At 71.3% G+C, this 55,650-nt stretch carries 52 protein-coding genes and 1 pseudogene (1 of these 53 only partly in view); 30 read left to right on the top strand and 23 right to left on the bottom strand.

Translation table 11 applies throughout. The annotated features are described in order from the left end of the window. On the top strand, positions 1-559 hold the 3' portion of the coding sequence (locus tag ACFVW8_RS12110) for a Uma2 family endonuclease (RefSeq protein ID WP_389688761.1). The gene continues 68 nt to the left of window position 1, outside the view; only the last 559 of its 627 coding nucleotides appear in the window; the start codon falls outside the window, past its left edge; its stop codon occupies positions 557-559. Positions 560-570: 11 nt separating this feature from the next. Here ACFVW8_RS12110 and ACFVW8_RS12105 read toward each other — a convergent pair whose 3' ends face one another. After that, positions 571-1,104 (bottom strand): GNAT family N-acetyltransferase, encoded by a 534-nt coding sequence (locus tag ACFVW8_RS12105; RefSeq protein WP_389688759.1) that lies wholly within the window; start codon positions 1,102-1,104, stop codon positions 571-573. A 111-nt stretch (positions 1,105-1,215) separates the two neighbouring features. Between ACFVW8_RS12105 and ACFVW8_RS12100 the strand changes: the two genes are divergently transcribed. Beyond that, a complete protein-coding gene (locus ACFVW8_RS12100) occupies positions 1,216-1,611 on the top strand; it encodes a PPOX class F420-dependent oxidoreductase (protein ID WP_389688757.1) in 396 nt (131 codons plus the stop codon). Positions 1,612-1,661: 50 nt separating this feature from the next. On the opposite strand, the gene ACFVW8_RS12095 is transcribed toward ACFVW8_RS12100, so the two are convergent. Continuing rightward, positions 1,662-2,654, bottom strand: a complete 993-nt coding sequence (locus ACFVW8_RS12095; RefSeq protein ID WP_389688755.1) for a WD40 repeat domain-containing protein — start codon at positions 2,652-2,654, stop codon at positions 1,662-1,664. Between ACFVW8_RS12095 and ACFVW8_RS12090 the strand changes: the two genes are divergently transcribed. Next, entirely contained in the window at positions 2,653-3,474 is an 822-nt protein-coding gene (locus tag ACFVW8_RS12090) for a GDSL-type esterase/lipase family protein (protein ID WP_389688753.1), read from the top strand. The two genes, ACFVW8_RS12095 and ACFVW8_RS12090, sit on opposite strands and share 2 nt — an antisense overlap. Here the strand turns inward: ACFVW8_RS12090 and ACFVW8_RS12085 are convergent. The 4 genes from ACFVW8_RS12085 to ACFVW8_RS12070 form a co-directional block, all read right to left on the bottom strand. Next, positions 3,410-4,042 (bottom strand): helix-turn-helix domain-containing protein, encoded by a 633-nt coding sequence (locus ACFVW8_RS12085; protein ID WP_389688751.1) that lies wholly within the window; start codon positions 4,040-4,042, stop codon positions 3,410-3,412. The two genes, ACFVW8_RS12090 and ACFVW8_RS12085, sit on opposite strands and share 65 nt — an antisense overlap. Before the next feature lie 43 nt (positions 4,043-4,085). Continuing rightward, positions 4,086-4,730: a TetR/AcrR family transcriptional regulator gene (locus ACFVW8_RS12080; protein WP_389688794.1), complete on the bottom strand. Its 645-nt coding sequence runs from the start codon at positions 4,728-4,730 to the stop codon at positions 4,086-4,088. Between the two features lie 113 nt (positions 4,731-4,843). Then, positions 4,844-5,959 carry a hypothetical protein gene (locus tag ACFVW8_RS12075; RefSeq protein ID WP_389688749.1) on the bottom strand — a complete coding sequence of 372 codons (1,116 nt, stop codon included), beginning with the start codon at positions 5,957-5,959 and terminating at the stop codon, positions 4,844-4,846. Between the two features lie 106 nt (positions 5,960-6,065). Next, complete coding sequence (locus ACFVW8_RS12070) at positions 6,066-6,464, bottom strand: hypothetical protein (protein ID WP_389688747.1); 399 nt, start codon at positions 6,462-6,464, stop codon at positions 6,066-6,068. Between the two features lie 145 nt (positions 6,465-6,609). On the opposite strand from ACFVW8_RS12070, the gene ACFVW8_RS12065 reads away from it, so the two are divergent. From ACFVW8_RS12065 to ACFVW8_RS12055, 3 genes are read left to right on the top strand one after another with little or no spacing between them, the layout of a single operon-like run. After that, positions 6,610-7,386, top strand: coding sequence for a helix-turn-helix domain-containing protein (locus ACFVW8_RS12065; RefSeq protein WP_389688792.1), 777 nt, complete (start codon positions 6,610-6,612; stop codon positions 7,384-7,386). Further along, positions 7,383-7,568, top strand: a complete 186-nt coding sequence (locus ACFVW8_RS12060) for a DUF397 domain-containing protein (RefSeq protein WP_389688745.1) — start codon at positions 7,383-7,385, stop codon at positions 7,566-7,568. The genes ACFVW8_RS12065 and ACFVW8_RS12060 overlap by 4 nt, the downstream gene beginning before the upstream one ends. Continuing rightward, positions 7,565-8,182 (top strand): hypothetical protein, encoded by a 618-nt coding sequence (locus ACFVW8_RS12055; protein ID WP_389688743.1) that lies wholly within the window; start codon positions 7,565-7,567, stop codon positions 8,180-8,182. Before ACFVW8_RS12060 ends, ACFVW8_RS12055 begins: the two co-directional genes overlap by 4 nt. A 78-nt stretch (positions 8,183-8,260) precedes the next feature. Here ACFVW8_RS12055 and ACFVW8_RS12050 read toward each other — a convergent pair whose 3' ends face one another. Then, complete coding sequence (locus ACFVW8_RS12050) at positions 8,261-8,884, bottom strand: hypothetical protein (protein WP_389688741.1); 624 nt, start codon at positions 8,882-8,884, stop codon at positions 8,261-8,263. Between the two features lie 243 nt (positions 8,885-9,127). Then, positions 9,128-9,370, bottom strand: a pseudogene (locus ACFVW8_RS12045) (tetracycline resistance MFS efflux pump); the annotation flags it as partial. Between the two features lie 484 nt (positions 9,371-9,854). Between ACFVW8_RS12045 and ACFVW8_RS12040 the strand changes: the two are divergent. The 3 genes from ACFVW8_RS12040 to ACFVW8_RS12030 all read left to right on the top strand — a co-directional run bounded on the left by ACFVW8_RS12040 (position 9,855) and on the right by ACFVW8_RS12030 (position 11,591). Next, on the top strand, positions 9,855-10,574 hold the full coding sequence (locus ACFVW8_RS12040) for a hypothetical protein (RefSeq protein ID WP_389688739.1): 720 nt from the start codon (positions 9,855-9,857) through the stop codon (positions 10,572-10,574). A gap of 154 nt (positions 10,575-10,728) precedes the next feature. Further along, a complete protein-coding gene (locus ACFVW8_RS12035; protein WP_389688737.1) occupies positions 10,729-11,340 on the top strand; it encodes a hypothetical protein in 612 nt (203 codons plus the stop codon). Beyond that, complete coding sequence (locus ACFVW8_RS12030; protein WP_389688735.1) at positions 11,340-11,591, top strand: helix-turn-helix domain-containing protein; 252 nt, start codon at positions 11,340-11,342, stop codon at positions 11,589-11,591. The genes ACFVW8_RS12035 and ACFVW8_RS12030 overlap by 1 nt, the downstream gene beginning before the upstream one ends. A gap of 440 nt (positions 11,592-12,031) precedes the next feature. Here ACFVW8_RS12030 and ACFVW8_RS12025 read toward each other — a convergent pair whose 3' ends face one another. Further along, positions 12,032-13,495 carry an MFS transporter gene (locus tag ACFVW8_RS12025; protein ID WP_389688733.1) on the bottom strand — a complete coding sequence of 488 codons (1,464 nt, stop codon included), beginning with the start codon at positions 13,493-13,495 and terminating at the stop codon, positions 12,032-12,034. A 112-nt stretch (positions 13,496-13,607) separates the two neighbouring features. On the opposite strand from ACFVW8_RS12025, the gene ACFVW8_RS12020 reads away from it, so the two are divergent. Beyond that, positions 13,608-14,315: a TetR/AcrR family transcriptional regulator gene (locus tag ACFVW8_RS12020; protein WP_389688731.1), complete on the top strand. Its 708-nt coding sequence runs from the start codon at positions 13,608-13,610 to the stop codon at positions 14,313-14,315. A 29-nt stretch (positions 14,316-14,344) separates the two neighbouring features. Here ACFVW8_RS12020 and ACFVW8_RS12015 read toward each other — a convergent pair whose 3' ends face one another. After that, the gene (locus ACFVW8_RS12015) at positions 14,345-18,844 is read right to left on the bottom strand and encodes an Hsp70 family protein (protein WP_389688729.1); all 4,500 of its coding nucleotides are present in this window, start codon (positions 18,842-18,844) and stop codon (positions 14,345-14,347) included. A gap of 187 nt (positions 18,845-19,031) precedes the next feature. Between ACFVW8_RS12015 and ACFVW8_RS12010 the strand changes: the two genes are divergently transcribed. Further along, positions 19,032-19,928, top strand: coding sequence for a LysR family transcriptional regulator (locus tag ACFVW8_RS12010; protein ID WP_389688727.1), 897 nt, complete (start codon positions 19,032-19,034; stop codon positions 19,926-19,928). 70 nt (positions 19,929-19,998) lie between these two features. Here ACFVW8_RS12010 and ACFVW8_RS12005 read toward each other — a convergent pair whose 3' ends face one another. Beyond that, a complete protein-coding gene (locus ACFVW8_RS12005; protein WP_389688726.1) occupies positions 19,999-20,787 on the bottom strand; it encodes an SDR family oxidoreductase in 789 nt (262 codons plus the stop codon). 258 nt (positions 20,788-21,045) lie between these two features. Here ACFVW8_RS12005 and ACFVW8_RS12000 point away from each other — a divergent pair, with 258 nt between their 5' ends. After that, the gene (locus tag ACFVW8_RS12000; protein ID WP_389688724.1) at positions 21,046-21,795 is read left to right on the top strand and encodes a dienelactone hydrolase family protein; all 750 of its coding nucleotides are present in this window, start codon (positions 21,046-21,048) and stop codon (positions 21,793-21,795) included. 43 nt (positions 21,796-21,838) lie between these two features. Here ACFVW8_RS12000 and ACFVW8_RS11995 read toward each other — a convergent pair whose 3' ends face one another. Further along, the gene (locus tag ACFVW8_RS11995) at positions 21,839-22,504 is read right to left on the bottom strand and encodes a DNA-binding response regulator (RefSeq protein ID WP_389688722.1); all 666 of its coding nucleotides are present in this window, start codon (positions 22,502-22,504) and stop codon (positions 21,839-21,841) included. Positions 22,505-22,571: 67 nt separating this feature from the next. Between ACFVW8_RS11995 and ACFVW8_RS11990 the strand changes: the two genes are divergently transcribed. After that, positions 22,572-23,414: an oxidoreductase gene (locus ACFVW8_RS11990; RefSeq protein ID WP_389688720.1), complete on the top strand. Its 843-nt coding sequence runs from the start codon at positions 22,572-22,574 to the stop codon at positions 23,412-23,414. Between the two features lie 75 nt (positions 23,415-23,489). Here ACFVW8_RS11990 and ACFVW8_RS11985 read toward each other — a convergent pair whose 3' ends face one another. After that, entirely contained in the window at positions 23,490-24,440 is a 951-nt protein-coding gene (locus tag ACFVW8_RS11985; RefSeq protein ID WP_389688790.1) for an endonuclease/exonuclease/phosphatase family protein, read from the bottom strand. 183 nt (positions 24,441-24,623) lie between these two features. Further along, positions 24,624-25,838: a hypothetical protein gene (locus ACFVW8_RS11980; RefSeq protein ID WP_389688718.1), complete on the bottom strand. Its 1,215-nt coding sequence runs from the start codon at positions 25,836-25,838 to the stop codon at positions 24,624-24,626. Between the two features lie 227 nt (positions 25,839-26,065). On the opposite strand from ACFVW8_RS11980, the gene ACFVW8_RS11975 reads away from it, so the two are divergent. Further along, positions 26,066-26,818 carry a methyltransferase gene (locus ACFVW8_RS11975; protein WP_389688716.1) on the top strand — a complete coding sequence of 251 codons (753 nt, stop codon included), beginning with the start codon at positions 26,066-26,068 and terminating at the stop codon, positions 26,816-26,818. A 10-nt stretch (positions 26,819-26,828) separates the two neighbouring features. On the opposite strand, the gene ACFVW8_RS11970 is transcribed toward ACFVW8_RS11975, so the two are convergent. Continuing rightward, positions 26,829-27,320 (bottom strand): cupin domain-containing protein, encoded by a 492-nt coding sequence (locus tag ACFVW8_RS11970; protein ID WP_389688714.1) that lies wholly within the window; start codon positions 27,318-27,320, stop codon positions 26,829-26,831. Positions 27,321-27,508: 188 nt separating this feature from the next. Here ACFVW8_RS11970 and ACFVW8_RS11965 point away from each other — a divergent pair, with 188 nt between their 5' ends. The 3 genes from ACFVW8_RS11965 to ACFVW8_RS11955 all read left to right on the top strand — a co-directional run bounded on the left by ACFVW8_RS11965 (position 27,509) and on the right by ACFVW8_RS11955 (position 30,240). Continuing rightward, positions 27,509-28,099 carry a hypothetical protein gene (locus tag ACFVW8_RS11965; protein ID WP_389688712.1) on the top strand — a complete coding sequence of 197 codons (591 nt, stop codon included), beginning with the start codon at positions 27,509-27,511 and terminating at the stop codon, positions 28,097-28,099. A gap of 87 nt (positions 28,100-28,186) precedes the next feature. Further along, a complete protein-coding gene (gene pip, locus ACFVW8_RS11960) occupies positions 28,187-29,164 on the top strand; it encodes a prolyl aminopeptidase (protein ID WP_389688710.1) in 978 nt (325 codons plus the stop codon). Positions 29,165-29,244: 80 nt separating this feature from the next. Continuing rightward, the gene (locus ACFVW8_RS11955) at positions 29,245-30,240 is read left to right on the top strand and encodes an aldo/keto reductase (protein WP_389688708.1); all 996 of its coding nucleotides are present in this window, start codon (positions 29,245-29,247) and stop codon (positions 30,238-30,240) included. Between the two features lie 242 nt (positions 30,241-30,482). Here the strand turns inward: ACFVW8_RS11955 and ACFVW8_RS11950 are convergent, their stop codons facing one another. Both ACFVW8_RS11950 and ACFVW8_RS11945 read right to left on the bottom strand, forming a co-directional pair. Further along, complete coding sequence (locus tag ACFVW8_RS11950) at positions 30,483-31,817, bottom strand: MFS transporter (protein WP_389688706.1); 1,335 nt, start codon at positions 31,815-31,817, stop codon at positions 30,483-30,485. A gap of 96 nt (positions 31,818-31,913) precedes the next feature. Then, positions 31,914-32,354 (bottom strand): MarR family winged helix-turn-helix transcriptional regulator, encoded by a 441-nt coding sequence (locus ACFVW8_RS11945; protein WP_123524412.1) that lies wholly within the window; start codon positions 32,352-32,354, stop codon positions 31,914-31,916. Positions 32,355-32,499: 145 nt separating this feature from the next. On the opposite strand from ACFVW8_RS11945, the gene ACFVW8_RS11940 reads away from it, so the two are divergent. Then, positions 32,500-32,706, top strand: coding sequence for a ribbon-helix-helix protein, CopG family (locus tag ACFVW8_RS11940; protein ID WP_389688704.1), 207 nt, complete (start codon positions 32,500-32,502; stop codon positions 32,704-32,706). Between the two features lie 31 nt (positions 32,707-32,737). Here ACFVW8_RS11940 and ACFVW8_RS11935 read toward each other — a convergent pair whose 3' ends face one another. After that, entirely contained in the window at positions 32,738-34,192 is a 1,455-nt protein-coding gene (locus tag ACFVW8_RS11935) for an NCS2 family permease (RefSeq protein WP_389688702.1), read from the bottom strand. A 187-nt stretch (positions 34,193-34,379) separates the two neighbouring features. Between ACFVW8_RS11935 and ACFVW8_RS11930 the strand changes: the two genes are divergently transcribed. Both ACFVW8_RS11930 and ACFVW8_RS11925 read left to right on the top strand, forming a co-directional pair. After that, positions 34,380-34,676 carry a DUF2530 domain-containing protein gene (locus ACFVW8_RS11930; RefSeq protein ID WP_389688700.1) on the top strand — a complete coding sequence of 99 codons (297 nt, stop codon included), beginning with the start codon at positions 34,380-34,382 and terminating at the stop codon, positions 34,674-34,676. A gap of 115 nt (positions 34,677-34,791) precedes the next feature. After that, complete coding sequence (locus ACFVW8_RS11925) at positions 34,792-37,278, top strand: HAD-IC family P-type ATPase (RefSeq protein WP_389688698.1); 2,487 nt, start codon at positions 34,792-34,794, stop codon at positions 37,276-37,278. Positions 37,279-37,339: 61 nt separating this feature from the next. On the opposite strand, the gene ACFVW8_RS11920 is transcribed toward ACFVW8_RS11925, so the two are convergent. Further along, positions 37,340-40,540 carry a sacsin N-terminal ATP-binding-like domain-containing protein gene (locus ACFVW8_RS11920; RefSeq protein ID WP_389688788.1) on the bottom strand — a complete coding sequence of 1,067 codons (3,201 nt, stop codon included), beginning with the start codon at positions 40,538-40,540 and terminating at the stop codon, positions 37,340-37,342. Between the two features lie 396 nt (positions 40,541-40,936). After that, positions 40,937-41,872 (bottom strand): DUF3027 domain-containing protein, encoded by a 936-nt coding sequence (locus ACFVW8_RS11915; protein ID WP_389688696.1) that lies wholly within the window; start codon positions 41,870-41,872, stop codon positions 40,937-40,939. A gap of 418 nt (positions 41,873-42,290) precedes the next feature. Here ACFVW8_RS11915 and ACFVW8_RS11910 point away from each other — a divergent pair, with 418 nt between their 5' ends. Genes ACFVW8_RS11910 through ACFVW8_RS11895 form a run of 4 tightly spaced genes read left to right on the top strand, consistent with a single transcriptional unit; the run spans position 42,291 to position 45,811 of the window. After that, positions 42,291-43,724, top strand: a complete 1,434-nt coding sequence (locus ACFVW8_RS11910; protein ID WP_389688694.1) for an MFS transporter — start codon at positions 42,291-42,293, stop codon at positions 43,722-43,724. A gap of 27 nt (positions 43,725-43,751) precedes the next feature. Continuing rightward, entirely contained in the window at positions 43,752-44,231 is a 480-nt protein-coding gene (locus ACFVW8_RS11905; protein ID WP_389688692.1) for a DUF2771 domain-containing protein, read from the top strand. A 28-nt stretch (positions 44,232-44,259) separates the two neighbouring features. Next, positions 44,260-44,973 (top strand): futalosine hydrolase, encoded by a 714-nt coding sequence (locus ACFVW8_RS11900; protein WP_389688690.1) that lies wholly within the window; start codon positions 44,260-44,262, stop codon positions 44,971-44,973. Then, a complete protein-coding gene (locus tag ACFVW8_RS11895) occupies positions 44,954-45,811 on the top strand; it encodes a 1,4-dihydroxy-6-naphthoate synthase (RefSeq protein WP_389688688.1) in 858 nt (285 codons plus the stop codon). The genes ACFVW8_RS11900 and ACFVW8_RS11895 overlap by 20 nt, the downstream gene beginning before the upstream one ends. Before the next feature lie 5 nt (positions 45,812-45,816). Here ACFVW8_RS11895 and ACFVW8_RS11890 read toward each other — a convergent pair whose 3' ends face one another. After that, the gene (locus ACFVW8_RS11890; RefSeq protein ID WP_389688686.1) at positions 45,817-46,200 is read right to left on the bottom strand and encodes a cold-shock protein; all 384 of its coding nucleotides are present in this window, start codon (positions 46,198-46,200) and stop codon (positions 45,817-45,819) included. 160 nt (positions 46,201-46,360) lie between these two features. On the opposite strand from ACFVW8_RS11890, the gene ACFVW8_RS11885 reads away from it, so the two are divergent. Beyond that, positions 46,361-46,582: a hypothetical protein gene (locus ACFVW8_RS11885; protein WP_389688684.1), complete on the top strand. Its 222-nt coding sequence runs from the start codon at positions 46,361-46,363 to the stop codon at positions 46,580-46,582. A 49-nt stretch (positions 46,583-46,631) separates the two neighbouring features. Here the strand turns inward: ACFVW8_RS11885 and ACFVW8_RS11880 are convergent, their stop codons facing one another. Next, complete coding sequence (locus ACFVW8_RS11880) at positions 46,632-47,270, bottom strand: HAD family hydrolase (RefSeq protein ID WP_389688682.1); 639 nt, start codon at positions 47,268-47,270, stop codon at positions 46,632-46,634. 111 nt (positions 47,271-47,381) lie between these two features. Here ACFVW8_RS11880 and ACFVW8_RS11875 point away from each other — a divergent pair, with 111 nt between their 5' ends. The 4 genes from ACFVW8_RS11875 to ACFVW8_RS11860 are packed head-to-tail and all read left to right on the top strand — an operon-like array spanning position 47,382 to position 51,356. Beyond that, on the top strand, positions 47,382-48,392 hold the full coding sequence (locus ACFVW8_RS11875) for a FecCD family ABC transporter permease (RefSeq protein ID WP_389688680.1): 1,011 nt from the start codon (positions 47,382-47,384) through the stop codon (positions 48,390-48,392). Continuing rightward, on the top strand, positions 48,389-49,459 hold the full coding sequence (locus ACFVW8_RS11870) for a FecCD family ABC transporter permease (RefSeq protein ID WP_389688678.1): 1,071 nt from the start codon (positions 48,389-48,391) through the stop codon (positions 49,457-49,459). Before ACFVW8_RS11875 ends, ACFVW8_RS11870 begins: the two co-directional genes overlap by 4 nt. Continuing rightward, the gene (locus ACFVW8_RS11865; RefSeq protein ID WP_389688676.1) at positions 49,456-50,382 is read left to right on the top strand and encodes an ABC transporter ATP-binding protein; all 927 of its coding nucleotides are present in this window, start codon (positions 49,456-49,458) and stop codon (positions 50,380-50,382) included. Before ACFVW8_RS11870 ends, ACFVW8_RS11865 begins: the two co-directional genes overlap by 4 nt. After that, on the top strand, positions 50,379-51,356 hold the full coding sequence (locus ACFVW8_RS11860; RefSeq protein WP_389688674.1) for an ABC transporter substrate-binding protein: 978 nt from the start codon (positions 50,379-50,381) through the stop codon (positions 51,354-51,356). Before ACFVW8_RS11865 ends, ACFVW8_RS11860 begins: the two co-directional genes overlap by 4 nt. A 537-nt stretch (positions 51,357-51,893) precedes the next feature. Here ACFVW8_RS11860 and ACFVW8_RS11855 read toward each other — a convergent pair. Next, entirely contained in the window at positions 51,894-52,964 is a 1,071-nt protein-coding gene (locus ACFVW8_RS11855; protein ID WP_389688672.1) for a hypothetical protein, read from the bottom strand. A 75-nt stretch (positions 52,965-53,039) separates the two neighbouring features. Here ACFVW8_RS11855 and ACFVW8_RS11850 point away from each other — a divergent pair, with 75 nt between their 5' ends. Then, positions 53,040-55,502, top strand: a complete 2,463-nt coding sequence (locus ACFVW8_RS11850) for a helicase C-terminal domain-containing protein (protein ID WP_389688670.1) — start codon at positions 53,040-53,042, stop codon at positions 55,500-55,502. The last annotated feature ends 148 nt before the right edge of the window (positions 55,503-55,650 follow it).

The raw sequence follows: 55,650 nt of genomic DNA, 5'->3' as shown, positions 1-55,650 counted from the left end.
GCTCGCCGAACGGCTTCCGGGATACCGCGTCGAGATCATCGGAGGCGTCATCACCGTGGCCCCACCCCCGGACGGCCCGCACGCGAACGCGCTGACCACACTCATGATCCCGTTCCTCGCCGCAGGCCTGCACGGCGAGGAGTCGAAAGTCCTCCAGGGCATCGGCCTCTGGCTGCCGGGCGGACCCGAGGACTACGCCATCCCCGATCTGGCCGTCGTCGACGCCGATCTCGACGAGCACCTGATCGAGAGCAACTGCTACGACCCGGCCGTGTTCCGCCTCGTGCTGGAGGTCACCTCCGGCAACTACAAGAACGACCTGCGCAACAAGGTCACCGCGTACGCCGACGCCAAGATCCCGGTCTACGTGATCGTCGACCGCAAGCACGGCCGGGTCCACGTCCTGACGGAGCCCATCGGCGGCACGTACGACCGCCACGAGGTGTACGCCCCCGGCCAGGACGCGCCGCTTCCGGAGTCGATCGGCGCCGACGTCCATCTCGACGTGGCGGACCTGCTGGCCGCCGGCCGCCCGAAATCAAGCCCGTCCGGCGATTGAGGACACAGCCCTCACCGCTCGCTCCGCCGCCTCCACCGCTCCTCCCCGTCCTCCCACTCCCCCGTCCGCACCAGCCCGAGCGACGCGGCCACCGCGGCGGACGCGGCATGGTCCGGGTGGATGTGGGCGACGACCGTACGGACGACGGCTCCGCCGTCCCCGTCCCCGGACAGCAGGTGCGCCACCAGGCCCGCCGCCGCCTCCTTCGCGTAGCCGCGGCCCTGCCACCCGGTCCCGATCACCCAGGCGATCTCGGCCCGCGCACCGGCCGTGTCCACCGTCGCCTGCACATAGCCGGCGAGGCGGTCCTCGTCGCGCACCCTGAGGACCCAGTTCCACCACCGCTCGTCCGGTTCCGGGGATCCGGCGGTCTGCCGCTCGTAGCGGGCGCGCAGGGCATCCGCGTCCTGCGGGGCGCCACCGGTGAAGGTGTGCAGGGCCGGGTCGGCGAGTACGGCCGCCATCTCGTCGGCGTACGCCACCCGCAGGGGCAGGGCATCCAGGCGGGCCGTGGAAAAGGGCGCGGGCCCGTCGTTCGTCGTCATGGGCCGATGATCCTCCGCCGGGGCCCGGTGCGCGGTCGCGGGGCTGTGAAACGCCCGTTCGGCAGCGCTCACGGGGATGACAGGGCGCCGGGCCTGCGGATCATGGATGGTATGGACACGATTCCTCAGCTCAAGCCCTTCGTGAAGCAGTACGCCGTCCTCCTCAGCACGCGGCGGCAGGACGGAACGCATGCCGACACCCCCGTCAACATCGCCGTCGAAGGCGATCACGCCTACATCCGTACGTTCTCCTCCGCCTGGAAGGTGGAACGGATGCGCAACCACCCCGTGGTGATGATCGGCCCCTGCACGGTGCGCGGCAGACCGACGGGCCCGCAGATCACCGCGCACGCACGCCTCCTCCAGGCGGGCTCGAAGGAGAACACGCACGCCGCCCGGATGATGTCGCGCAAGCATCCGATCGTGCAGGGCGTACTCGTCCCGCTCGCGCACCGGATCAAGCGCGACAAGACCCTGCACTACGAGGTCCGCCCGCTCGAAACGTAGAACTCAGGACGCGTAGAACTCAGAACGCGCAGGGCTCAGGACCGTAGTACTCAGGCCTTCTTGCGGCGCCTGCCCAGGAACAGCACCAGCCCGATCACGACCAGCACACCCACCCCGGTCGCCGTGGTGCCCTTCACCGGCACACCGTCCCCGCCCCCTCCCCCACCCGCACCGGCGGACGACGAAGACTTCCCGCCGGAACCGCCCGAACCGCCGCCGTTCTTCAGGTCCACCCGCACCACATCGCTCTGCTCGCCCTCGGAGCCGTACATCAGCGCCGACCCGTCCGCCGTGTACGTCACCGACTCGGCCTGCCCCAGCAGCGGGGACTCGACCGGGTAGTCCTTGCCCAGCCTGCCGTTTTTGAACGCGTAGCCGCGCGCGCTGAAGTACGAGCGCAGCACCAGCTCCGTGCCGTCCGGCGAGAACGCCCCGTCCGTCACCCACGGCACCTCACCGACCCGCCGGAAGACGTTGTCCCCGCCCGTCGTCAGCTTCGCCGGACCTTCGTAGAGCCCGCTGCCGCCGTCCTTCTTCGAGGCGATGTAGACGCGTCCCGTCTTCGGGTGGACCATCAGCGCCTCCGCGTTGCGCGGGCCGTCCGCGTACTTCACGTCGAACTGTGTCGCCCGGACCGTCGCGTTCCGCAGCTCCTTCGGCTCGGGGAAGCGGTAGATCCAGACGTGGTCCCAGCTGCCGTCGAGGTTGTCACCGATGTCCCCGACGTACAGATTCCCGTCCGGCCCCAGCGAGATCGCCTCCACGTCGCGCGGCGCCCCGACGCCCTTCATGGTGATCGTCGCGACGGTCTTCCCGGTCCGGGAGTCGACGGCGTAGACGTACGGCCCCTCGTCGCTGTCGTTGTGCGTCCAGTAGACCCCGGGGTGGGCGCGGCTGGCGGCCAGTCCGCTGGACTCGGTGATCCGCGGGTCCTCGATCGTGAAGCTCTGGTCGGCCCCGCCGTCATCGGCCACGGCAGGCGCAGCCGCCGCGAGGGACAGGAGCGCGGCGGCGCCGAGGGCAGTCAGTCGATACGAACGCATGGCACAAGTGTCCATCGTCACGTCGCAGGCCGGAGCCATGATCGGCCATGATGGCGCCATGCGTTTCATGTTCGTCGGCGATTCCATGACCATCGGACGCGCCGGCGACTTCACCTGGCGCTACCGCATGTGGCAGCACCTCGAAGCGGCCCTCGACGGCCCGTGCGCGATCGTAGGCCCGCGCACCGAGCTGCACGACCCGGTCACGGGCACCCCGGTCTCGTCCGTGTACGCAGCCGAGGACTTCCCCTCTGCCGCCCGCACGCACCTGGCCGGCTGGGGCGAGGGCTGGCTGCACATGGCCCCGGTGATCGCGGAGACGGTCGCCGCGCACCGCCCGGACATCCTGCTCGTCTCGCTGGGCCTGATAGACCTCGGCTTCTACACGGACAGCGGGCAGACCGCCCTGAACGCCCGCACGTTCCTGGCCGCGGCCCGCGCGGCGAACCCGCACATCAAGTGCGTGCTGCTGCCCGTCATACCGAACATCCGGGCCGAGTCCGACGCCCCCTTCGCCGCCGAGTGCGCCCGCTTCAACGAGCTCCTCGCCAAGGCAGTCGCCGACCTCGACGCACCGACGTCCCCGCTCCTGCTGGCCTCGCACCCGCCGGGCTACGACATCCACACGGACACCTACGACGGCACACACCCCGGTCCGTCCGGCGAACACCGGCTCGCGGCGGCGTTCGCCGACGCGATGCACCAGGCGTGGGGGCTGGGCGGGGCTTACGTCCCGGCGCCTGACCGGCCCGCCGTCACGGCTTCGCCGTCGGCTTCGCCCGTACGTGCATCCGCTCCCCCTGCGGTCCGAACAGGCTGAGGAACTCCACCGGTTCCGGCCCGACGTTGCCCCACCAGTGCGGTGTACGTGTGTCGAACTCGGCCACCTCCCCGGACGACAGCACGAGATCGTGCTCACCCAGCACCAGCCGCAGCCGCCCCGAGAGCACGTACAGCCACTCGTAGCCCTCGTGCACCCGCTGCTCGACCGGCCCGGGCGGACCCGTCAGGCCCGGCATGACCTGCTTGTACGCGTTCACCCCGCCGATGTGCCGGGTCAGCGGTACGAACGTCATGCCGTGCCGGCTGAACGGCCGGAACGTGACCCTCGGGTCACCCGTGTCCGGCGCCCCGACGAGCTCGTCCAGCTGCACCCCGTACGCCTTCGCCAGCGGGAGCAACAGCTCCAGGGTGGGCTTGCGGCCGCCGGACTCCAGCCGGGACAACGTGCTGAGCGAGATCCCGGTGGTCTCGCTCAGCTGGGCCAGTGTCGTGCCGCGCTCGGTCCGCAGCGCGCGCAGTCGCGGCCCGACGCCCGTCAGGACGGACGAGAACTCGTCGTCCGCCGCGCCACCGCCCTCTTCCGCCCCGACCTCATCCGATGCCATGACTCCATGATGCCTCCGCTTGCCGGACCGGCAAGCGGGTTTGTCAGGCTGCGCTCCCGGGGCGGGCACCCGGCCCGATCATGGCGAGCGACATCCGGGTCAGTTCGCTGGTCAGCCAGTCGGACGGCACCTGGCGCGGGCGGCGCCCGTGATGGGCGAGGAGCTCGTCCACGGAGTGCGTCAGCACCTGCACGACGACCGTGAGGTCACCGTCGGCACCATGACCCCGCTCCGCCGCGCGCTCGGCCTCGCGGGTCAGGAACTCGACCCACACCGACCGCCACGCCGCCAGGTGCTCGTCCATCGCCCTGCTCACCCCGAGCACCTCGACGAACGCCACCCTCGCCGCCTGCGGGTCCCTCGTGACCACCCGCACATAGGCGTCGAAGAGCCTGCGGACCCGCTCCTCCGTCGAACAGGTCTCCATACCCTCGGCCGAGAGCTCGATCTCCGCGGCACGCATCCCGCCCATCGCCACCTCGTCGTACAGGTCGACGAGCAGTGCCTCACGTGAGGGGAACTCGCGGTAGAAATCACGTACGTGCAGGTGGGCTGCCGCGCAGAGATCCTCGACCGAGGTATGTGCGTAGCCGTACACGGCGAACAAGGTGCGCCCGGCAGCCATCAGTTGCTCACGACACCGCACCGGGTCCCTCGTCGCCCGAACTCCGTCCCACCGGTCAACCATGGCGTCCCTCACCGGTCCTCCTCAGTCCGTCCAGGCCCCCCGGGCCCACTCTCCTCGCTCCACCGCACGGACGGTGGAACCGCCACACCAGCGAACGGCCGTACGCATGCGTTTCAGCCGACGCCGCCGCCCGCATCCTCCGCGAGGATCGCCGCGACCCGTTCCCGCCAGGGCAGCGGTTCGTCCGCCTCGAAGTCCTCGTCCTGAACGGGGGCGTGGGCGGGCCACTTGATCCAGTGCGCCCTTTCGGCAGCCTCCCGCACGCACGGCGGGCACACCGTCTCGTCACCCTGCGGCCGGAAGACGTGTTCCCACCCCCGCCCCTCGCAGGTGATGGGCGGCCGGGGCGCGGGCACGACGGGAGCGGGCTCAGCGGCCCTCTCCACCGGCTCCACCGACTGCACCGGCTCCGGCAGCTTCTGCAGCAGCCGGTACCGCAGGAAGCCGACAGCCGACCGCACCCCGCTCGACGGCAACTCACTGACCAGCGCCAGCCGCAGCTCCGCGGCCTGCACACCGCGCCGCAGCCAGTCGGCAGCGGCCTCGGCGAGACTGCGGGCCTCGCGGACACCGAGGTGCAGTTGGGGGCTGGCGTGCCGCAGCGAGAGCAACACGTGTTCGGCCTCGACGACTTCGGGATCGCGTTCCGCATCGGGACGCGCGTCAGGAGCTTGCCGCTCGGCGACTTCTACGACCTCGGCGGCCACTTCGGCTGCCTCGGTCGCTTCGGCCGTTTCGACCTCTCCGGCCGCTTCGAATTCTTCGGCCGCCTTGGAGGGTGGGTGGGATGAGTTCTTCTCACGTTCTTCATCCGTAGGTAGGTAACCACCGGCCGACCGAGTACCCGGATGACCGACGGCCGGATAGTGACTACTCGGTCCCACCTGCGGTGATTCCGCTCTCGCGTCCCGGAACCGCCGGGCCTCATCGGCGGAGAGCGGGACGTTGCTGACGACCTGATCGGTCACCCACAACCCTCCGTCCCCTTGGCGCCGCCACTCGAAGACGAACCCGTCTTTTTTGAGCTGCTCCTTGGCCCTCTGGTAGGCGCGCCCGGTGATCCCGATCCGCTTGGCGTGGTCACTCAACGCCTGGTCGGCACGCCCCGGGGGCAGCCCCTGCACGTAGGTGATCAAGACTTTCGCGTCATTGCCGAGACGCGGATGACGGATGACGGCGTGGGACGCCTTCACATAGCCGTAGGACGGCGGGATAGCATGAAAAAGCATTCTCGGTGGGCCTCTGCCATCGAAGGGTGAAGGCCCTCGGCTCGGTGTTGGTAGCACCACCGGGGGCCGCCCTATGCGCGGATGCGCACGGAGCGTAATAACGCGATCACCGTACAGCACGTGTACCGTCCGCCACCACACCGTTCACCAGCTCGAACAGCAGTCCCGCGTCCACGAACGGGACTTCGGCGGTGGGCAGGGATCGCCAGTCGAGCGGATACGTCAGCCCGTACAGCGCGGGCACCCCGACGAACGCCGCCTCTTCCCGGACCAACGCCTCGGCCCCGACGGGCCATCGGTACGTGCGAGCGCTGCCGGGCGGCAGCAGAAAGTACATACTCCGCTCACCGATACGGGAACGGACGATGGGCCCGGCCTGGAAGTCGGTGAACTGCATGACTTCGTAGGCCACTTGCTCACCCAGCAGCCCGATGATCCGTACGGCGTCGAAGTAAATCCCGGCATGGCGCAGGGCGTGCCCGCTCGCGGGGATCCAGGAGGGCACCGGGTCAGGTGAAGTTTTCGGTTCCATACGGAAAGAGTCGGCGCCCACACGTACCGTGACCAGGGACACAAGGCATCTGTGCACGGCTGTGCACTTCGGGGGGTGGGCTGTGCACACCAGTAAAGGCGGGGGCGGTAATGCCGGGATGTTCGGGGCGCTGTTGCGGCACTACCGTGAACGGGCCGGGCTCTCCCAGGAGGGCTTAGGGCTGCGGATCGGCTTCTCCAAGTCGCAGGTGGCGATGGTGGAGCGGGGGGAGCGCCCGCCGAAAGGGGACTTCACCCCGCAGGCCGACGCCGCGCTCGGTGCCGACGGTGCTCTGATCGCCGCAGCCAAGGAGTTGACGTCCAGCCGCGTGGCTTCCTGGTTCGGCCCGTTCGCCGAGGAGGAAGCGACGGCCAGGGCCCGGTACGAGTACGAGTCCCACCTCGTGCCTGGACTGCTGCAGACGGAAGAGCATGCACGTGCCGTGTTCAACGGCGCCTGCCCGCCCCTTGATGATGACGAGATCGAGGCCTTGGTCGCGGGCCGTCTCGCACGACAGCGCATGCTGACCCGCAAGCCGTTGCCTGACATCAGTTTCATCCTGGAGCTCGGCCCACTCGCTCGCCCGATCGGTGGGCGGGATGTACACCGAGCGCAGCTCCACCACATTCTTGAGGTCAGTCGGCTGCGCCACGTACACATGCAGGTCATGCCACCTCAGCGGGAGACACACGGAGGGCTCAGCGGGTCCTTCGTCCTGCTGGAGACCGATGACCGGCGGAGGCCGGCGTACCTGGAGGTCCACACCCAGAGCTTCCTTATCAGTGAACAGCCTCATCTGGGCCGCCTGTTCGCCCGATATGGCATTCTGCGGACCCAGGCTCTCGGGCCGGAAGAATCACAGAAACTGATTGAACAAACAGCAGAGAGCCTATGAGCACCCACCTCAAGTGGTTCAAGAGCAGCTACAGCGGGCCGGAGGGCGGCAACTGCGTCGAGGTCGCCGCCCGCCCCCGCTCCATCCACATCCGCGACTCCAAGGACCTCACCGTGCCAGCCCTCACCCTCTCCCCCGCCGCCTGGACGGCCTTCCTCAAGAACACGGCGGTAGCCCGATGAGCAGCTGGTTCGAGGACCTGCCCGAAGTCATCACCCGAGCCGACTTCGGCGCCCTGGTCGGGCGCCCGCCACGCAGTATCGAACTCATGGCGTCCAGAGGCCTGGCCGCCGATCCGGTGGCCCGCAACCGCAACAAGTTCATCTGGGAGGAAGAGGCCGCACTCGGCTGGTTCCGGTCCCTCCAGGAGCATGCGGTGATCGTGCCCGCGAGCAAGCAGGCCATGGACGATCTCGCCGAACACAACGCGTACGTATGCCCGTTGGACAGCAAGCACGTCGGGCTTGCCCGCCCCAAGATGCTCGTGATGTACCGGCCGGGCGGCACGGGCCTGGTCTTCGGCGTCGATGCGGTGGAGACGGTCAACCAGGAGATCGACGGCACACGGGCCGCGTCCGCGCAGACGCGTCAGATCAAGCGCAAGGGCGAACCCCTGGACACCGCCTACCCGCGGCCGTGGACCGTCTTCCGCCTCCGGGAAGCCGGCAAGATCGGCAAGGTCACACCGGCAGTCCAGCAGGGGCGCTACCTACGCCTCGACGACGTCCTGGACGCCCTGACGACCGACCACCTCTCGGTCCCCACCCTCGACGAGGCCTTCCCCGCCCGGAAGTGAACGCGTCACGCGACCACGTCGCCCCGCTGACAACGCCCAGTCGGAGACCGCCCGGACGAACGCCGCGATCTCCGCGGGTCAGGGCTCGCCGACGACGCCCGCCAGTTCGGCGTAGCACAGCGTCGTCGCGCGGCGGGTGGCGCGGTCGCTCGTGGCGCCGGCCTCGTCCGCGGCGTCGAGGAGAACGTCGATCAGGTCCTCGTCGACCGTGCGGCGGCGTACGCGGTCCAGGAGCACAAGCGGCTCCTCGTACTCCTCCATCTCCTCTCCGTACTCCCGCTCGGCGACCAGCATGGTGACGCAGAAGAGGCCGTCGTCGACCAGACCCGGCGGGTAGGGGGCGCGGCTCCAGCCGCTGGTGTCGCACCAGTAGACGAAACCCAGTTCGCGGGTTTCGGCGAGTGCGTTCAGCGCGTCGTACGGGAGCCAGTCGGGCGCCGTCTCGAAGTAGGGGAAGGGGGTCTTGCCCAGGTGCGTGCGGCTGCCGTCGCTGTCCTGCCCGTAGAGGACGGTGCGGCCTTCGGAGCACCTGCGCAGGCGCCACCAGTAGCTGCCGCCGGCGGTCTCGCAGAGCACACCGTGCTCGTCCACGTGGTACTCGTTTCCGTCCAGGCCGGCCGCGGACGCGAGAGCCAGGGCAACCGCGTGCCCCCACATGCGCTCGGGCTCGGCCAGGTCGTCCGGTGTGCCGGGCTGGTGCACGGTCTCTCCCCCTGATGATCGGATACGGCCGCGCCGACGAAGACTCCGCAGTTGCTGTCGAGTGCCGTCACCGTGGGCCTGGCCCCGGGCTCCCATGCCCTCGCAGCGGGCGGCCTGCGCCGTCCAACGGCGGAAGCCGAACCCGGATTCGGGCGATCGTACCCGAGGCGGGCTGACCGGCCCGGTCCGGTCCGGTCGGAGGTCTCGCGCCCGGGCGTCAGCGGCGCACCGCACCGGAGCCGCTCAGTCGGCTGCCTCTTCCGTGGAGTGGGAGTTGGTGAGTGTGAGCGCACCGCCCGCCGAGATCAGGCCGACGATGACCGCCAGCACGGCGTAGGTGATCCGCTCGCCGTGGAAGAACGACGCCACCAGGGAGTCGCTCCAGGTGCCTGCGGGCAGCTGCGTGGTGACCAGCGCGGCGATCAGGGTGCCGACCACGGCGGTGCCGATACTGCTGCCGACCTCCTGGGCGGTGTCGTTCAGAGCGCCTGCGGACCGGGCGCCGACTGACTGTCACGATTCTCAACGGCACCTTGCTGCCGATCCCTTCGCACGGCTGCCGTGCCGCTCACCCGCGCTCCCCGGCTCCGCGCGCGCTGGCTGCCGCCCGTAGGCACGGCGCAGTCGATGCACAAGCCGAGGCCGTGAAAGGGACTCAACGCGGCTGGCCCGCCGGACGCCATATTCACGGAATCCCTCATTCCAAAAAGATAATTACCCTCGATTCACGTCCGCTTTGCTGGATTTGCCGCTCCTCAGTCTCAAAAAAGCTCAACTTAGTGAACATCCTTTGACCATGCGCACACGAAGGGCGCATTGTTTCGGCATGCGGGGCACGGTTGAAGGATTCAACCGGCACCGCTAGCAGGGGGACGGGGGGTTTGCGCGTACCTACGGGGCGCGCATGCCACTTCCTTTTGCCCGATTTCCGTATCTCGGAATCGACCGCAACATAGGGAGAATAAGCGTTATGCGTTCAACGATTCGCAGGGGTTCTGTGGCGGCATTGAGCCTGGGCCTCTCGGCACTGGCCCTCACAGCGCTGCCCGGTACCGCCAGTGCCGCGCCGTCGGATCCCTCGTCGGCCACGGCATCCTCGGCCGCCTACATCGCCTATCTGGATGGCAAGGCAGCAGCTGGGGACACCGGCGCAGGGGAGACGGCCGAGCAGTTCAAGGCTCTCTCGACCGACGATCAGAGCCGCTTCCTCGACCTGATAGGCGATCCCGAGACCACCAAGGCATTCGCCGAGGCAGCCAGCGAGGCGCCGACATCGGCCTCGGCGCGAACCGTTCGCGCCGGGGGCGACGTCGTGATCGAGCGGGTGAGCGAGAGCGGCCCCCAGGGGCTCGCGACCGCCGCAGCCGCCAAGGACATGTGGGCCTCATACACCGTCTACGACACCGTGTTCGGCGTCAAGGTCACCAAGGTCAGCGTTCGCACGAACTACCAGGTCAAGGGCAAGGACACGACCAAGGTCTACCCGGGCAGCGCCACTCACTACAACTACGTGCCGGCCGCCTCGTTCTCCAACAGCGCAGTCAAGGAGTGGATCTCCTCTCCGCCCGCTGACAACGCCCAGTCGGAGACCGTCTGGACGGCAACGTGGACCGGCGGCCTCGGCTCCTGGTCGGCGCGCGAGCGCGTGTGGGGTGACTATCGCGGCTTCGTGGGCGGCTACCTGAAGTAGACCCGCACCACGCGTTCAGGTCGGGGGTGGTGCGGGCGGCATTCACGCGTCCCACACCACCTCCGGCAGCGCGAACAGGGAGGGTTCCCTCGCAGGCCAAGGTCATGTATCGTTTGTCGATAACATCGTTAATCGATATGGCGGGGTGGATGCTGTGACACAGGACCGGAAGCTGCTCGAACCAATTTCCACCGTGTCATCAGTGGCCCTGCGCCTACTCATGGCGCTCCTCATCGCCGCGTTCATTCTTTCCACGGTCCACGGCTGGGGCAACGGCAACATCTGCGTCACCGACTGGACCTCCAACAGCTCGTCAGCAGCACGGGGCTTCGTTCCTGAACCGGGCGCCACCGCCGGGTCCGTGCCGCGCTACTGCGCAGAGAACGCCACAAACACGCAGCACATCCTCGTCGGCATCCGCTCCCTGGCGTCACTCATCCTGTCTGTCGGCGGGCTCTTCCTCCTCAACCGTCTGCTGCGCAGCGCCACCCGTGAGGGAGTGCACACGCCGCAGACGGCAGCGGGACTGCGATTGCTGGGGTGGTGGCTGCTCGTCGGCAGCGTCGTGGCACAGGTCATTGCCGCCATCGCGCAGACCGCACTGCTGGCAACACTGGCTCAGGACGCCCATCTCACCGGCGTCTCCTGGCTCGAAGTCTGGAACCCTCCGTACCTGGCCGTGCTTACAGGCCTCGGCATCCTCACCTTCGCCCGAATCACCCGCTCCGGCTCCAAGATGCGAGAAGACCTGGAAGGTCTCGTCTGATGGCCTCGGAGGGCAGCGAGGGCCACGCCGTTGTCGTCCACCTCGACCGACTTCTCCAGAGGCGTGGAATGACCCTGGCCGATCTTGCTGCCCAAGTAGGCGTCACCAACGTCAACCTCTCCGTCCTCAAGAACGGCCGAGCCAAAGCCATTCGCTTCAGCACGCTCACACGCATTTGCGAAGCGCTGGAGTGCCAGCCCGGAGACATCCTGACGGTTCGCGTTGGCGAGAACGAAACCATCGAAGAGTAACCGGCTGCCCCGTAACACCTGACGGACTCGCAACGACAGCCACAGCACCTCGCCAGGTTGTTGGGGTACCCCAATGCATGCGGCGTGCGACATGCGGAGACAACCTTATTCTTACGCGAACCCCGGCTCAGGATACCGAGATTGACGAGCCATCACTTAATCCGAATCAGAGGAGTTCACATGTACGGAACGATGGATTCCGGATCGAAAGTCGCGATTGGCGTGGTGATCATCCTGATCACCACCGCAGCCATCATTGGGGTCAGGTGGCTCATGAAGCCGGAGACGACACGCTCAGCAGACGACGGGTAGAACTTTGGCGGGGCAGCGGACGTCAGGGACTCCGACGAAGCCGATGTAGCCGGAGCCGCTCGCGTTGCAGATCCCGCCAGTGGCCCGGCGGGCCCGCATCGACGAGCGTGATGCCCGGAGCGAGCCGCTCAGTCGGCTGCCTCTTCCGTGGAGTGGGAGTTGGTGAGCGTGAGCGCACCGCCCGCCGAGATCAGGCCGACGATGACCGCCAGCACGGCGTAGGTGATCCGCTCGCCGTGGAAGAACGACGCCACCAGGGAGTCGCTCCAGGTGCCTGCGGGCAGCTGCGTGGTGACCAGCGCGGCGATCAGGGTGCCGACCACGGCGGTGCCGATACTGCTGCCGACCTCCTGGGCGGTGTCGTTCAGAGCCGTGCCGATCGACGTGCGGTTGCCCGGCATCGCGTCGACGAGCGCGATGGCACAGATCGTCATGACGGTGCGCAGCCCGATGGTCATCACGACCATGCAGAGCGCGATGACGCCGTACCCGTGGTCGACGCCCCAGGACAGTCCGGCCAGTGAGCCGGCCAGGCAGGCCGCACCGACCAGGCAGGCGATGCGGTGGCCGAACTTCGCCGCGAGCCACTCGGAGAGGGGGGTTGCGGCGATCATGGTCACGATGAGCGGCAGGTTCGCCAGGCCGGCCCGCACGGGGCTCCACCCGTAGGCGTACTGGAAGTGGAGGATCAGGCCGAACATCACGGCGGCCATCGCGATGGCCGTGCCGATCTGCGCGATGGCGGCGCCGCGGACGGTGCCGTTGCGGAAGAGGCGGAGGTCCAGCATGGGCGAGGCGCTGCGGCGCTCGTGCCATACGAACGCGATCCCTGCGGCGACGGCGCCGAGTACCGATGCCAGGGTGGTCGCGGAGAGCCAGCCGTGCTCGACGCCGCTGGTCATCGCGTAGCAGGCGAGGCCGATGGTGGTGACGCTCAGGGCGGCGCCGGGCAGGTCGAGCCTGTCGCGGGTCAGGTCCTGCGGCCGGTCGGCCGGGACGCCGAGACGGACGCCGATGGCGGCGATCAGGGCGATCGGGGCGTTGACGAGCAGGAGCCACTGCCACTGCACATGGGCCAGGGCGGTGCCGCCCAGCAGCGGGCCGAGGATGAAGCCGGACATGCCCACGGTGATCATCAGGGTCATGGCGCGCATCCGCAGCGCCTTGTCGTCGAACAGCCGGAAGACCAGCGAATTCGTGATGGGGGCCATCGCCGCGGCGGCGATGCCGAGGCCGGCCCGCAGGGTGATGAGCTCTCCGGTGGTGGAGACCGCGGCGACGCCCAGGCTCAGCAGGCCGAACGCCGCCAGGCCTACCAGCAGCACGCGTCGGCGCCCGAGCCGGTCGGCCATCGAGCCTGCCGTCAGCAGCAGGCCGCCGAAGGTCAGCGAGTACGCGCCGGTGACCCACTGCAACGCGGTCGTGCCGCTGCCGAGGTCCCGGCCGATCGTGGGCAGCGCGATCGAGAGCAGCGTGTTGTCGACCATCTCGACGAAGAAGGCCAGGCAGAGCGCGGCCAGGGGTATCCATGCCGCGCGCAGGGACGGATAGGTGCGCGACGCGGTGGGTTCGGGGGCGGTGGTGGTGGTCATGGCGGCCTCCTCTCGGAACGCCGCCGACTATCGAACGACGTTCTACAATAGAACGAGGTTCGACCATAGAACGTAGTTCGATAATGATGCAAGTTGTGATTGGATGTGGACCATGACAGGCCCGCGACCCGCCGAGCGTCCTTCCCGAGGGCGCCAACGCGCCTCGCACTCCATCGAGGCCGTCCTCAATGCGGCCGTGGCCCTGCTCGACGAGGCAGGCGCGCCGGCGCTGACCCTCCGCGCCCTCGCCGCCCGGCTCGGCACGGGCGTCGGCAGCATCTACTGGTACGTCTCGGGCAAGGACGACCTGCTCGACCGCGCCGTCGACCACGTGCTCGGCGGGGTGCTGACGGCTGTCGAACGGCAGAAGAACAGCGGCGACCCGATCGATGACCTGCGCGGGATGGCGGTCACGCTGTTCGACGCGATCGTGGACCGGCCGTGGCTGGGTGCGAACTTCATGCAGAACATCGGCATCCAAGGCAACTCGCTGCGCCTGTACGAGGAGCTGGGACAGCAGACACTCCGGCTCGACCTCACGCCGCGGCAGCGGTTCCACGCCGTCTCGGCGGTCGTGGGCGTCGTGGTCGGCAGCGCCGCCGACCTGGGGCAGGAGCCGCCCCAGGAGGTACTCGACGGCCTCGTGACCCAGCACGAGTTCCTCGGTCGCTACGCCGAGGCGTGGCGGGCGCTCGACGCCGAGGACTTTCCGTTCGTGCACGACATCGTCGACGAGTTCGACGGGCACGACGACAAGGAGCAGTTCCTCGCCGCACTGGAGCTGACTCTGGCGGGCCTCCGCCTTCAGGCCGGAGCCTGAGGCCGGGGAGACGCTCCGTCAGGCCGCGATCACACCCCGTCGAACCCGGCGCTGTCCAGCAGGGGCGCGAGGGCGTCGGCGGTCAGCGCGAAGAGTCCGTCGCCGGTGGCGCCGCCCTCGCCGATCGTGAGGATGCCGACTGCCTCGCCGAGGTCGTTCAGCAGCGGTCCGCCGCTGCACCGGGGCGGCAGCCGCAGTCCCGTCCTGAACAGCCGCAGGTCCTGCTCGGGAAACGACTCGAACCTGTCCACGACACCGTGCAGCAGGTCACGCGGGGGCGGTCCGGCGGCCCAGACCCGGTCCCCGATGCCCAGGAGCTTCGCGTGCCCGAGACGCAGTGGTACCGCCGTCTCCGGGGCGACCGGGTCGGCCAGCCGCAGCACCGCGACATCGCTCCTGCGCGAGTCCGGCAGGAACACCCGCTCCACTGCTCGCGTGCCCATGCCCTCCACGCGGACCTCCACACCGGCCTCCGCCCGCCCGTCGTCCGGGAGCAGGTGCCGGTTGGTGACGACCAGCCGGTCCGAGATCAGGAATCCGCTGCCGGCCGCCTGCCCGGTGACGGTCACGAGCGCGGACCGGAACCGTTCCAGGAAGAGGTCCGGGCGCTCCGGATCCAGCAGCACCGCCCCCAGCCGGCCGGCGTGCGCGGCCAGTGCGTCGCGGTAGCCGTCGGCGTCACCGACCTCCGCCAGGCTGCGCAACTGGCGGCGGAGGTCTTCGGGTGACTCCAGCGGGGCGCTCAGTCCGCTCAGTGCCGCGAGTGCGCGTGCGTATTCGCCCGAGTCGTGCGCGGTTCGGAAGCGGCGCAGCGGATCCGGCTCGGCCGTGGCCAGTCGGACCAGCAGCGCGTTCCACGCGGTCAGTCTCGCCAGCTGGGGACGGAGCCGGTCCAGGAGCCCGCCCAGTTCGGCCGCCAAGTGCCGTGCCTCGGCCAGGTCTTGGTCCGGTGTGCTGCCGGGCTCCGCCCCTGCCGGCCCCATGGTCCGGTTCAGATACTCGCGTGCCTTGGCGGCGAGGTCGCGCAGCGGCTCCTCGGTGAGCAGCAGCTCGACTTCCCTGTCGTTGGCCTCGTTGAAGATCTCGCCGAGCATCCGCTGGGTCTCCGGGTCCGTGGGTGCCTGCGAGGGGCGGTAGGCGCTGAGGCGCTGCCGCAGCTCCCGCCACGCCACCTCGCCGTCGCCGGCCTCCGCCTCGTCGGCCATGGACCGCAGTCGCTTGCGCAGGTCCGCCAGCTCGGCCTGGAGCTCATGGCGGTGGGTCATGTCGTCGACCTCGTTCGGGGACAGCAGCGTGCTGTCGGTCACCCGGATGGACTTCGACTGCCCGGTGCCCTGGTCCCGCGCGGTCACCTCCAGGACGCAGCTCGCGTCGATGGAGAACTGCACCTCGATCTTCGGGACGCCCGCCGGTGCCGGCGGGATGCCCTCCAGCAGGATCTGCCCGATCCGTGATTTCGCGTCGAGTTGCCCGTTGAACACCTCGATGCGCACCGCGGACTGGTTGTCCCTGGTGGTGGTGAACACGTCGCGGCCCACTGTGGGGATGGTCATGTTCCGCTGGATGAGTGTCGACAGGACCTGCTGCTGCTCCTCGTCGAGGACGCTGATGCCCAGGGGCAGTGGGGTGACGTCGAGCAGCAGGAGATCCCGCAGGCTGCCGTCGAGGACCGCGCCCTGGAGCGCGGCGCCGCAGGCCACCGCGGTGCGCGGATCCGCGACCACCGTCCGCTTGCGGCCGAAGACCTCCTCGACCGTCTCCCGTACCAAAGGCGACAGCATCGGTCCGCCCACCAGCACCAGGTGCGCGGGCTGCGAGTCGAGCGACTCCTTGAACTCGGCACAGGTCCGGCGCAGGGTGCGGAGCGGTTGTTCGAGGATGTCCGCCAGTTCGGCGCGGCCGAGTTCGAGGTTCACGTCCTTGCCCTCGATGAAACTGTGCAGCGCGTAGTCGGTGTGCTCCTGCGACGACAGGCCGATCTTGAGGTACTCGGCGGCGACTTCGAGGCGGCGGCGCGCCACGCCCTTCTCCGGTACGTCGATGCCTTGTCGCTTCAGGCGTTCGGCCAGGGCGCGGCTGACGGAGGCATCGAAGTCCTTGCCGCCGTAGTGCGTGTCCCCCAGCACCTGATGTACGTCGTGGACGTTGTCCTCCACCTCGACGACGCAGGCGTCGAGAGTCCCCGCACCGAGGTCGACGACACACACACGGCCGGAGAGCCGCCGCTCGCGTGTGGCGGTGATGCAGGCCGCGGTCGGTTCGTGGATCAGCCGGACCACGTCCACCCCGGCGATCCGGCATGCGTCGCGGGTGGCGTGCTTCTGGTTGTTGAGGAAGTAGGCGGGAATGGTCAGGACGACCCTCGGGCGGTCCAGCCTCAGGTCGTGATGGCGCTCGGCCCACGACAGCCAGTCCTCGCGCACTCTGCCCAGCTCGGCCTGGGCCAGCTCGCCGACCCGTTCGCGTACGCGGGTGGCGAGATAGCCCTCGACGAGCCCGCGTGCGTGGCGGATCAGCCGGGCCGCCACCTCCTCCGGGCGGTAGGAGCGGTCCCGGATCCGGTACACGGTCCGCGTGCCCATGGCGCGCTTGGAGGCGCTGATGTGGCCGACCACCCAGTCCGCGAGGATCTCCTCGTCGGCCAGGCCGACCAGCTCGTTGCCCTGCCGGTCGAGGCTCAGCGTCGAGGCGAAGTGCGTCCGGCCCTTCCAGGGGCACAGCACGAGCTTGCCGGCCTCGGTGTCGTAGACGGCGGCCGCGCAGGTGGTCGTGCCGAGGTCGAGCCCCCAGATCCCGGCGTACCGTCGGTCGGTCTCGGCACGGGCCTGCGCCACCCAGGCCTGGGCCCGCTCCTCGAAGCGCCGTCGCACAGTTCCGTCGAGCGCGTCCAGGGCGCGGTCGATCCCGGGTGCCAGCGAGGGCGGCAGAGCGGGGTTGTGCCGGAGACCGTGCAGTTCGTCGGCGAGCCCGTCACGCCGGTCTCCGCTCTCGACGGCTTGCGCGTACAGCCGGACGAGTTCCTCGAAGCGGCCGGAGCGGAGCAGGCACTCGGCCAGCCGTGGATCGTCCATGGCCCGGTCGCCGTGCCATCGCAGCAGGGAGTCGGCGGCCATGCCGTACGCGCCGGCCCGCATGAACAGATCGAGCGCCGGCTCCTGTTCCCCGGCGTCCGCGTACAGGCGTGCGGCGCCGAGCAGATCGCCTCCGGACTCGCGTGCTTCGGCGCGGGCCGTGAGTCCCTCGGGCGTCTCGTCGTGCCTGAGTACGAGGTCGGCCTCCCCGAAGCGCCCCGCACTGCGGTAGAGGCGGTGGGCCCGGTAGCGGTCGCCGCCTTCCGCGGCACGCCGGGCCGCCTGGGCCGGTTCACCCGACTCCTCCTCGAACCGGCTCCACCGGGCGAGGACCGCCTGCTGTTCCGACGGCGCCTCGGCCCGGGCGAGCAGCGAACGGAAGTGCTGCCTGCCCTCGGCCGCGACAGCGGCCCGCGTCGCGGTCAGCTCCGCCGAGTCCAGTGCCGCCCGGTCCAGATGGCCGGTCAGCTCCTTTGCTGTGCGGGCCGCTTCGGTGAACTCCCCCTGCTCGACCAGCGCGTCGACCTCCGGGCGGCACAGCCCGACCAGCCGCCCCACGCGCTCGGCCCGGTCCGCCGGGCATGCGTCCAGCGCATCGTGGATCCGGCCGAGCCGCTCAAGGCACTCGCTCGCCCGGTCCGGCCGCCCCGCCGCCTCGAAGGACGTCAGCGCCTGCGTGAATTCCCCCGCGTCGAAGAGCAGATCACCGGCGCGCTCCTCCAGCCTCTGCGCCGCCTCGGTGTCCGCCCGGCCGTGTGCCAGCCCGAGACCGGCCCGTACGTCATCGAGCCTGGGCGAACGGGCACAGCAGTCCAGGGCCTGCCTGCGCAGCGCGTTGGTGTCGGCGAGCCGGACCGCGTCCGCCCCACGCCCGAGGAAGCAGTGCACCTCGCACAGCTCGGGCAGCAGCGCCTCGGGCAGCTGGTCGAAGAACGCGGACCACAGCTGGGTGTCCCGGCTCAACGCCACGTTCACCAGATGTCCCCGCACCGCGCGGGTCACCGTGTCCGCGTCGAGAAGCCCGACGTCCTTGCAGCGTTGCAGGTACGAGACGAGCCGGTCGGCATCGCGCTCACGGCCGAGCAGATCGGCCATGCGGTCGCGCGCCCGGCTCCGGACCTCGTCGAGCCGCAGCCGGACGCCCAGCTCGAACGCGACGGTCAGCACATGGCGGTCGTCCCGCTCGGCCAGACCGGCCAGCCACGTCGCGTCCTTGGGCCCGAAGGCCAACGGGTAGTGGTCGGACGGTATGCGGGAGTCGTAGTCGCGCAACAGGTGGGCGGCCAGGGGTGGTTCCTGCTCGACGGCCAGGCGCAGCGCGGCACCGTAGTCGCGGGCTGCCCGCTCCGACTCCTTCCCGGTCAACGGCGGCGAGGCGTCGAAGGCCGTCCTCAGGCGATTCACCGCCCGCTTCAACCGCTGCTGCGGTCCCATGCCCAGCCGACCGAGTGGTGTCATGCGCAAGCTCCCCCTGAGTTGCGGATGAACAGCGAGAACCCGCTGCCGTCGCCGTCCATGCTAGAGGGCGCGCCCGCGGGCCCGTGTGGAGCGTTGGAGTAAACGCGCAGCCTGCCGCGTTGTACTCCTGACTGCAGCGATGACAACGGGGCGGACCGCGTCCGTCCCCGGGAGGGAGCGGGAGCCTGTGAGCCTTCGCCAGTACGAGTACGCCCTGGCCGTTGCCGAGGAGGGCTCGGTGACGGCGGCGGCGGAGCTGCTGCGCGTGGCTCAGCCCTCGGTGTCCCAGCAGATCCGCGGCCTGGAGCGGGAGCTCGGCGTGCAGTTGTTCGCCCGCACACCGACCGGTCTCGTGCCCACCGTGGTGGGCCGCGCGTTCCTACGGGAGGCGGAGGTCGCGGTGACGGCCTCGCGCCGGGCGAGGGCGACGGCGCAGGCCGGTGCCGATGATGTGGCGGGCGAGCTGGTGGTCGCGGCGCAGATGGGCTTCGGCGCGAGGCAGCTGCCGGGCTCGCTCGGCGCGCTGCGGCGCCGCTTCCCCCGGCTGGAGGTCACCGTCTTCGAGGAGCCGAGCTCCGCCGAGCTGGAGCGGCTGTGCCGCCGGGGTGTGCTGGACCTCGCCCTGATGGCGGCCTGCGAGCGGAGCCCGGCCGACGCCCACCATCTCGGCGACGAGGAGTTCGTCGTCGTGCTGGGCGCCGGTCACCGGCTGCTCGCCGCGGACCGGGTCGAGCTGCGCGAGCTGGAGGGGGAGCCGTGGGTGAGGTTCGACCGCGACAGCGCGCTCGACGGCGTGCTGGTGAACGTGCTGCGGAGCAATGACCTGACCCCGACCACGGCCGCCCGCGTCTCCCAGACGGCGACGGCCGTGCGGTGGGCCGCCCTCGGTCTCGGGGTGACGCTCGTGCCGGCGTCCGCGGTACCGCACGACCACGCGCACCTCGCGCGCCCGGTGTCCCCGGTCGTGCCCCAGCCCGTCATCGCCGTGCTCCGGCATGCCCCGGGCCCGGCGGAGACGGCCCTGCTCGACCTTCTCCGCCAGGAGAGCTGGTCCGAACCCGTTGCCTTCTCGGCGGCATCCTGAACCCGAGTTCCGCTCCTTGGAATTCGGACACGCATTTCTCCGGAATTCGAATTCGGGAATTCCATCGGCGTCACCCCCTGGGGAATTCACCGCCGTCCACGATGAGGTTGCTCGCCGTCAGCCAGCTCGCCCGGTCGGACAGGAGGAACAGCACCGCGTCGGCGATGTCCTCGGGCCGTCCGTCGCGCCCCAGCGGCGTGGTGTCGTCGGCGTTGGTCTGGGCCGGCGCGCCGCCCGTGCTCGCGGACACCTCCGCCCACTGCTCCCGCGTCCGCTCGCCGCCGGGAGTGGTGGTCCTGCCGGGAGACACGGTGTTCACCCGGATCCCGAACGGGGCCAGCTCCAGGGCCAGTCCCTTGCCGTACGTCTCCAGCGCCGCCTTGGCCGCCACGTAGTGCAGGAACGTTCCCACCGGGGTGAGGACCGCGGCCGACGACACGTGCACGATCGCCCCCGAACCCCGCTCCCGCATCCCCGGGGTGAGCAGTGCGTCCAGCCGTACCGCCGCAAGGAAGTTCAGGTCGAGCGCGTCCTGCCACTCCTCGTCGGAGATGTCCAGGACGCCCGCGTGCGGGGTCGCCCCGCCCGCGTTGTGGACCAGGATGTCCACTCCGCCGAGCCGCTCCTGCGCGGCTGCGGCGAGCGCCTGCGCCCCGGCCGGTGTCCGTACGTCGGCCTGGACGAAGGACGCCCCGTCCGGCACGGTGCCGGCCGCCGACCTGGCGGTCGTGAGCACCTCGGCGCCCGCGTCCAGGAGCTGGCGCACGATGGCCGCCCCGATCCCACGGGTGCCGCCCGTGACCAGTGCCCGCTTTCCTGCGAGATCCTGCGTTCCCGATCCGTTTCCGTTCGTGGTCATGCCACTGATCCTCTCGATCACGTCATTGTCCGCCCGGCAGAAAAGGAATTCATGTGAGCGCCTCGCCGAGCCGTGTTTCACAGTACGTTCGGAAAAGAATGAGAGGCAAAGACGAAATTGCAGCAGGAGATATAGGGACTCCCTATGGCGTCACCGGACAGCGGGTACCGGGACGGCCGGGCTCCCGCGCCACCGCGCGCGCTCCGCCTCCGTAGCGTTCACCACCGGTTCGATGCATCAGCCACCACAGGAGAGTTCATGCCCACCAAGACACTGACCCTTCCCACCCCGGACGGCCGGGCCGATGCCTTCGCCGCCTTCCCCGACGACGGCGAACGGCACCCGGGAGTGCTGCTGTACCCGGATGCCTTCGGCGTGCGGCCGGAGCTGGAGGCGAGGGCCCGTGAGCTGGCCGGGCACGGGTACTACGTGCTCGTGCCCAACATCTTCTACCGGCACGGCCCGGCACCGGTGGCCGAACTCCCCGCGCACATCGAGGGAGAGACCCGCGCCGCGATCATCGGCGAGCTGATGCCGCTGATCCACGCGCACACCCCCGACCGCATCCTGCGCGACGCCGACGCCTACCTCGGTTTCCTCGCCGCCCAGCCCGAGACGGATGCCGGACCGGCCGGCGTGATCGGCTACTGCGTCGGCGCCGCCCTGGCGATGCGTACCGCAGCGGCCAACCCGGGACGGGTGGCGGCCGTCGCCGGATTCCACCCCGGCTTCCTGGTCACCGACGCGCCCGACAGCCCGCACCGGCTGCTCTCCGAACTCACCGCGGAGGTCCATGTCGGCCTCGCCGAGGGCGACATGACGGCCGAGGCCCTCGCCGAGTTCGACCGGGCTCTCGACGCCGCGGGCGTCGGCTACACGACCGAGGTCTACCCGGGCACCGTCCACGGCTTCACCATGTCCGACACGGACGCCTACAGCTCCGAGGGCCTGAAGCGCCACTGGGACCGTCTGCTCCCCCTGCTCCGCCACAACCTGACCACCGGCTGAGCCTCGGCCCGGGCGCGGAGCGCGCGGCGGGCGGGGGCGGCCCTTAGCCGGGCAGCCCCAGCTCGCCGGCCCGCAGCCCCGCCTGGAAGCGGGAGTTGGCCTCCAGGCCGGCCATCAGCTCGGCCACCCGACGCCGGTAGGTGCGCAGGGAGATACCGAGCCGCTGGGACGCCGATGCGTCGGTGAGACCGGAGCCGAGGGCCTCAAGGATCAGGCGGCCGCCTGCGTCGAGGTGGGGGACGTTGCTGCGGAGGTAGGTGTCGAGGTCGAGAGCGGCGTCCCAGATCGCCTCGAACATCGAGTGGATGCCGTCGACCAGGTTCGGCGACGTCGTCACGGTGTATTCGCGACCGGCCGGGGAGTCCCGGCCGGCCAGGATCATCACCCGGCGGTCGATGATGATCGTCTCGTGCGGCAGCAGCGAGCCGCTGATCCGTACGAGAGCGCCCTGGCTCTGCACCTGCCTCAGGTGCGTGCGGTCCTCCTCCTCGGTGAGGGCGACCGGGCTGAGCAGCTTGCGCGTGGAGAAGGCGGCCGGGTCGACAGCCCGCATCCGGGCGCCGATGGCGGCCCTGGCCTCCGGCTGCGACCAGGTCTTGAGATCACGGGCCGCGCACACGAACTCCGACTGCGTGGACTCGAAGAGATGACCGGCACGCGCGATCAGTTCCTTGTCCCCCCGGACGGTGAAGACCTGTTCGTTCCGCATCCCACCAGTGTGGCAGCAAGCTGTCGCGCGCTCGCTGTTCCCGGCCCTGCCGAACACCATGGGACACATGACGAACAAGACGTTCTCCCTCGGCGGAGACCTGACCATCAACCGGCTCGGCTTCGGCGCGATGCGCCTCCCTGTGGGCACCTTCGACGGCCCGGTCCGAGCGCCCGAGACCGGGATCGCGGTGCTGCGGCGCGCCGTGGAGCTGGGTGTGAACCACATCGACACGGCCGGCTTCTACGAGAGGGGCGACGTCCGGGCCAACGAGCTGATCCGCAAGGCGCTGACCCCTTACCGCGACGACCTGGTGATCGCGACGAAGGTCGGGCCGCTGCGTGGTCCTGACGGCATGCCGAGCGGGCAGGCCACGCCCGACCAGCTGCGCGGACTGGTCGAGACGGATCTGCGCGATCTGGGACTTGACCGGCTCGACCTGGTCTACCTGCGGGTGGGCGGGATGCGCGGGGCGGGCGGCGAGTCGATCGCCGAGCGGTTCGCCGTGCTGGCCGAACTGCGTGCGGAGGGGCTGATCCGGCACCTGGGCGTCAGCAATGTCGACGCCGCCCAGTTCGCCGAGGCGCAGGCGGTCGCACCCGTCACGGCGGTGCAGAACCACCAGATCGACGAGAGCGGGCTGCTGTCGGTGTGCGAGGAGGAGGGCATCGCGTACGTGCCGTTCTTCCCGCTCGGCGGGGGCGGGCAGCCGCTCGACACCGAACGGCTGGGCAAGGTCGCCGCACGCGTGGGCGCGACCACCCCGCAGGTCGCGCTCGCCGCCCTGCTGGCGCTGTCACCGGTGGCGCTGGCGATTCCCGGCACCGGCACCCTCGCCCACCTGGAGGAGAACCTCGCGGCGGGCGATCTCGACCTCGGCGAGGAGGATCTGGCCGCCCTGCGCGGCTGACCACCCCGGGTACTGCGCAGGGACCCGCTGACGCCCGGGCCCGCGGCGGCCCGCCCCCGCACCCGGCCGGGCCCGTCAGTCCAGACTGATCCGGGCGGCCACCGGCAGATGGTCGCTTCCGGTGGACGACAGGGTGCGGATGTCGTTCACCGTGCCCGAGCGGACCATGACCTGATCGATCCTGGCCAGGGGGAAGGCCTTCGGGAAGCTGAGGGCGAAGCCCCGCTCCGCGACGTTCAGCCGCGAGGTCAGCGGGGACAGACCGCGGTCCTCGGCCGTGCCGTTGAGGTCGCCCATCAGGATCACCCTTTCGGTCTTCTCGGCGGCGACGGACCGGCCCAGCAGAACGGCGCTCTCGTCCCGCAGCGACGAGGCGAGCCCGCCCGTACCGATGCGGACCGAGGGCAGGTGCGCGACATACGCCGCGACATCACCGTCCGGGGTGTGGGCCACCGTGCGGAGCCCACGGCTCCAGCCCTCCGCGATCCCCTCGGGCCTGATGTCCACCAGCCGGGTACCGGAGAGCGGGTGCTTCGACCAGAGCCCGACGGTGCCCCGGACCTCGTGGAACGGGAACTGCGGGGCGAGGGTCTTCTCGTACACCGGCAGCGCGGCCGGCACCAGTTCCTCCAGCGCGATGAGATCGGGTCCGGCGCCGGCCAGGGCGCGGGCCGTACCCGCCGGATCGCTGTTCTCGTCACTGACGTTGTGCTGCACCACCACCAGGTCGTGCGCACCGCCCGCCCCGGGCGCGAGCAGCCCGCCGAAGAGGTACGTCCAGACGGCGACCGGCATCAGCAACGCCAGCAGGGCGGTGCCGGAGCGGCGCAGCAGGGCCAGGACGAGCAGCAGGACGATCACCACGCCGAGCCAGGGCAGGAACGCCTCCAGCAGACTCCCCAGGTGCCCGAAGGAGTTGGGCACCTGCCGGTGGAGGGCCAGCAGGACACCCGTCAGCACCGCGAGCAGAGCGAGCACCCGCCCCCGCGCCCGGAGCGAGAGCCAGGACACCTCCTCGTCCGCCATCGGCGTCCCACCGCTGTCCACCCGCTCCACCATGTCTTCCCGTCCGCTCGGTCCTGCCCTCCAGGACGAGCTGCGGGCCTGATCAGTTTCACAGCGGCCCGTGCGGCCTTCGCCTGTGCGGTGCGGATGGTGAGACCGGCCGACGTTCTCCCCGGGCTCCTGGGACCGGCGCGGTGACCCGCCTCAGCCGTTCCTCGCCGACTCGTCGAAGAACCTGATGACCCTCGGCAGCGCCTGCCGCACCGATCCGGTGTGGTCGTAGTCGCCGACATCCGTCACCCGGGAGGCGGCGCCGTTCCTGGTCAGCTGGTCCGCGCAGTATCCGGCGTGGGAGAAGTCGACGTCCTTGTCCCCCCTGCCGTGGAAGATGTCCACCGGGACGCCCGGCCGCCAGTCGCAGGTGTGGTTCATCGGGCGCAGTCTGTCCTTGAGCACACCGCTCGGGTGGCGGATCTTGTCCAGGAAGTCCTCGGTGAACAGGTCCGCGGAGTGCGAGGGCAGTTCGCCGACGAGATCGTCGGTGGTGTGGTTGCCGTCGAACAGTCCCTCCACAGTCTTGTAGAAGGGGTCGCGGAACGCCTCGGCGGGCGAGCCGTACAGGCCGTAGGCCTTGTTCCAGGCCGTGACGAAGTACGCGAGGTAGAGGCCGGACTTCTCGATCCTGTCGTCGGCCGCGGCGGTCTCGAAGGCGGAGAGGTCGAAGGGGCCGCTCACCGGGGCGAGCGCGCCCAGCCGGAAGTAGCGGTCGGCACCCTCCTCCTGCAGTGCCCGGCCCACCAGCATGGTCGCGGGGCCGCCCTGCGAGAAGCCGCTGACCTGTACCTTCCGCTCCAGCTCCCGGCCCTTGCGGTGAGTCAGCGTCCTGGCCGCGCGCAGCCCGTCGACGGAGGCCGCCACCGTGGCGCGCGGGTCGCCGTAGGGGTGGAATCCCTCACCCTCGCCGAGGCCCACATAGTCGGGGGCCGAGACGGCCCGCCCGGTCGCCGCGAAGAGCAGTGCGGCGAGCCGGTCGTCGGACGCCGGATCCTCGGAGGCGACGTCCTTGCGGTAGACGGTGGTGCCGTGCAGCCAGGAGACCGTCGTGAGACGGTGCGCCGTGCTTCTCGGCAGGGTGACGAGCTGGCTCGCGGTGGTGGGAGCGCCCGAGCTGTTGGTGGTGCGGTACACGACGCGATAGGCCGTCACGCCGTATCGGACCTGGGCGGAGTCGATCCGGCCCGTGAGCTGTCCGGACACCTCGGCCGCCGTCAGTTCGGCCACCTGCTCCACGGAGACGACGTCTCCGTCCTGGGCCGGCCGGCTGTGGGCGTCGGCCGCGCCGGCCGGGGCGAGCAGTGCGGCGCTGCACAGAAGGGCCGCACCGGCCGTCACGCGGGTCTTGTTTCGCGGTGAAGTCATGCCTGGATCCTCCTCGTTGCACGCTCGCGGCGGCATGGCGCGGGCACCCGGACACGGGTGGGGCCACCCCCATCAGGGTTCCCCAGGGGGCTGTCCGGCGACGATCGCCCTCGGGTCCGGACGGCGGCCGGGACCGCCGCCCCGCGGCCCGCTTCCTGGAGCGGCGGGCCGCCGTCCGGTCTGATGCGGGCAGCGCAGCCGGGCCCGCCCGACGACGGGAGACGATCGTGGCAGAGGCGGCCCCGGAGAACGAGGGCGACGAGGTGGTACGCGCCTGGCGGACCCTCGCGCCACTGATGGACCTGGTCACGCCCATGGCCCTGCGGGCGGCCGCCACACTGCGGCTCGCCGATCTGATCGCGGACGGCTCCGGCCGGATCGACGACCTCGCCCGGCAGTCGGCAGCCGATCAGGACGCCCTCGGCCGGATGCTGCGGCACCTGGTGTGCCACGGCGTCTTCACCGAACCGGAGCCGGGACGCTTCGACGTCAACGCGGCCGCGGAGCTGCTGCGTTCCGGGCATCCGGCCGGGCTGCGGCTCGGGCTCGACCTCGACGGGTTCGGCGGCACGATGGACCTGGCGTTCACCGGGCTGCTGCACACCGTCCGCACCGGGGAGCCCGCCTGGGAGACGGTCTTCGGCAAGCCGTTCTGGCCGTATCTGGCTGCGCATCCGGAGATGGCCGCCTCCTTCGACGCGGTCATGTCGTCCGCCGACGCGTTCGTGACGGACGCGGCGGGAGGGTACGACGGGTCGACGGCCCGGCAGGTGGCCGATGTCGGCGGCGGAACCGGCGCCTTCCTCGTGGAGCTGCTCGAAGCCCACCCGGATCTGCGGGCCACCCTGATCGACCTCGCGGGCGGCCGGGAGCGCGGCCTCGACGACTACACGGACCTGGCATCCGCCGCCGGGCCGCACATCGCCGGTGTGCACACGACCCCGCTCGGCCATGTGGTCCTCGACTGCGTCCCCCGGTGACGGCGGGCCCTCAGCGCTCCGGGAACCGCTCTCCGCACTCGCCGCAGTACTTCGGCGCCGGCTCCTGGGACATGCGGCCGCACTCCGGGCAGACCCGGTCCAGCGAGCACGGGGCCTCGCCGCCCTCCTGCGCGGGCACCGCGGGTTTGATCGTGAGACCGGGGCGGCGGCGGTGGACCGTGAGGTAGGCGAGGCCCTCCGGGCCCGCGGCCAGCGAACGGCGGGAGGTGCGGGGCAGCCAGGTGATCGTGGTCGGGGTCAGCGAGAGCGGGGCGCCGCCGCCCGCCGGGGTGAGCCGGCCGCTGCCCGAGAGGACGACGAGGAACACGTCCAGTACGTCCTCCTGATGCTCACCGACCTCCGCGCCCGGCGGCAGACGCACCAGGTTGGCGTCCAGCTCCCGTCCCTGCCGGTCCAGTTGCCAGAGCGCGCCCCGGTCGTCGGGGGCCGCGGTGGCGAGCAGGTCGTCGAGTACGGCGAGTACCTCGGGAGTGGCGTTCACAGCTCCCAGGCTACGCCGCCGGGCGCTGCGGACCGGGTGACGCAGCAGGCCGGCCGGGCGGCCGGTTCCAGGACCGGATGACGCAGCAGGCCCCCGGGCGTCCGGTTCCCGGGCCGGGAGCACGCTGCGGCCCAACTCATGTGCGTGGAACAGCCGGAGCGACCGGATGATCGCTGTACCCTCCGCCCATGACCTCTGCTGCGTCATCGACGCCGTCCATACCTTCGGCCGGGGATGCCGAGTGCGTCGCCCTCACTCGGAATCTGCGCCGCAGGGGCACCCTCGTCCTGTCGGTGTTCGCCGTGGTCTGGGCCTTCGCCGGCGCCTCCGGCCTCGCGTCACCGGGCGCGGCCCTGCCCGTCGAGATCATCGCCGTACCGCTGACCGCGGTGGCGATCGTGCTCGCCTACCGCAAGGGCGCGGCCCCTTCCCCCCGCATGGTGAACCTGCCGGAGAACTGGGCGCGGGCGGTCGGCATCGTGAACGTCGTGGAGGTGGCCGCCGTCTTCGCGGTGATCGCGGCGTCCAACGCCTCGGGCCACCCCGGGTTCATCCCGGCCGCCATCGCGCTGGTGGTGGGCCTGCACTTCTTCCCGCTCGCGCGCTTCTACGACCAGTGGCAGTACAAGGGAACGGCCGTGGCGCTGAGCGTCGTCGCTGTCGTCGGGTTCGTGCTGATCGCGGCCGGCCTGTCGAACGAGAGCGTGCGGGCCGTGGTGGGCCTCGGCTCCGCCGTGGTGTTGTGGGTGTCCGCGTACCACGTGGCCGTCAGGGGCTGAGCCGCCGGACCGCACCACCGGGCCGAGCCACCAGCTGCGCCTACGCTGTTCCCTTCGCACGCCGCCGAGCCGAGGGAGCCATCTGCCGTGGAGCGCCGCCCCGACGAGAAGTACCCGCCCGTCGAACCGTACGAGCAGGGCATGCTCGACGTCGGCGACGGCAACCTCGTGTACTGGGAGGCCTGCGGCAACCCGGCCGGCAAACCCGCCGTCGTCGTGCACGGCGGACCGGGCTCGGGATGCACCGAACGGCCCCGGCAGTACTTCGACCCGGACCGCTACCGCGTGATCCTCTTCGACCAGCGGGGCTGTGGCCGCTCCACCCCGCACGCGAGCGATCCGGCCACGGACCTGCGGTTCAACACGACGGACCGGCTGATCGCCGACATGGAGCTGCTGCGCGTCCGGCTGGGCATCGACAACTGGCTGCTGTACGGCGGCTCCTGGGGATCGACGCTGATCCTCGCGTACGCGGAGCAGTACCCGGAGCGGGTCAGCGAGATCGTGATCCCGGCCGTCACCACGACCCGCCGCTCCGAGATCGACTGGCTGTACCGGGGCGCCGGGACGTTCTTCCCCGAGGCCTGGGAGCTGTTCCGGGCCGGGGTCCCGGAGGCCGCGAGCGACGCGACACCGGACGTCCTCGCCGCCTACGCCCGGCGGACCGGGAGCCCCGACCCGGGGGTGCGGGCGCGGGCGACGGCCGGCTGGTGCGCCTGGGAGGACGCGGTGCTCTCCCAGGAGGCGTACACCGGCCCGCCCCCGTACAGCGGCCGGCCCGGCCGGGCACAGCAGGCACTGGTGCGGATCTGCGCGCACTACTTCTCCCACGGCGCCTGGCTGGAGGAGGGACAGCTGATCCGGGACGCCGGCCGGCTGACCGGGATCCCGGGCGTCCTGGTGCACGGACGGCTCGACATGGGCGGACCGCTGATCACCGCGTGGGAGCTGACGAAGGCGTGGCCGGACGCGGAGCTGACCGTGATCGACGACGCGGGCCATCTGGGCGGTGCGGCGACCAGCCGGGCGGTACTGGCGGCGCTGGACCGGTTCGCGCGCGGGTAGGGCCGCCTGGCAGGGCCCGGCCGCGCCGGACGGAAATCCGCCCTTGCTTCGAGCGGACTCCAAGGCGTTGGCTTGAGCACATGAAGTACACGCAGCTCGGACGCACCGGACTCAAAGTCAGCCGCCTCGTACTGGGGACGATGAACTTCGGCCCCCAGACCAACGAGAGCGACAGCCACGCGCTCATGGACGCCGCACTGGACGCGGGTGTCAACTTCTTCGACACCGCGAACGTCTACGGCTGGGGCGAGAACAAGGGCCGTACCGAGGAGATCCTCGGCACCTGGTTCGCCCAGGGCGGCGACCGCCGCGACAAGGTCGTCCTCGCCACCAAGGTCTACGGCAACATGGCCGCCGACGGCGAGGCATGGCCCAACCACGACAAGCTCTCCGCGCTCAACATCCGCAGGGCGGTGGACGCCAGCCTGAAGCGGCTGCAGACCGACCACATCGACCTGTACCAGTTCCATCACGTCGACCGGTCCACCCCGGTCGAGGAGATCTGGCAGGCCATCGACGTACTGATCCAGCAGGGCAAGATCCTCTACGCCGGATCGTCCAACTTCGCGGGTTACAAGATCGCCCAGGCCAACGAGGTCGCCAGGCAGCGCGGCAGCTACGGGCTGGTCAGTGAGCAGTGCATCTACAACCTGATGGAGCGGGGGGCCGAGATGGAGGTCATCCCGGCCGCCCAGGAGTACGGCCTCGGTGTCATCCCGTGGTCGCCGCTGCACGGCGGGCTGCTCGGCGGCGCGCTCCGCAAGGAGCGCGAGGGCGGCGGCGCCCGGTCCACCTCGGGCCGCTCCGGCGAGGCGCTCGCCGACCCGAAGGTGCGGGCGCAGGTCCAGGCGTACGAGGACCTGCTGGAGAAGCACGGGCTGGAGCCCGGCGAGGCCGGCCTGGCCTGGCTGCTGACCCGGCCCGGCGTCACGGGCCCGATCTCCGGCCCGCGCACCCGCGAACAGCTCGACTCCGCGCTGCGCGCGGTGGAGCTGGAGCTGTCGGACGAGGTGCTGACGGCACTGGACGACATCTTCCCGGGTCCGGGCCCGTCGCCGGAGAACTTCGCCTGGTAGGAACCGGCGTCTGCGCGGCCGCCCTCACCGGCTCATCAGCTCATCGGGCTCATCAGCCGAGGGCGGCCGCCGCTGCGACGACGACGAACATGAGCACGAGCACGGCCGCCATAATGCGGTTTCGGGTCTTGGGGTCCACCCGACGAGCGTAACCGCCCGGCCCGGCGTCCCGGTGGCCAGGCCCGCACGGCCCCGCACCGGGGTTACCCGGTCGGGGCCGTGGCGCATGGTGCCGGAGGCTCTCAGGCCGCGGTGGCCAGCTGCTCGCGCGGGACGAACCGTACGTGCGGGCGCCCGGGTCTCAGGTCGACCTTGAGGCGCAGTCCGCCGACGCGGGCCAGCATGAAGCCGACGCCGAGCGCGGCCACCAGCGAGAACGCACCGCCGACCGCCATACCGGTCCGGACGCCGTACGCGTCGCTGATCCAGCCCACGATCGGGGCACCCACCGGCGTACCGCCGGCGAAGACCATCATGTACAGGCTCATCACCCGGCCGCGCATGGCCGGGTCGGCCGCCATCTGGACACTGGTGTTCGCGCTGATGTTGGTCGTGAGACCGATCATGCCGATCGGGACCAGCAGGATGGAGAACAGCCAGACGGACGGCGAGACGGAGGCGATGACCTCCAGCACACCGAACGCCGTTCCCGCGGCCACCAGCATCCGCAGCCGCGAGGAGCGGCGGCGGGCGGCGAGCAGGGCGCCGACGAGGGAACCGGCCGCCATCAGGATGTTGAAGAACGAGTACATCCCGGCGCCGCCGTGGAAGACCTCGTCCGCGAAGGCCGTCAGCCAGATCGGGAAGTTGAAGCCGAACGTGCCGACGAAGCCGACGAGGACGATCGGCCAGATCAGCTCCGGACGGCCGGAGACGTAGCGCAGCCCCTCGCGCAGCTGGCCCTTGGCCCGCGGCACGACGACGGCCTTGTGCAGCTCACTCGTGCGCATCATCATCAGGCCGACGAGCGGCGCGAGGAACGACAGTCCGTTGAACATGAAGGCCCAGCCGCTGCCGACCGAGGTGATCAGCACACCCGCGACGGCGGGACCGATGAGCCGGGCGGACTGGAAGTTCGCCGAGTTCAGACTGACCGCGTTCCGCAGCTGGGCGGGGCCGACCATCTCGGAGACGAACGACTGGCGGGCCGGGTTGTCCACGACCGTGACCATGCCGAGCAGGAAGGCGATCAGGTAGACGTGCCACACCTGGACCACGCCGGAGAGCGTGAGCACGGCGAGCGCGACACCGCACAGGCCGAGCGCGGCCTGGCTGAAGAGCAGCAGCTTGCGCTTCGGCAGCCGGTCGGCGATGACGCCGCCGTAGAGGCCGAAGAGCAGCATGGGAAGAAACTGGAGTGCCGTGGTGATGCCGACGGCGGCGGCGGACCCGGTGAGGCTCAGAACGAGCCAGTCCTGCGTGATGCGGGACATCCAGGTACCGGTGTTGGAGATCACGGCGCCGGTTGCGAACAGGCGGTAGTTACGGATCTTCAGCGACGAGAAGGTCCCGCCGGGCTTGCTCTCGTGGGTGGAAGTCGGTGCGGGGGCGGAGTCTGCTCCGGATCCCGTACTCAAAAGGGTTCGCCTCCTCGGGCGTGGACAGGGTGCTGACTGACGGGGATTGCGGCGGTGGGGCGGTGCGCCGGCTGTGGTCCGGCGCGGCCCGCTCCGCTACAGGTGGGCGAGCTTCTCCAGCACGGGCGCCGCGTTGCGCAGCGTCTCCCACTCGTCCTCGTCCAGGCCTTCGGCGAGGGTGGTCAGCCAGGCGTTCCGCTTGTTGCGGCTCTCGGCGAGCATGGCCTCGGCCTGCTCGGTCTGGCTGACCATCTTCTGACGACGGTCATCGGGGTGCGGTTCCAGTCTGACAAGTCCCTTCGCTTCCAGCAGCGCGACGATGCGGGTCATCGACGGCGGCTGCACATGCTCCTTGCGGGCCAGCTCACCGGGGGTGGCCGAACCGCAACGGGCGAGTGTGCCGAGCACCGACATCTCTGTGGGGCTCAGCGACTCGTCGACGCGCTGGTGCTTGAGGCGTCGGCCGAGCAGCATGACGGCGGAACGAAGGGAGCTCACGGCGGCGGCACTGTCGCTGTCGTGGATCAGGTCAGGCATGTTTGTTAGCTTAACTCATTACCTACCCTAAAGACCACTCGGTGGTACACGCGCGAGAGCCGAATCACCAATCGATCACCCAAACGAGTGAGTCAGTTCCGGAAAGTCACGCGCGTCGGGCCCGGGGGACGTAACCCTGCATGCCATGGGATCGACAGTGCTCAGCCTGCGGATAGACGGTGAGCTGCTCGACCGGCTCAAGCAGCACGCCGCCAGACGCGGAATGAGCGTCCAGGACTATGTGGTCCGGACGCTCATTCGCGACGACTTCGACGAGCGCTTCCAGGCGGCCGTCGACGAGACGGAGAAGTTCTACGGGGCACAGGAGGTCGCGGCCGAGGAGGTCACCTGACCCGCCCGGACGCGCACCCGCCCCCGAGGTATCACGTGAGGCCGAGCGCCGGCATCGCGTAGTAGAAGACGAAGACCGCCGAGACCGCATACATGGCCACCGGCACCGAGCGCCCGCGCCCGGCGGCCAGCCGCAGCACGCAGAACGCGATGAAGCCGATACCGATTCCGTTGGTGATCGAGTACGTGAACGGCATCATCACCATGGCGAGGAACGCCGGCATCGCGAGCGTGTAGTCGCTCCAGTCGATGTCCCGCACCGAGCCGGCGATGATCAGGAAGCCCACCGCCAGCAGGGCCGGAGTGGCTGCCTGCGAGGGGACCATGGTCGCCAGCGGTGTGAGGAACAGCGACGCCGTGAACAGCAGACCCGTGACGATGCTCGCGAAGCCGGTGCGGGCCCCCTCGCCGACACCCGCCGTGGACTCCACGAAGCAGGTGCCCGCCGAGGCGGAGCTCGCACCGCCCGCGGCGACCGCGATGCCGTCGACGAGCAGCACCCTGTTGATGCCGGGGAAGTTGCCGTCCTTGTCCATCAGCTTGGCCTCGTCGCCGACGCCGAGGATGGTGCCCATCGCGTCGAAGAAGCACGACAGCAGCACGGTGAAGACGAACAGGATTCCGGTCAGCACGCCGACCTTGTGGAAGCCGCCGAACAGGCTGACGTCGCCGACCAGCCCGAAGTCCGGGGAGGCGACCGGATTGCCCGGCCACTTCGGAACCGTCAGGCCCCAGGCCTCGCCCGGCAGGTCCGCGATCGCGTCGATGATCAGCGCGACGACCGTCATCGCCACGATGGAGATCAGGATCGCGCCCGGCACCTTGCGGACGATCAGCGCGAGGGTGAGCAACGCGCCGAGGACGAAGACCAGGACCGGCCAGCCGTTGAGGTGGCCGTCGTTGCCGAGCTGGAGCGGGACGGTGGTGTGCGCGAGGTCCGGGATACGGGAGACGAAGCCCGAGTCGACCAGCCCGATCAGCAGGATGAAGAGGCCGATACCGATCGCGATGCCCTTGCGGAGCGAGGTAGGTACGGCGTTCATCACGCGTTCCCGCAGCCCGGTCGCGACCAGCAGCATGACCACGATGCCCGCGAGGACGACCATGCCCATCGCGTCGGGCCAGCTCATCCGGGGGGCGAGCTGGAGGGCGACGACGGTGTTGACACCGAGGCCCGCCGCCAGCGCGATCGGCACGTTGCCGATGACACCCATCAGCAGCGTGGAGAACGCCGCGACCAGCACCGTCGCCGTGACCAGCTGGCCACCGTCGAGCTGGTGACCGTACATGTCCTTCGCGCTGCCCAGGATGATCGGGTTCAGCACGATGATGTACGCCATCGCGAAGAAGGTGGCGAATCCGCCACGGATCTCACGTGCGACCGACGACCCCCGCTCGGAGATCTTGAAGAAACGGTCCAGGCCACCGGTGGGCTGGGGAGCCGGGGGCGGCACGGCGTCGACCGGGGCGGGGGCCGAGGGGGGCATGGAGGACCTCAGTCATACGTAGAGGGGGGCGAAATGTGGTCAGCTTTGGACTTTCACACGAATAATTCGAGACAGCCGTAAGCAGATTCAGTATGAATACATAAGGCGAAGATCGCTATCTCCGCGCGTAGACCCTTGGGCCGACTGGCCTGTCCAAAACTTCTGTTGCGCGACATAACATGACTGCATGGCGAAGTGGACACCGAAGCACGAGGCACCCGAGCCCCTGGAGGGGCCCGTCGTCGCGACCATCACGGGCGGCACGATCCTCTGGTTCGTCCTCTTCCTCGTCCAGCTCCCGTTCTACGGCTGGTTCGACGACCACGGCCACCTGTGGTGGGTGTGGACCTGCCTGGCCGGTGGCGGTCTCGGCCTGATCGGCATCTGGTACGTGCGGGGACGCGACGCCGCACTCAAGCGGGCCGCCGCAGCACAGACCGGCTCCGGGGAGACCTCCGGGGACACTCCCGGCGCTACCGCCTGAAAGCGGAACCGCCGCCCCGCCCCGTACCACCACGGGACGATTCCCGTCCTCCCCCGGTCTGATCTTCCGACCACCCGGCGGGTGAACCGGACGTTACGCCCGTACCGTCGGAACCATGACTCAGCGGGCACCCGACCCCTCGGGGGATGAGCCGAACAGATCCCCCATGCCTTCCGGCAGCGACCGGCCGGTACTGATCGACGCCGGTACCGAGCTCGACCCGGTCCACCCGGTCGAGCTGCCCGCTCCGGCGGGCGGCGGGCGCGGGCTGACCGCGGCCGAGGTCGCCGAGCGGATCGCCCGCGGCGAGGTCAACGACGTCCCCGTCCGCTCGTCCCGGTCCGTGACCGAGATCGTCCGCGCCAACGTCTTCACCCGGTTCAACCTGATCATCGGCGTGCTCTGGGTGATCATGCTGTTCGTCGCGCCGATCCAGGACAGCCTCTTCGGCTTCGTGATCATCGCCAACACCGGCATCGGCATCGTGCAGGAGTGGCGGGCCAAGAAGACCCTGGACAGCCTCGCGGTCATCGGCGAGGCGAAACCCACCGTGCGGCGGGACGGTGTGGCGGCCGAGATCCACACCTCCGAGATCGTCCTGGGCGATCTCGTGGAGCTCGGCCCCGGCGACAAGGTCGTGGTGGACGGCAAGGTCGCCGAGGCCGACAGCCTGGAGATCGACGAATCGCTGCTCACCGGTGAGGCCGACCCGGTGCTGAAGCGGGCGGGCGACCCGGTGATGTCCGGCAGCTTCGTCGTAGCGGGCGGCGGGGCGTTCGCCGCGACCAAGGTCGGCCGCGAGGCCTATGCCGCACAGCTCGCCGAGGAGGCCTCCCGCTTCACGCTCGTCCAGTCCGAGCTGCGCAGCGGCATCTCCACCATCCTGAAGTACGTCACCTGGATGATGATCCCGACCGCGATCGGCCTGGTGCTCAGCCAGCTCGTGGTGAAGGACCACAACTTCAAGGACTCCATCGCCCGGACCGTCGGCGGCATCGTGCCGATGATCCCGGAGGGCCTGGTGCTGCTCACCTCGGTCGCCTTCGCGATCGGTGTCGTGCGGCTGGGCCGCAAGCAGTGCCTGGTCCAGGAGCTCCCCGCCATCGAGGGCCTGGCCCGGGTCGACGTCGTCTGCCTGGACAAGACCGGCACCCTCACCGAGGGCGGCATGGACGTCACCGAGATCCGCCCGCTGAACGGGACGGACGAGCCGTACCTGCGCCGGGTGCTGGCCGCCTTCGGCGCGTCCGACACCCGGCCCAACGCCAGCCTCCAGGCGATCATCGACGCCTGTCCGGCCCCCGCCGGCGAGAGCTGGGACGTCACGCAGGCGCTGCCGTTCTCCTCGGCCCGCAAGTACAGCGGGGCCGCCTTCGACGAGGGCGGCGGCCGGACATCGGCCTGGCTGCTCGGCGCCCCCGATGTGCTGCTGCCCGAGGAGGACCCGGCGCTCACCGAGATCGAACAGCTCAACCAGCAGGGCCTGCGGGTCCTCCTGCTGGCCCGCGTCGAAGGCCGACTCGACGACCCGGAGACGGCGACCGGTGCCGAACCCGGCGCGCTGATCGTCCTGGAACAGCGGCTGCGGCCCGACGCCGGGGAGACGCTCGCCTACTTCGCCGACCAGCGGGTCGCCACGAAGGTGATCTCCGGCGACAACGCCGTCTCGGTCGGCGCGGTCGCCGAGAAGCTCGGTCTGCCGGGCGCCGAACACACCCTGGACGCCCGCCGGCTGCCCACCGATCCGGACGAGATGGCCACGGCCATGGAGGAGAACGCGGTCTTCGGACGCGTCACCCCGCAGCAGAAGCGGGAGATGGTCGCCGCCCTCCAGTCCCGCGGCCACACCGTCGCGATGACGGGCGACGGCGTCAACGACGTGCTCGCCCTCAAGGACGCCGACATCGGCGTCTCGATGGGCTCCGGCTCGGAGGCGACCCGTGCGGTCGCCCAGATCGTGCTGCTCAACAACAGCTTCGCCACACTGCCTTCCGTCGTCGCCGAGGGACGCCGGGTCATCGGCAACATCACCCGGGTCGCCACCCTGTTCCTGACGAAGACGGTCTACTCGGTGCTGCTGGCCGTCCTGGTGGTCTGCTTCCAGGTCGAGTACCCGTTCCTGCCCCGGCATCTGACCCTGCTGTCGACGCTGACGATCGGCATCCCGGCGTTCTTCCTGGCCCTCGCGCCCAACAAGGAGCGCGCGCACCCGCACTTCGTGCGCCGGGTGATGCGGTACGCGATCCCGTCGGGCACCATCGCGGCCGTCGCCACCTTCGCCACGTATCTGATCGCCCGGCACCACTACGTCGGCGCCGGCTCACTGGAGGCGGAGACCAGCGCGGCCACACTCACCCTGTTCCTGGTGTCGATGTGGGTCCTGGCCATCATCGCCCGCCCCTACACCTGGTGGCGGATCTGCCTGGTGGCGGCCATGGGCCTGGCGTTCCTGATCGTGCTCGCGGTGCCGTGGCTCCAGGACTTCTTCGCCCTGAAGCTGGTGGGCACGACGCTGCCGTGGACGGCGGTGGGCATCGCCATGATCGCCTCGGCCGCGCTGGAGTACGCCTGGCGCCTGGTGAGCCGCCACTTCCCGGTGTAGGGGCTCGGACGAAAGTCCCTGGGGCCGTCCCGACCGAGACCGGGAGCCGGAGCCCCGGCCCTCAGTCGAACCAGCGGTCCCGGGCCAGTTCGTCCGTACGCGAGGGGTCCTCCAGCAGGGCCGCGACCTCGAAGCGGCGCGGCCACTGGCCCGCCGCCCAGGCCAGGCCCGCCGCGACCCCCTCCAGGGTCGAGGCGTGCACGGTGCCGTCCGGGGTGCGGCGCCAGTCCAGCTCGACGCCGGCCGCCCGCAGTTCGCCGTGCTCGACGTAGGTGTCGGGGGTGCCCGCGCCGAGCAGGATGCGCACCGATTCCGGCACCTGGTGCTCCTCGCCCTCGCTCGTCACCTCCGCCTCGACGCTCTCGCCGAGCCGGCGCACCTGGAACAGCTCGGCCAGCTCCGCCGCGTTCGCCGGGGCCACCGGCAGGAGCGGCACACCCTCGGTCAGCGGCAGCAGGTCGGGGGCGTCCGCGATCATCGCGTCCGCCGCGTCGACGACCCGCACCTCGCCGTCGACCACGGCCCGCAGCTCGTCCGGCAGCGTGACCTGCTCCGGGTCCAGGTCGGCCAGGGCCGTGTACAGGGAGTGCAGTTGTACGAGGCCGACCGGGCGGTCCTCGTCCGCGAGCCGGCCGAGGAGTTCGGCCGCACCGCCCGGCTCGTCCAGCAGGGCGGCGACCGAGGTCCGGACGCCGAGCGCGCGCAACACCTCGGCGTCGTCGAAGCCCGTCGCGTCGGCGGAGTCGTACAGGCCCGACAGCCGGGGATCGCCCCCGTGCGCACGCAGCCCCGCCGGGCGGCGGCCGTCCAGTACCGGGTGGTCGCGCAGCCACCAGGCGGTGTACGGGCGCACCGACTGCGTGGTGCCGTCCGGGAGGAGCACCCGCACCGGCTGGGTCAGCGCGTCGCGCAGCGGCGGCCGGGCGAGGAGGGCGAGGGCCTGCGGCCAGGCGTCGTCGTCGACCAGGTCCAGGTCGCGGACGGCGACGAGCTCGGTGGCGACCGGCGGCACCGGCGTGTCCGGGAGCTGGTCGAGGATGTCCTCGCACCACACGTCGACGGCGTCCAGCAGCCCGGCATCGTCGGACTCGGCGAAGTCCCCGTCGCGCGGCTCCAGTTCGTCCGGGTCCAGCACCACATCGGTGGCCCGCACCAGGGCGAACGTGGCCAGCACCCCGCAGGCGGTGAGCGGCTGCTCGCCCCAGCGGCCGGCCAGCCCCTCGTCGCAGAGAGCGAGTTCACCCTCGCGCATCACAGCGGCGAACGGGCTGCCGGGCAGCACCAGTTCACCGGCCGGCGCGAGCTCACCGTCCTCGTCGGGCAGGGCGAGCGCGCCGAGCCAGGGCTCGTCGCCCGGCGCCAGATCGGCGTCCCTGACCAGGGTCAGGACGGTCTCCACCAGCTCGTCGCCGGTCGGCGCGTCCTCGTCCCAGATCTCGCCCGCGTCCAGCGAGCCGCCGACGGCGGCCCGCACCTGCGGGGTCGTCAGCACGGCGCGCGGGGTGGCGGGCAGGGCGCCCAGCTTCTCCAGGAGCGGATGCGCGGCGTCCGGGTGGGCGACCTTCAGCCCGAGCCTGCCCAGCCGGTCCAGGACCGGTCCCGTCGGTGCGTCCGGGAGCGGGAGCAGGACCTGCCGGGGGCCGATCGTGGTCCGGGGCAGAGCCGGGGCCCCGGAATCCCGGGACGCCGTTCCGGCGAGCGGTACCGGCAGACCGGTGAGCCGGTCCGGGTCGATACCGGCCAGGCTGTCGTACAGCCGCCGCCACCAGCCCGGGTCGCGCTCAAGACCGGCGAGCCGGTCGATCGCCTCGGTCAGCGGCACCCGGGCGACGCCGAGCGTGCGCAGCTCCACCCGGCGTTCAAGACCGGCGGGCAGCAGACAGGGCAGCACCTCGGCCAGCACCGTGACCGTCTCCGCACCGACCCCTTCGAGCACCTCGGCCTCGATGGGCCGCAGAGCCGCGGTCGCCTTGCGGGCACCACCGGTCCCGGCGTCCCAGCTGTCCCACTGGTCGGGCTCGGCGGCGAGGTCACGCGGGGCGGCCGGCTCCAGGAAGGCGACGCGCGGCAGCCGCTCCAGGATCGCGGCCCGCAGCGCCCCGTCCAGCTCCCCCTTGCCCAGCGGACCGGGCACGAGGGCGATGGTGGCGACGGAGACCGGCTGCCAGTCGGCGAGCAGTTCGGCGTACGCGTCGGCCGCGCGCTGCACCAGGAAGTCGGTGAGCGGGCCGGGAGCGGGGTGCCGGCGTGTGGTGTCCAGCGGCAGCGACGCGATGAGCAGCGCGGGCACCCCGAGCGGTTCGTCGGTGGGCGTCGGGGCGTGCACGACGGGGGCGGTGCGGGGGTGCACCGGCGCGCCCTCGGCGTCCACGGGGACGGCCCAGGTCACCGACCAGTGCGGGCGCAGCCGTTCCTCCAGCGGACGGTCGGCGAGCAGCGCGGGCTCGACGGGGCCGTTGCGGACGACGGTGCGCCAGCGGTTCGTGCCGTGCGCGGAGTCGGTGACGTGGGTGTACGGGCCGTGCTGCGAGCGGGTCAACGTCCGTACGGTGTCCGGGGTTTCGACGACGATCTCGTCGAGGCCGGCCAGTGTGAGGAGCAGCGCGTCGTCGACGGCGTCGAGCAGCCGGCCGACCAGGTCCTCGGCGCCGCCGTCGCGCAGCGGCAGGACGACGACGGTGTCGTAGCCGTCCGGGGCGGTGCCCTCGGCGGGCAGCGGAAGCCGCAGCAGCGGCACGTGACCGTCGCGGCGGCGGAGCTCGTCGCCCAGTCCGGGGCTGCCGACGGCGGCCTGCCGGGCAAGGTCGCGGGCCTCGGCCAGTGACCAGCGCACCCCGCCGTGCCGGCCGATGACGGCGGGCTCGTCGCTCACCGCGAGCACGGCGGCGAACCCGACGCCGAACCGTCCGACGGCTCCCTCGTGCCCCTCGCGCTTGGCGGAGGCGCGCAGGGTGGACAGCGACTCCACGCCGGTGGCGTCCAGCGGGGCACCGGTGTTCGCGGCGGCGAGCACGGCCGGGGCGCTGTCGGTCGCCGGGTGCAGGGTGAGGCGGAGCCGGCCGGGTGCCTGGGCGCGGGCGGCGGCGTCAGCGGCGTTCTGGGCCAGTTCGACGACGAGCCGGTCACGGTAGCCGCCGAGCGCGAGGTCCTCCTCGGCGTTGGCGTCCTCCCGGAAACGGGCGGGGGCCGCGCCCCAGGCGTCGAGCACGCCGCGCCGCAGCCGTGCGGTGCCGAATGGGTCGGCCCCCTCGGTCGCATTCATGCTCACGCTGTGACTCCCTCTTCCGGTGCCGGGTACCCCGTGCCGCCAAGTGTGCGCCCGAAGGTACCCGGTCCCGGCCCGCGCCCGTGTTGTCCTCAATCGCCGGACGGGCTGGGGAGGGCCGCGCACATCCACCCCGAGCCGCGCAAACCGATCCCGGGCCGGGCAAACCAAGCCCGTCCGGCGATTGAGGACGGAACCGGTGCACCGGATGGCCCGCGCAAACCGAGCCCGCGCCGCGCAAACCAAGCCCGTCCGGCGATTGAGGACGGAACCCGGCATCCGGTGCCCGGCGCACAGCGTTGTCCTCAAACGCCGGACGGGCTGGGTTTGCCCGGCCTGCTCCGGCGCCCCGGTTCCGTCCTCAAACGCCGGACGGGCTGGGGTGAGCGCAGCCTACGAGTGGCCGAGGTCCTCCGGCGGGGTGTCCGGGCCCACCGGCACGGAGCCGGAATCCCGCGCCGGCCGCAGCGGGTACTCGTCCACCTGCATCGTGTCCAGCGCATGCGGCGCCGGCTTCGGCGGCTTCGGCATCACCGCGGCCTCCGAGTGCCCGCCACAGCCGTACGACAGGGACACCACATGCCCGTCCGCCGGACCGAACTCGTTCGCGCACACCCCGAAGGCCTGCTTCAGCGAACCGGAGAGCGGCACCAGGAAGGCGCAGGACACACAGGTGGCCGGAGCCGCCTGGGCCATCGGAGTCTTCGCGCCGAACCCCTCGTCCCAGCGGTCGGCCGCCGCATGCAGCCCGTACCGGGACAGCACCCGCGCACGCCGCATACCGAGCTCGTCCGCGACGGCCGCGATCGAACCACGCCGCGGCGCGTCCGGGCGCGTCGTCAGTTCCGCGTCCTCCGACTCGACCAGATCCGCCAGCTCACCCGAGACCGCGGCGACGGCGGAGTTGGGCGGCGGCTCGTCGTCGCCGGTGTAACCGGGCTCCAGGCGCAGGTCGTCCGCCTCGGTGGGCAGCAGATCGCCCGGACCCATGTCGCCCGGCCGCAGCCGCTCGCTCCACGGGACCCACTCCGGCGCGAGCAGCGCGTCGCCGCCCGGCAGCAGCACCGTCTCGTCCAGCGTGACGTTCTTCGCCCGGGAGGCCCTGGCGACCGTCACCGCCCAGCGCCAGCCGCGGTAGGCGGGGTCCTTGCACTCGAAGTAGTGCGTGACGACCCGGTCCCCCTCGGGGACCACGTCCACATGCTCACCCACCACCCCTGGCGCGGCTGCCTCCTCGGCCGCCGCGCGTGCGAGGTCTACCGCCTCGGCGCACAGACGGTCGGGAACAGGGGTACGGGCCGTACGGCTTCGCGTCGTCGCAGCACTCACAGGTCTCGCTTCTCTCCTACGCCAGTCTCACGAGCGCGCCAGCACATCCATCGATTTCGGCCATACGGTTGCGGGCGGAGCGGACCTGGGGGCCGCGTCGACGTCCACACCCGTTGTGCCTGCCTCGGGCGCACCTTCCGCAACCCATTCTGCGGGATCGCCGAGAGGCGCGCGGCCAAGAACAACCGCCGGTGGCGCGCTACGCACGCTACCCTCTCCGCCGCTTCCCGCCCACCTGCCCGTCCCAAACGGGCCGTATCCGGTGTCGTATCCCGTGTAAAGAGCGCGGTCCAGCCATCGGTACAGATCGGCCCGCACCCCCTGCGACCTGGCAGGTCGCTGACCCGACGGGGCGGTACACACCGCTTGCCGCGCCTGTCCCGGTTCGCAACGACAGGGACTGGGGCACTATGACCAAGTGGCTTCTGCCAGGTCGCACGACGGATCCGGCCCGCTCCGCAGGACGGGCCGGGCGGTGGGCCATGCCCTGCGCAGCCCCTTCACCGGGACCGCCAGGGGCATCCGGAAGGCCACACACGCCCATGGCGCCGGCGAGTCCGGGCTCGGCAAGCTGATCGAACTGCACGCGGTGAACGGCGCGGGCGACGTGATGATCACGGTCGCGCTGGCGTCCACCGTGTTCTTCTCCGTACCGACGGACCAGGCCCGCGGCCGGGTCGCGCTGTACCTCGCCGTCACGATGGCCCCGTTCATCGTGCTCGCTCCGGTCATCGGCCCGCTCCTGGACCGTCTGCCGCACGGCCGCCGCGCCGCGATGGCCGGCTCCATGCTGGCCCGTGCGCTGCTGGCCCTCACCATGTCGGGCGCGGTCGCCACCGGCGGCCTGGAGCTGTACCCGGCGGCCCTGGGTGTCCTGGTCTGCTCGAAGGCGTACGGAGTCGTGCGCAGCGCCGTCGTGCCGCGTCTGCTGCCACCGCGTTTCTCACTGGTGAAGGCGAACTCACGGGTCACCCTCGCCGGTCTCCTCGCGACGGGTGCGGCTGCTCCGATCGGGGCGGGGCTGCAGTCCATCGGCCCGCCGTGGCCGCTCTACGGCGCGTCCGCGATCTTCGCCGCCGGCGCCGTCCTCGCCTTCACCATGCCGCCCAAGGTGGACTCGGCGAAGGGCGAGCACAAGGCCCACCTCGTACCGCAGCACGAGACGAGGACCCTGCGGCCCGAACCGCTCCGGAAGTCCGCCACGCCCGGGGCCGAGAAGAAAACAGCCGGATCCAAGGACAAGAGCGAGAAGCGGCCCGGGCTGCGCTCGGTCGGCCCGTCCGTCCTGCACGGACTCCAGGCGAATGCCGCGCACCGGGCGCTCTCCGGCTTCCTGATCTTCTTCCTGGCGTTCCTGCTGCGCGAGCAGCCGCTCTCCGGCCAGAGCGCCGCGATCTCGCTCGGCATCGTCGGCGTGGCGGCCGGGACGGGCAACGCGCTGGGCACCGCGGTCGGCTCCTGGCTCAGGGCCCGCGGCCCCGAGGTGATCATCGCCGCGGTACTGGGCCTGGCCCTCGGAGTCGCCGTGCTGGCCGCGGCGTTCTTCAGCACGGTGATGGTCGCCGCGCTCGCGGCCGTGGCGGGCTTCACCCAGGCACTGTCCAAGCTGTCGCTGGACGCGATGATCCAGCGCGATGTGCCGGAGGAGGTGCGGCCCTCCGCGTTCGCGCGGTCCGAGACGCTGCTCCAGATGGCCTGGGTGGCCGGCGGCGCGATCGGGATCGCGCTCCCCCTCAACGGCGTACTGGGCATGGCGGTCGCCGCGGGCCTCCTCGCGCTCGGCGCGGCGGCCTCCGTACGGGGGCTGCTGGGTGCCGCCCGGCGCGGCTCGCCGCACCCCCGCGTGGCATGAGCGGGAGCGACCGATAGCCTTCGGCCCATGACCGTTGCGTTCTTCTCCGGTAAGGGCCGTCGATTCGGCGTCGCTCTTGGTGCCGTGTCCGCGGGACTCCTTGTCCTCTCCGCCTGCGACAAGCCGACGCCGCTCGCCACCGTGACGGTCGGCGACAACTCGGTGAGCACCGAGGCGTCCTGCTACAACGACGGCAACGCCCTCAAGGAATCCGATATCCAGGGCTGCCTCAACAAGAAGGCCGAGAAGACCGTCAAGGTCGCGATGGACGACAAGGTCCGCTTCGGCGTGGACCCGAAGGTCGCGGACAACGGCTGGACGCTCTTCATCAACGGCCAGCAGGCCGAGCAGGAGCCGTACAAGAAGACCTACCGGTCGATCCCGGGCAGCGCCTTCTTCTCCAGCGAGTCCGGCCAGACCACGAACAAGACGCAGATCAGCATCGTGGAGACCAAGGGCAAGAAGCTCACCGGCATCTGGCACTTCGAGCTCAAGAAGACCGACTGATCCCCTCCTGACCGCGGAGGACCCCCTCGTGCGTGTGCTTGTCGTGACCGCTGTCCCGGTGGAACGGGACGCGGTCACGCGTGCGTTCGGGCCCGACGGCGAGGCCGGTGAGGTCCCGGTGCGCTGGGTGCCGGGCGCGGAGATCCACCGCGCGGGCCCCTACGACGTCCTCGCGGGCGGTGCGGGACCGGCCGCCGCGGCGGCCTCCGCCGCGTTCGCCCTGGCCTCGGACCGCTACGACCTGGTGATCTCGGCCGGTATCGGCGGTGGCTTCCCCGGCGTCGCCCCGGTCGGCTCCCTCGTCGTGGCCCGTCGCATCGGCGCGGCGGACCTGGGCGCCGAGACCCCCGCGGGCTTCGTGCCCGTCACCGATCTCGGATTCGGCCGGGTGTGGCACTTCCCGCCCAGGTCGCTGGTGAAGGCGGTGGTCACCGCGACCCGTGCGGTGCCGGGCGACATCCTCACCGTCTCCACCGTGACCGGCAGCGCCGAACGCGCCGCCGCCCTGCTCGCCGCACACCCCGGCGCCGTCGCCGAGTCCATGGAGGGCTTCGGGGTCGCGGAGGCGGCCGAACTGACCGGCGTGCCCGTCCTGGAGATCCGGGCCGTGTCCAACGCCGTCGGCCCCCGCGACCGCGACGCCTGGCGCATCGGCGACGCGCTGGCCGCGCTCACCGACGCGTTCGGGAAGCTCATACCCGTACTGGAAGGCTGGACCCACCATGACCGAAACGACTCCTGACCCGCTGCGGATCGCTTTCTCCCCGTGCCCGAACGACACGTTCGTCTTTGACGCCTGGGCGCACGGAAGGGTCCCCGGCGCGCCCGCCCTCGATGTCACCTTCGCGGACATCGACCTCACCAACGGCATGGCCGAGCGCGGCGAACTGGACGTGCTCAAGGTGTCGTACGCGGTGCTTCCGTGGGTCCTCGACGCGTACACCCTGCTGCCGTGCGGCGGGGCGCTGGGGCGGGGCTGCGGGCCGCTCGTCCTCACGAAGGAGGCGGGCACGGACCTGACGGGGAAGACCGTCGCCGTGCCGAGCGAGCGCTCCACCGCGTATCTGCTCTTCCGGCTCTGGGCCGCGGACGTGGTGCCGGGCGGGGTCGGCGAGATCGTCGTCATGCCGTTCAACGAGATCATGCCGGCGGTACGGGACGGCAAGGTGGACGCCGGTCTCGTCATCCACGAGGCGCGCTTCACGTACCAGAACTACGGCCTGCACAACCTGGCCGACATGGGACGGCACTGGGAGGACACCACCGGGCTGCCGATCCCGCTCGGCGCGATCATCGCCAAGCGGTCGCTGGGCGCGGACACGCTGAAGCTGCTCGCCGAGTCGGTACGCACGTCGGTACGGATGGCGTGGGACGACCCGGAGGCCTCCCGCCCCTACGTGCGGGCGCACGCACAGGAGCTGGACCCGTCCGTCGCCGACCAGCACATCGGGCTGTACGTGAACGAGTTCACCGCCGACCTCGGGGAGGACGGCTACGCGGCGATCCGCGGCCTGCTGACGCGCGCCGCGGCCGAGGGGCTTGTGCCGCCCCTCGGCCCTGACGCGCTGTCGTATCTCTGACGGCCCTAAACGTCGAGCTGGTCCGCGACCGCGCGCAGCATCCCGGCGATCTGGGCGCCCGCCGCCCTGTCGGGGTAGCGGCCGCGCTCCAGCATCGGCGTGATGTTCTCCAGCACGGTCGTCAGGTCCTGCACGATCGATGCCAGCTCGTCCGGCTTGCGGCGCTGGGCGGCCGCGACGGACGGGGCGGGATCGAGGATCGCCACGGAAAGTGCCTGGTCACCGCGTTGTCCGGCGACTACGCCGAATTCGACGCGCTGGCCGGGCTTGAGGGCGTCGACTCCGGCGGGGAGCACGGACGAGTGCACGAAGACGTCGCTGCCGTCGTCGCGGGAGAGAAAGCCGAAGCCCTTCTCGCTGTTGAACCACTTGACCTTGCCAGTCGGCAAAGCACGCACCCCATCTCAACCCGTATGCCGAACAAAGCCTCAGCAGGTCAGGCCGTCCAGTGATCGCGCTCCCCCTGCTGACAGAAGCCTCCACAGGTGAAGTACCCCTCGTCAAGGCTGGTCATCCGGACTCGTGTCCTGAAAGAACTACCCTGACCGGGTGAGTACTTCTCCTTCTGGCGCCGGTGACCTCCTGGTCCGGGTCGGCGCGATCGTCTTCTTCGTCGGTGCGGTGGCGACGCTGGTCACCATGGCCCCGCTGTTCCTCGGCACCGAGCCGTTCCCGTCCATCGCGTACGCGGTCTGCATGCTGATGGGGGTGGGCTTCCTGATCGCCGCGGCGGGCCTGGTCCGAACGGCGCGGGCGGGGGCGCCGCGCTGAGCGGAGGGCCTTCGCACGGCGCGGGCTCCCCGCATCACCGGTTCCGTCCTCAAACGCCGGACGGGGTGGAAGTACGCCGCAGGTACGCGCGTACCCACTCCGGGAACTCCGTCAGGGAACGCAGGACCACGTCCGCCCCGGCCCCCCGCAGCTCCGCCTCGTCGCACGGGCCCGTCGTCACGCCCACCGACACCGCCTCCGCGGCCCGCGCGCCCCTTACGTCGCCGATGTGGTCGCCGACGTACACGCCCGCCCCGTGCTCCCGCAGCGCCTCCGCCTTCGCCTCGGCCCAGAGGCCGCCCACGATCTCGTCGGGCTCGATCCCCAGGTGTGCGAGGTGCAGCTTCGCGTTCGGCTCGTACTTGGCGGTGACCACCATCGTCCGGCCGCCCAGCTCGCGTATCGCCTCGACCGACTCCCGCGCGCCGGGCATGGCGAGCGACGGGGCGATCGCGTATGTGGGATAGATCTCCCGGTACCGGTCGGCCATCGCGGCCACCTCAGCGGCCGGGAACCAGTTCGCCAGCTCGTCCTCCAGCGGCGGGCCCAGCCGGCTCACCACCAGATCGACGTCGATCCGCGCCCCCGTCTCGGCGGCGAGCACCAGGTAGGCGGCCCTGATGCCGGGCCGGGAGTCGATGAGCGTCATGTCCAGGTCGAAGCCGACCGTCAGCGTGTGCGAAGCCATGACTGCCATTGTGCCGAGCCCGCTCGGTGATCGGCACACCCCCGGGAGGCCGCGCACGGGCGACGCTTAGACTTAGCCAAGCCTTACTTTGCCCGCTTTCGATTGGGTCCGATGCCAGCCGCCGCACCACGCCGTTCCAGACGCGCTATCGCGACGGCCGCGGCCGTAGCGGCGCTGCTGTTCGCCGTACTGCTCAGCCTCGCCGTGGGGGCGCGCACCATCGCCCCGTCCGCCGTCCTGGACGCCCTGCTGCACGGCGGGCACTCCGACGCAGCCGAGGTCATCCGGAACATGCGGGTGCCCCGCACCCTCATCGGGCTGATGGTCGGCGCCTCGCTCGCCCTCGCCGGCACGGTGCTCCAGGGCATCACCCGTAACCCCATCGCCGACCCCGGCATCCTCGGCATCAGCCAGGGCGCCTCGGTCGGCGTGGTGCTCGCCATCGCGTACGCGGGCATCCACACCCTCACCGGGTACGTCTGGTTCGCCTTCGCGGGGGCGGCGATCGCCTCCGTCGCGGTGTACGCCATCGCGTCCAGCGGGCGCGGCGGCGCCACCCCGGTGAAGCTCGCACTCGGCGGTGCCGCGATCAACGCCCTGCTGGTGTCGGTGACGATGGCCGTACTGACGACGAAGGCGTCGGCGCTGGACGAGTTCCGGTTCTGGCAGGTCGGCTCGATCGCCGGCCGCGAGTCCCAGGTCGCCCAGCAGATCTGGCCGTTCCTGCTGGTGGGGACGGTGCTCGTGCTCTCGGTCGCCCGCGGGCTCGACGCGCTGGCGCTCGGCGAGGACATGGCGAAGGGGCTCGGGCAGAAGATCGCGACCGTACGGATCGTCGGCGGGATCGGCGCCACCGTGCTCACCGGCGTCGGTGTCGCGGCGGCCGGCCCGATCGCGTTCATCGGCCTCGCCGTCCCGCACATCGCCCGCGCGATCGTCGGCAGCGACCACCGCTGGGTGCTGCCGATGGCCGCCCTGATCGGACCCGTGATGCTGCTCGTCTCCGATGTGGTCGGCCGGATCGTCTTCCCGCCGAGCGAGATCCCTGCCGGGGTCATGACGGCGCTGATCGGGGTGCCGTTCCTGGTCACCCTGGTACGCCGGAAGGCGGTGCCCGCGTGAGCGCCACCACGGCCGCCGTGCGGCCCGCCGGGTACAGCGTCATACGGGTCGGGGCGCGCGGACGGTTCCTGCTGCACCGCCGGGCCGCCGTCGTCGCCGCCTCGCTCGTCGTGCTGCTGGCCGTCGTCTGTGTCGCGTACCTCTGCGTCGGCGAGAGCTTCGTCGCGCCGGGCGAGGTCCTGAAGGTCGTGCTCGGCCGGCCGTCCGCCGACGAACTCGTCGTGGGCACGCTGCGACTGCCGCGCATGGTCGTCGGTCTGCTCGTCGGCCTGGCCTTCGGGATCGCCGGCGCGCTGATCCAGACCGTGGCCCGCAACCCGCTCGCCAGTCCGGACATCATCGGCATCAGCCAGGGCGCGGGCGCGCTCACGGTCGGTGCGATGACGTTCGGCATCACGTCGTACACCGTGCTGCCGTACCTGTCGGTGATCGGCGGGGTCGCGGCGGCGGCGCTCGTCTACCTCTTCGCCTGGCGCGGCGGGCTGCACGCCACCCGCTTCGTCCTGATCGGCATCGGCTTCGCCGTCGCGCTGCGCTCGGTCACCACCCTGTTCCTGACGAAGGGCGACTACCTGGTCGCCCAGCAGGCGCAGATCTGGATGACCGGCTCGCTCAACGGCCGCGGCTACGCCGAGGCGGCGCCCATCGGCTGGACGCTGCTGGTCCTGCTGCCCGCCGTCCTGTGGGCCGCCCGCGCCCAGCGCACCGTGACCATGGACGACGACACGGCCACCGCGCTCGGGGTCCGTCTTGGCCGGGTCAGACTGGGGCTCGTCGCACTCGGCGTGATCCTGGCGTCCGTGGCCACGGGGACGGCCGGCCCGGTCGACTTCGTCGCCCTGCTCGCCCCGCAGATCGCCCGCCGGATGACCCGGACCGCGCAGATCCCGCTGCTCTGTTCGGCGCTGCTCGGCGCCGTGATCGTCGTCTTCGCCGACCTGCTGGCCCGCAGGCTCTTCTCCCCCACCGAACTGCCGGTGGGCGTCCTGACGGCGGCGGTCGGCGCCCCGTATCTGATCTGGCTGATCATCCGCGGTCACGGTGGCCGCAGGGGAGGAAACGCATGACCACCACCCGGCAACAGGACGCCGTGACCAGCCGGCTGACGGTACGCGAACTGACCCTCGCGTACGAGGACCGCACCGTCGTCCACGAGCTGGACCTCGCCGTCCCCGACGGACAGGTCACCGTCATCGTCGGGCCGAACGCCTGCGGCAAGTCGACGACACTGCGCGCGCTCGGCCGGCTGCTCAAGCCGCGCGGCGGGGCGGTGCTGCTGGACGGCACCGAGCTGTCGAGGATCCCCACGAAGAAGATCGCCCAGTCGATCGGGCTGCTCCCGCAGACCCCGGTGGCCCCCGAGGCGATCACCGTCTCCGATCTCGTGGCCCGCGGCCGCCAGCCCCACCAGCACTGGTGGCAGCAGTGGTCGCAGGAGGACGAGCGGGCGGTGACGGACGCCATGGAGCGCACCGACATCACCGCACTCGGCTCCCGGTCGGTGGACGAGCTCTCCGGCGGGCAGCGCCAGCGCGTCTGGATCGCGATGGCACTCGCCCAGGAAACCGATCTGCTGCTGCTCGACGAGCCGACCACCTACCTCGACATCGCCCACCAGGTGGAGGTCCTCGACCTGGTGCGCCGGCTCGCCGCCCCGGCCGCCGACGGCACCCGCGGCCGGACCGTGGTGACCGTGCTCCACGACCTCAACCAGGCCGCCCGGTACGCCGATCACCTGGTCGCCATGAAGGCGGGCCGGATCGTCGCCGAGGGCCGCCCCGAGGACGTCGTCACCGCCGGGCTCGTCCGCGAGGTCTTCGGCCTGGAGGCCGTGATCGTCCCGGACCCGGTGACGGGTTCGCCGCTCGTCGTGCCGGGGGCTCCCTGGAGCCCCTCGGCCACGGCCGGCTCCACCCCGGCCGGCTCCACCCCGGCCGGCTCCGCACCCGCCGGCTCCGTCCCGACCGACCGAAAGGCACCGCTGACATGACCGGAACCCTGCGCAACCGACGTGGCCTCCTTGCCGGCTCCCTCGCCGTGACGGCGGCCCTCGCGCTGTCCGCCTGCGGCGGCTCATCGGACTCCTCCGACGAGGGCTCCTCCGGGTCCGGCGGCGGCACGCACACCGTCAAGACGGCCATGGGTGACGTCAAGGTGCCCGACGCGCCGAAGCGGGTCGTCGTCCTGGACACCGCGGAACTGGACTCGGCGCTCACCCTCGGCGTGAAGCCGGTCGGCGCGACGCACGCGGACGTCAAATCGGGCTTCCTGGACTACCTGCCGAAGGACCAGGTCGCCGGGATCAAGGACGTCGGCGCGATGATGACGCCGAACCTGGAGTCCATCGCGGCGCTCAAGCCCGACCTGATCCTCACGAGCAAGATCCGGCACGGCGACAAGTACGACGAGCTGAAGAAGATCGCGCCGACCGTGATGACGGAGAACACCGGCTACCCCTGGAAGGCGAACTTCCAGGTCCACGCGGACGCGCTCGGCAAGAAGGCCGAGGCGAAGATGGTCACCGCCGACTACGCCTCGCACGTCGCCGACGTCACCAAGGCGCTGGGCGGCAAGGCGAAGACCGCCGCCACCGAGGTCAACATGGTGCGGTTCGTCGAGGGCGCGGACATCCGTATCTACGGCAAGAAGAACTACATCGGCACGATCCTCGCCGACGTGGGCCTGGGGCGGCCGGCGATCACGGACAAGGCCAAGGACGGCTTCTCCTACGACGTCAGCCCCGAGAAGATCGACCTCGCGGACGCGGACGCCGTCTTCCACTCGACGTACGGCGACCCGAAGAAGTCCAAGGAGACGCAGACCACGGGCAGTGGGCTGTGGAAGAACATGTCCGCGGTGAAGAAGGGCAAGGTCTTCGCGGTCGACGACCAGCTGTGGATCCAGGGGATCGGCTACACGGCGGCGGACCGAATCCTGAACGAGCTGCTGACGGACCTGAAGTAGGTCCGGGGTACGGGGTCCTGGGGTGCGGGTCTTTTGTCCTCAATCGCCGGACGGGCTTGATTGGGTGCCCCGCGGGGTGCGCCCTTGCGCGGTGGGTGGGGGGCGGTGCCCCTCCGGGGCGTCTCCTCAAAAATGGCGTGTTCACCCGGGTCCGAGAGGGACCCGGGTCGTACGCCATTTCCTGCGGGGACTCCCCTGCACGTCCCCACCCCTGCATCACCCGCGCCTGCACGCCAGTGAGACGACTGTCGCAGACGCATGGCGGCCGGGTCCGGGGGCGTGCAGGGGAGTCCCCGCAGGACGACGAACAGATACCCGGGTTTCATCGCGTACCCGCGGAACGTTCGTCGTTTGAGGAGACGCCCCGGAGGGACCCCGGACCCGCACCCACCGGGCAAGGGCGCACCCCACGGGCAACCCGCACACACCAAGCCCGTCCGGCGCTTGAGGACGGAACCCCCCGCCCCGGGGGACCCGGAACCCCGCGCGCCCGCCCACCGGGGCACAGCCGAACCCCACGGGAAACCCGCACCGCGCCTAGCGCCGTCGCGCGCGCCACACCAGGAACAGGGCCGACGACACCGCCGCCACCCGGACCGCCACCGGCCACACTCCGCTCAGCGCGTCCGCCATTCCGTGTTCGGGGATCGGTGAGCCCCACCGGCCGTCCAGCCGGCCCCAAAGCCAGACGAGGGCGCCCGCCGCGACCGTGCCGGGCAGCCCCAGGACGGCCCACTTCGCCTCCGCGCGGGACAGCTTGCGGGAGGTGTACGCGAGCGCCCAGCCGCCCGCCAGGGCCAGCAGGGCCTGCGGGGAGTCCATCACCGCGCCGGCCACCAGCAGCGCGGCGGCGAGCAGCAGTACGGGGTGCGAGAAGCCGCGCGGCCCGGCTTCCCCGCCTCCCCGGCGGCGCAGCCTCGGACGCCAACGCCGCCGGGGAGCCGCCTCCGTCTCTTCGTACTCCTCTTCCTCGGACTCCTCCTCGGCGTCCTCGTACTCCTCGTCCTCGTCGTCCTCCGCCACCGGGGGACGCAGCAGCGCCGGGATCTCCACTCCGCCCCGGAAGCCCGGTACGCCGGTCCCCTCGCCGAACTCGCCGAAGGGGCCCGGTTCGACGCGCCACCAGTCCGCCTCGCTCCCGGACGGTCCGAGCTCGTCCGTGCCGGCCCGGTGCGGAGCGGACGGCCCGCCGTCGGCCGGCGGCGCGGCCGGGGTGCCGGCCGCCTCGGCCGGTCGCTCCGACGCGCCCTTGCGCGAACTGTCTTTCCGGCCGTCCCGGCGGCTGTCCTTACGGAGCTTGGGCCTGCGCGGCCGGGGGATCCCGGACGCCGTCGCGGGGCCCGGTTCAGGCGCCTGCGGCAGCGGCACCGATCCGTCGGCCGACGAGGCCACAGCGGCGACCAGTTCGTCGGGGGTGCCGAGCTTCCCGATGATGCGGCGCACCGCCGCAGGCGTGTCCGCGGCCTGTTTCACCCGCTGCCGGTCGATCTCGCCCCGCAGCTGCGAGACCAGCCTCATCCGGGTGCCCGAGGACAGCTGTTGCTGCTGTGCGATGTCCCCGACCCGGCTCAGGTAGTCGTAGACCAGCTGATCGCTCTCGATCCCCACGCGATGGTTCCCCTCTACCGCCCTGCACCGACGGTAGCGCCCTCGGGCCGGTCCGGAGCGACTACCGTGGGACGGATGGGGATGACCACACCACCGCGGACGCTGGCCGAGGCTCTGCGCGCCCGGGACGACGAGTCGCTGGCCGGGCTGCTGCGTGCCCGGCCCGACCTGCTCAGCCCCGTGCCCAACGACATCACCCAGCTCGCGACGCGGGCCGGCACCCGCGCTTCCGTCGTACGCGCCCTGGAACACCTCGACCGGTTCGCCCTGCAGACCGCCGAGGCGCTCGCCGTCGCGCCCGATCCGGCGCCGTACGACACCCTGCTCGGCCTGCTCACCGGTGACGGCCGGGACGACGGCGAGCACCGCGACGACGCGGGCGCCGCCGTCGTGGACGCGCTGCCCGGGGCCCTGACCACCCTGCGCGAACAGGCCCTCGTCTGGGGCGAGGACGAGCGGCTGCACCTGGTGCGGACGGCGCGCGAACTCCTTTCGCCGTCGCCGCAGCACCCCTCCCCCACCGGTCTGGGCCCGACGGTCTCGGAGGCCACGTCCGGCATGTCGCCGGGCCGGCTCCAGGAGATCCTCGCCACGGCCGGGCTGCCCGCCACCTACGACCCGGTCTCCGCGGTGACCGCCCTGGCCGCGCTGTTCACCGACCGGGCCCGGATGGGCGAACTCCTCGACACCGCACCGGTGGAGGCGCTGTCGGTGCTGGACCGGCTGGTCTGGGGCCCGCCGTACGGCGAGGTGACCCCGAACCCCACCCCGCCCGTGAAGTGGCTGCGCGACCGCGGGCTGCTGCTGCCCGTGTCGACCCGCACCGTCGTACTGCCGCGCGAGGCCGCGCTGCACCTGCGGGCCGGGCGCGCCCACCGGGTGCCCGAGCCGCAGCCGCCGGCCGTGGTCGCCGTCGCCGAACGCGACCCACAGGCTGTGGACAGTGCGGCGGCGGGCCAGGCGTTCCTGTCGGTCTCCACCGTCGAGGAGCTCCTGAAGAGCTGGAACGGCGGCGGCCCCGCCATACTGCGGGCCGGCGGCCTCAGCGTCCGCGAGCTGAAGAAGACGGCCGCGGTGCTGGACGTCTCGGAGCCCGTCGCCGCGTTCTGGATCGAACTCGCCTACGCGGCCGGGCTGCTGGCATCCGACGGCGAGGCCGACGAGCGGTACGCGCCGACTCCCGCGTACGACGACTGGACCGAACTCCCCGCCCAGGACCGCTGGGTGCGGCTCGCCTCCGCCTGGCTCGCCGCCACCCGTGCCCCGGGCCTGGTCGGCGGCCAGGACGCGAAGGGCCGGGCGCTGTCCACCCTCGGCCCCGACCTGGACCGCTCCGCCGCCCCCGAGGTCCGCCACCGTGTGCTGGCCCTGCTCGCCGCGCTGCCCGCCGGCACCGCCCCGGATCCGGAGACGCTGCTCGCCCGGCTCCGCTGGGAGCGCCCGCTGCGCGGCGCCTCCGCCTCCGCCGGGGACACCACCGATCTGCGGTCCCGGATCGCGCTGTGGACGCTCAACGAGTCCGAGCTCCTCGGCATCACCGGACGCGGCGCCCTCGCCTCGCAGACCCGGGCCCTGCTGACCACCGGCCCCGCCGAGGCCGCCGCCCGGCTCGCGCCGCTGATCCCGGAGCCGCTCGACCACGTACTGCTCCAGGCCGACCTGACCGCCGTCGCGCCGGGCCCGCTGGAGCGTCCGCTCGCGGACATGCTCGCCGCTGTCGCGGACATCGAGTCGAAGGGCGGGGCGACGGTCTACCGCTTCACGCCCGGATCCGTGCGGCGCGGTCTGGACGCCGGGCAGTCCGCCGCCGACCTGCACGCCTTCCTTGCCGCGCACAGCCGTACGCCGGTGCCGCAGCCGCTCAGCTACCTCATCGACGACGTCGCCCGCCGGCACGGGCATCTGCGGATCGGCGCCGCGTCCGCGTACGTGCGCTGCGACGACGAGGCCGTCCTGAACGAGATCCTCGCCGACAAGCGCTCGGCCGTCCTGCGGCTGCGGCGCCTCGCCCCCACGGCTCTGGCCGCCCAGATCGATCCGGCGTCGCTCCTGGACGGCCTGCGCGAGCTGGGCTACGCGCCCGCGGCGGAGTCCGCCGACGGAGACGTCCTGATCACCCGCGCCGGCGCCCGCCGCACCCCGCCGCGGGCGGCCCCGGTGCCCGTCCCGGAGGGCCCTCCGGTCCCCGACCCCACCCTGCTGGGGGCGGCGGTCCGGGCGATCCGGGCCGGGGACACGGCCGCCACGGTCGTCCACAAGGACGCCGGCCCCGCGACGCCGCCGGCGCCCGCGGGCGCGCTGCCCCGTACGACGTCCGCCGAGACCCTGGTCACCGTCCAGGCCGCGGCGATGACGGGCTCGGCGCTCTGGATCGGCTACGTCAACGCGGAGGGCGCCGCCAGCCAGCGGGTGATCGCGCCGGTCCGGGTGGAAGGCGGCTACGTCACGGCGTACGACCACACGGCCGACGAGGTCCGCACGTATCCGCTGCACCGGATCACGGGTGTGGCGGAGCTGGCCGACGACCAGCGGACCTGACGGTCCGGGGTCCTGGGGTTCGGGGTTCCGGGGTTCGGGGTTCCGTCCTCAATCGCCGGACGGGCTTGGTGTGTGCGGGTTGCCCGTGGGGTGCGCGGTTTCTCGGTGGGTGGGGGTCCGGGGTCCCTCCGGGGCGTCTCCTCAAACG

It is taken from the genome of Streptomyces sp. NPDC058221 (genome assembly GCF_042882365.1).
Classification (GTDB): domain Bacteria; phylum Actinomycetota; class Actinomycetes; order Streptomycetales; family Streptomycetaceae; genus Streptomyces.
The sequence above is the reverse complement of the archived record's forward strand: the minus strand, read 5'-3'. Positions and strand labels throughout refer to the sequence as shown.

Bases quoted from the DNA above. Each gene is read 5' to 3' on its own strand.
- ACFVW8_RS12105 (WP_389688759.1), bottom strand. From the start codon at position 1,104: ATGACGACGAACGACGGGCCCGCGCCCTTTTCCACGGCCCGCCTGGAT.
- ACFVW8_RS12100 (WP_389688757.1), top strand. From the start codon at position 1,216: ATGGACACGATTCCTCAGCTCAAGCCCTTCGTGAAGCAGTACGCCGTC.
- ACFVW8_RS12090 (WP_389688753.1), top strand. From the start codon at position 2,653: ATGGCACAAGTGTCCATCGTCACGTCGCAGGCCGGAGCCATGATCGGC.
- ACFVW8_RS12095 (WP_389688755.1), bottom strand. From the start codon at position 2,654: ATGCGTTCGTATCGACTGACTGCCCTCGGCGCCGCCGCGCTCCTGTCC.
- ACFVW8_RS12085 (WP_389688751.1), bottom strand. From the start codon at position 4,042: ATGGCATCGGATGAGGTCGGGGCGGAAGAGGGCGGTGGCGCGGCGGAC.
- ACFVW8_RS12080 (WP_389688794.1), bottom strand. From the start codon at position 4,730: ATGGTTGACCGGTGGGACGGAGTTCGGGCGACGAGGGACCCGGTGCGG.
- ACFVW8_RS12075 (WP_389688749.1), bottom strand. From the start codon at position 5,959: ATGCTTTTTCATGCTATCCCGCCGTCCTACGGCTATGTGAAGGCGTCC.
- ACFVW8_RS12065 (WP_389688792.1), top strand. From the start codon at position 6,610: ATGTTCGGGGCGCTGTTGCGGCACTACCGTGAACGGGCCGGGCTCTCC.
- ACFVW8_RS12060 (WP_389688745.1), top strand. From the start codon at position 7,383: ATGAGCACCCACCTCAAGTGGTTCAAGAGCAGCTACAGCGGGCCGGAG.
- ACFVW8_RS12055 (WP_389688743.1), top strand. From the start codon at position 7,565: ATGAGCAGCTGGTTCGAGGACCTGCCCGAAGTCATCACCCGAGCCGAC.
- ACFVW8_RS12040 (WP_389688739.1), top strand. From the start codon at position 9,855: ATGCGTTCAACGATTCGCAGGGGTTCTGTGGCGGCATTGAGCCTGGGC.
- ACFVW8_RS12030 (WP_389688735.1), top strand. From the start codon at position 11,340: ATGGCCTCGGAGGGCAGCGAGGGCCACGCCGTTGTCGTCCACCTCGAC.
- ACFVW8_RS12025 (WP_389688733.1), bottom strand. From the start codon at position 13,495: ATGACCACCACCACCGCCCCCGAACCCACCGCGTCGCGCACCTATCCG.
- ACFVW8_RS12020 (WP_389688731.1), top strand. From the start codon at position 13,608: ATGACAGGCCCGCGACCCGCCGAGCGTCCTTCCCGAGGGCGCCAACGC.
- ACFVW8_RS12015 (WP_389688729.1), bottom strand. From the start codon at position 18,844: ATGACACCACTCGGTCGGCTGGGCATGGGACCGCAGCAGCGGTTGAAG.
- ACFVW8_RS12005 (WP_389688726.1), bottom strand. From the start codon at position 20,787: ATGACCACGAACGGAAACGGATCGGGAACGCAGGATCTCGCAGGAAAG.
- ACFVW8_RS12000 (WP_389688724.1), top strand. From the start codon at position 21,046: ATGCCCACCAAGACACTGACCCTTCCCACCCCGGACGGCCGGGCCGAT.
- ACFVW8_RS11995 (WP_389688722.1), bottom strand. From the start codon at position 22,504: ATGCGGAACGAACAGGTCTTCACCGTCCGGGGGGACAAGGAACTGATC.
- ACFVW8_RS11990 (WP_389688720.1), top strand. From the start codon at position 22,572: ATGACGAACAAGACGTTCTCCCTCGGCGGAGACCTGACCATCAACCGG.
- ACFVW8_RS11985 (WP_389688790.1), bottom strand. From the start codon at position 24,440: ATGGCGGACGAGGAGGTGTCCTGGCTCTCGCTCCGGGCGCGGGGGCGG.
- ACFVW8_RS11980 (WP_389688718.1), bottom strand. From the start codon at position 25,838: ATGACTTCACCGCGAAACAAGACCCGCGTGACGGCCGGTGCGGCCCTT.
- ACFVW8_RS11965 (WP_389688712.1), top strand. From the start codon at position 27,509: ATGACCTCTGCTGCGTCATCGACGCCGTCCATACCTTCGGCCGGGGAT.
- ACFVW8_RS11955 (WP_389688708.1), top strand. From the start codon at position 29,245: ATGAAGTACACGCAGCTCGGACGCACCGGACTCAAAGTCAGCCGCCTC.
- ACFVW8_RS11945 (WP_123524412.1), bottom strand. From the start codon at position 32,354: ATGCCTGACCTGATCCACGACAGCGACAGTGCCGCCGCCGTGAGCTCC.
- ACFVW8_RS11940 (WP_389688704.1), top strand. From the start codon at position 32,500: ATGGGATCGACAGTGCTCAGCCTGCGGATAGACGGTGAGCTGCTCGAC.
- ACFVW8_RS11935 (WP_389688702.1), bottom strand. From the start codon at position 34,192: ATGCCCCCCTCGGCCCCCGCCCCGGTCGACGCCGTGCCGCCCCCGGCT.
- ACFVW8_RS11930 (WP_389688700.1), top strand. From the start codon at position 34,380: ATGGCGAAGTGGACACCGAAGCACGAGGCACCCGAGCCCCTGGAGGGG.
- ACFVW8_RS11925 (WP_389688698.1), top strand. From the start codon at position 34,792: ATGACTCAGCGGGCACCCGACCCCTCGGGGGATGAGCCGAACAGATCC.
- ACFVW8_RS11920 (WP_389688788.1), bottom strand. From the start codon at position 40,540: ATGAATGCGACCGAGGGGGCCGACCCATTCGGCACCGCACGGCTGCGG.
- ACFVW8_RS11905 (WP_389688692.1), top strand. From the start codon at position 43,752: ATGACCGTTGCGTTCTTCTCCGGTAAGGGCCGTCGATTCGGCGTCGCT.
- ACFVW8_RS11895 (WP_389688688.1), top strand. From the start codon at position 44,954: ATGACCGAAACGACTCCTGACCCGCTGCGGATCGCTTTCTCCCCGTGC.
- ACFVW8_RS11880 (WP_389688682.1), bottom strand. From the start codon at position 47,270: ATGGCTTCGCACACGCTGACGGTCGGCTTCGACCTGGACATGACGCTC.
- ACFVW8_RS11875 (WP_389688680.1), top strand. From the start codon at position 47,382: ATGCCAGCCGCCGCACCACGCCGTTCCAGACGCGCTATCGCGACGGCC.
- ACFVW8_RS11865 (WP_389688676.1), top strand. From the start codon at position 49,456: ATGACCACCACCCGGCAACAGGACGCCGTGACCAGCCGGCTGACGGTA.
- ACFVW8_RS11860 (WP_389688674.1), top strand. From the start codon at position 50,379: ATGACCGGAACCCTGCGCAACCGACGTGGCCTCCTTGCCGGCTCCCTC.
- ACFVW8_RS11850 (WP_389688670.1), top strand. From the start codon at position 53,040: ATGGGGATGACCACACCACCGCGGACGCTGGCCGAGGCTCTGCGCGCC.